Annotated in this window: 61 protein-coding genes (2 of these 61 cut by a window edge); 23 read left to right on the plus strand and 38 right to left on the minus strand. The window is 63.9% G+C overall.

The features are described from left to right. The 4 genes from AC27E8_RS10095 to AC27E8_RS10110 form a co-directional block, all read right to left on the minus strand. On the minus strand, nt 1-114 hold the beginning of the coding sequence (locus AC27E8_RS10095) for a serine hydroxymethyltransferase (RefSeq protein ID WP_487099112.1). Its footprint begins 1143 nt before the window's first position; the window shows 114 of its 1257 coding nt (coding positions 1-114); its start codon is at nt 112-114; its stop codon lies off the left edge, out of view. A gap of 137 nt (nt 115-251) precedes the next feature. Next, complete coding sequence (locus AC27E8_RS10100; protein ID WP_487099111.1) at nt 252-878, minus strand: TIGR01440 family protein; 627 nt, start codon at nt 876-878, stop codon at nt 252-254. Then, nucleotides 853-1374, minus strand: coding sequence for a low molecular weight protein arginine phosphatase (locus AC27E8_RS10105; RefSeq protein WP_487099110.1), 522 nt, complete (start codon nt 1372-1374; stop codon nt 853-855). The genes AC27E8_RS10100 and AC27E8_RS10105 overlap by 26 nt, the downstream gene beginning before the upstream one ends. A 104-nt stretch (nt 1375-1478) precedes the next feature. Then, entirely contained in the window at nt 1479-2033 is a 555-nt protein-coding gene (locus AC27E8_RS10110; protein ID WP_487099109.1) for a manganese efflux pump MntP, read from the minus strand. Nucleotides 2034-2188: 155 nt separating this feature from the next. Here AC27E8_RS10110 and AC27E8_RS10115 point away from each other — a divergent pair, with 155 nt between their 5' ends. Further along, nucleotides 2189-2959 carry an NlpC/P60 family protein gene (locus AC27E8_RS10115; RefSeq protein ID WP_487099108.1) on the plus strand — a complete coding sequence of 257 codons (771 nt, stop codon included), beginning with the start codon at nt 2189-2191 and terminating at the stop codon, nt 2957-2959. A gap of 2 nt (nt 2960-2961) precedes the next feature. Here the strand turns inward: AC27E8_RS10115 and AC27E8_RS10120 are convergent, their stop codons facing one another. Next, entirely contained in the window at nt 2962-3735 is a 774-nt protein-coding gene (locus AC27E8_RS10120; RefSeq protein WP_487099107.1) for a YoaK family protein, read from the minus strand. A 153-nt stretch (nt 3736-3888) separates the two neighbouring features. On the opposite strand from AC27E8_RS10120, the gene AC27E8_RS10125 reads away from it, so the two are divergent. After that, a complete protein-coding gene (locus AC27E8_RS10125) occupies nt 3889-4743 on the plus strand; it encodes a hypothetical protein (RefSeq protein WP_487099106.1) in 855 nt (284 codons plus the stop codon). 163 nt (nt 4744-4906) lie between these two features. Here AC27E8_RS10125 and AC27E8_RS10130 read toward each other — a convergent pair whose 3' ends face one another. From AC27E8_RS10130 to rpmE, 6 genes are all read right to left on the minus strand, one after another. Further along, on the minus strand, nt 4907-5074 hold the full coding sequence (locus AC27E8_RS10130) for a hypothetical protein (protein ID WP_230087762.1): 168 nt from the start codon (nt 5072-5074) through the stop codon (nt 4907-4909). A 165-nt stretch (nt 5075-5239) separates the two neighbouring features. Next, nucleotides 5240-6322 (minus strand): L-threonylcarbamoyladenylate synthase, encoded by a 1083-nt coding sequence (locus AC27E8_RS10135; protein WP_487099105.1) that lies wholly within the window; start codon nt 6320-6322, stop codon nt 5240-5242. A 22-nt stretch (nt 6323-6344) separates the two neighbouring features. Then, on the minus strand, nt 6345-7040 hold the full coding sequence (gene spoIIR, locus AC27E8_RS10140; RefSeq protein ID WP_487099104.1) for a stage II sporulation protein R: 696 nt from the start codon (nt 7038-7040) through the stop codon (nt 6345-6347). Between the two features lie 76 nt (nt 7041-7116). Then, nucleotides 7117-8064 carry a peptide chain release factor N(5)-glutamine methyltransferase gene (prmC, locus tag AC27E8_RS10145; RefSeq protein ID WP_487099103.1) on the minus strand — a complete coding sequence of 316 codons (948 nt, stop codon included), beginning with the start codon at nt 8062-8064 and terminating at the stop codon, nt 7117-7119. Next, a complete protein-coding gene (gene prfA, locus AC27E8_RS10150) occupies nt 8061-9131 on the minus strand; it encodes a peptide chain release factor 1 (protein ID WP_487099102.1) in 1071 nt (356 codons plus the stop codon). The genes prmC and prfA overlap by 4 nt, the downstream gene beginning before the upstream one ends. Before the next feature lie 146 nt (nt 9132-9277). Next, entirely contained in the window at nt 9278-9493 is a 216-nt protein-coding gene (gene rpmE / locus AC27E8_RS10155) for a 50S ribosomal protein L31 (RefSeq protein WP_008338223.1), read from the minus strand. A gap of 247 nt (nt 9494-9740) precedes the next feature. Between rpmE and AC27E8_RS10160 the strand changes: the two genes are divergently transcribed. Then, nucleotides 9741-9956: a hypothetical protein gene (locus AC27E8_RS10160; RefSeq protein ID WP_487099101.1), complete on the plus strand. Its 216-nt coding sequence runs from the start codon at nt 9741-9743 to the stop codon at nt 9954-9956. 118 nt (nt 9957-10074) lie between these two features. Here AC27E8_RS10160 and rho read toward each other — a convergent pair whose 3' ends face one another. The 9 genes from rho to pxpB all read right to left on the minus strand — a co-directional run bounded on the left by rho (nt 10075) and on the right by pxpB (nt 18844). After that, nucleotides 10075-11379, minus strand: a complete 1305-nt coding sequence (rho, locus tag AC27E8_RS10165; protein ID WP_487099100.1) for a transcription termination factor Rho — start codon at nt 11377-11379, stop codon at nt 10075-10077. A gap of 383 nt (nt 11380-11762) precedes the next feature. Further along, on the minus strand, nt 11763-12410 hold the full coding sequence (fsa, locus tag AC27E8_RS10170) for a fructose-6-phosphate aldolase (protein WP_487099099.1): 648 nt from the start codon (nt 12408-12410) through the stop codon (nt 11763-11765). 161 nt (nt 12411-12571) lie between these two features. Further along, nucleotides 12572-12949, minus strand: a complete 378-nt coding sequence (locus AC27E8_RS10175) for a response regulator (RefSeq protein ID WP_487099098.1) — start codon at nt 12947-12949, stop codon at nt 12572-12574. 83 nt (nt 12950-13032) lie between these two features. Continuing rightward, nucleotides 13033-14649: a CTP synthase gene (gene pyrG, locus AC27E8_RS10180; protein WP_487099097.1), complete on the minus strand. Its 1617-nt coding sequence runs from the start codon at nt 14647-14649 to the stop codon at nt 13033-13035. A 90-nt stretch (nt 14650-14739) separates the two neighbouring features. Beyond that, on the minus strand, nt 14740-15273 hold the full coding sequence (gene rpoE / locus AC27E8_RS10185) for a DNA-directed RNA polymerase subunit delta (RefSeq protein ID WP_487099096.1): 534 nt from the start codon (nt 15271-15273) through the stop codon (nt 14740-14742). Between the two features lie 258 nt (nt 15274-15531). After that, nucleotides 15532-16317, minus strand: coding sequence for an enoyl-CoA hydratase/isomerase family protein (locus tag AC27E8_RS10190; RefSeq protein ID WP_487099095.1), 786 nt, complete (start codon nt 16315-16317; stop codon nt 15532-15534). Nucleotides 16318-16354: 37 nt separating this feature from the next. After that, nucleotides 16355-17110, minus strand: a complete 756-nt coding sequence (locus AC27E8_RS10195; protein ID WP_487099094.1) for a LamB/YcsF family protein — start codon at nt 17108-17110, stop codon at nt 16355-16357. 2 nt (nt 17111-17112) lie between these two features. Then, the gene (locus AC27E8_RS10200; RefSeq protein WP_487099093.1) at nt 17113-18150 is read right to left on the minus strand and encodes a 5-oxoprolinase subunit C family protein; all 1038 of its coding nucleotides are present in this window, start codon (nt 18148-18150) and stop codon (nt 17113-17115) included. Beyond that, the gene (gene pxpB, locus AC27E8_RS10205; RefSeq protein ID WP_487099092.1) at nt 18125-18844 is read right to left on the minus strand and encodes a 5-oxoprolinase subunit PxpB; all 720 of its coding nucleotides are present in this window, start codon (nt 18842-18844) and stop codon (nt 18125-18127) included. The genes AC27E8_RS10200 and pxpB overlap by 26 nt, the downstream gene beginning before the upstream one ends. Nucleotides 18845-18928: 84 nt before the next feature. Between pxpB and AC27E8_RS10210 the strand changes: the two genes are divergently transcribed. Then, a complete protein-coding gene (locus tag AC27E8_RS10210; protein WP_487099091.1) occupies nt 18929-19762 on the plus strand; it encodes a glycosyltransferase family 2 protein in 834 nt (277 codons plus the stop codon). Here AC27E8_RS10210 and AC27E8_RS10215 read toward each other — a convergent pair. The 5 genes from AC27E8_RS10215 to AC27E8_RS10235 form a co-directional block, all read right to left on the minus strand. Next, the gene (locus AC27E8_RS10215) at nt 19741-20190 is read right to left on the minus strand and encodes a YwiB family protein (protein WP_487099090.1); all 450 of its coding nucleotides are present in this window, start codon (nt 20188-20190) and stop codon (nt 19741-19743) included. The genes AC27E8_RS10210 and AC27E8_RS10215 overlap by 22 nt on opposite strands. A gap of 5 nt (nt 20191-20195) precedes the next feature. Next, nucleotides 20196-21083 (minus strand): agmatinase, encoded by an 888-nt coding sequence (gene speB / locus AC27E8_RS10220; protein ID WP_014465816.1) that lies wholly within the window; start codon nt 21081-21083, stop codon nt 20196-20198. Next, nucleotides 21080-21919: a polyamine aminopropyltransferase gene (gene speE, locus AC27E8_RS10225; protein WP_487099089.1), complete on the minus strand. Its 840-nt coding sequence runs from the start codon at nt 21917-21919 to the stop codon at nt 21080-21082. The genes speB and speE overlap by 4 nt, the downstream gene beginning before the upstream one ends. 199 nt (nt 21920-22118) lie before the next feature. Further along, nucleotides 22119-23876 (minus strand): acyl-CoA dehydrogenase family protein, encoded by a 1758-nt coding sequence (locus tag AC27E8_RS10230; protein WP_487099088.1) that lies wholly within the window; start codon nt 23874-23876, stop codon nt 22119-22121. Between the two features lie 44 nt (nt 23877-23920). After that, entirely contained in the window at nt 23921-24904 is a 984-nt protein-coding gene (locus tag AC27E8_RS10235; protein ID WP_487099087.1) for an NADPH:quinone oxidoreductase family protein, read from the minus strand. A gap of 203 nt (nt 24905-25107) precedes the next feature. Between AC27E8_RS10235 and AC27E8_RS10240 the strand changes: the two genes are divergently transcribed. Continuing rightward, a complete protein-coding gene (locus AC27E8_RS10240; protein WP_487099086.1) occupies nt 25108-27141 on the plus strand; it encodes a transglycosylase domain-containing protein in 2034 nt (677 codons plus the stop codon). Nucleotides 27142-27273: 132 nt separating this feature from the next. Next, a complete protein-coding gene (locus AC27E8_RS10245; RefSeq protein WP_487099085.1) occupies nt 27274-28464 on the plus strand; it encodes a pyridoxal phosphate-dependent aminotransferase in 1191 nt (396 codons plus the stop codon). 54 nt (nt 28465-28518) lie between these two features. Here the strand turns inward: AC27E8_RS10245 and AC27E8_RS10250 are convergent, their stop codons facing one another. Then, on the minus strand, nt 28519-28761 hold the full coding sequence (locus tag AC27E8_RS10250; protein ID WP_487099084.1) for a GAT domain-containing protein: 243 nt from the start codon (nt 28759-28761) through the stop codon (nt 28519-28521). A 141-nt stretch (nt 28762-28902) separates the two neighbouring features. Between AC27E8_RS10250 and AC27E8_RS10255 the strand changes: the two genes are divergently transcribed. Next, a complete protein-coding gene (locus AC27E8_RS10255; protein WP_487099083.1) occupies nt 28903-29649 on the plus strand; it encodes a hypothetical protein in 747 nt (248 codons plus the stop codon). Between the two features lie 255 nt (nt 29650-29904). Continuing rightward, nucleotides 29905-30066, plus strand: coding sequence for a hypothetical protein (locus AC27E8_RS10260; protein ID WP_487099082.1), 162 nt, complete (start codon nt 29905-29907; stop codon nt 30064-30066). 67 nt (nt 30067-30133) lie between these two features. Here AC27E8_RS10260 and AC27E8_RS10265 read toward each other — a convergent pair whose 3' ends face one another. The 3 genes from AC27E8_RS10265 to moaA form a co-directional block, all read right to left on the minus strand. Further along, a complete protein-coding gene (locus AC27E8_RS10265; RefSeq protein ID WP_012812009.1) occupies nt 30134-30574 on the minus strand; it encodes a Rho GTPase-activating protein in 441 nt (146 codons plus the stop codon). A 110-nt stretch (nt 30575-30684) separates the two neighbouring features. Further along, a complete protein-coding gene (locus tag AC27E8_RS10270; RefSeq protein ID WP_487099081.1) occupies nt 30685-30891 on the minus strand; it encodes a hypothetical protein in 207 nt (68 codons plus the stop codon). Between the two features lie 63 nt (nt 30892-30954). Then, entirely contained in the window at nt 30955-31980 is a 1026-nt protein-coding gene (moaA, locus tag AC27E8_RS10275; RefSeq protein WP_487099080.1) for a GTP 3',8-cyclase MoaA, read from the minus strand. Between the two features lie 121 nt (nt 31981-32101). Between moaA and AC27E8_RS10280 the strand changes: the two genes are divergently transcribed. The 3 genes from AC27E8_RS10280 to AC27E8_RS10290 all read left to right on the plus strand — a co-directional run bounded on the left by AC27E8_RS10280 (nt 32102) and on the right by AC27E8_RS10290 (nt 34954). Further along, on the plus strand, nt 32102-32503 hold the full coding sequence (locus tag AC27E8_RS10280) for a methylglyoxal synthase (protein ID WP_014465827.1): 402 nt from the start codon (nt 32102-32104) through the stop codon (nt 32501-32503). A gap of 61 nt (nt 32504-32564) precedes the next feature. Beyond that, nucleotides 32565-33815: an aminopeptidase P family protein gene (locus tag AC27E8_RS10285; protein ID WP_487099079.1), complete on the plus strand. Its 1251-nt coding sequence runs from the start codon at nt 32565-32567 to the stop codon at nt 33813-33815. Between the two features lie 200 nt (nt 33816-34015). Continuing rightward, a complete protein-coding gene (locus tag AC27E8_RS10290; RefSeq protein ID WP_487099078.1) occupies nt 34016-34954 on the plus strand; it encodes an alpha/beta hydrolase in 939 nt (312 codons plus the stop codon). Between the two features lie 60 nt (nt 34955-35014). On the opposite strand, the gene AC27E8_RS10295 is transcribed toward AC27E8_RS10290, so the two are convergent. The 3 genes from AC27E8_RS10295 to AC27E8_RS10305 form a co-directional block, all read right to left on the minus strand. After that, entirely contained in the window at nt 35015-35413 is a 399-nt protein-coding gene (locus AC27E8_RS10295) for a GNAT family N-acetyltransferase (RefSeq protein WP_487099077.1), read from the minus strand. Nucleotides 35414-35462: 49 nt separating this feature from the next. Continuing rightward, on the minus strand, nt 35463-35792 hold the full coding sequence (locus AC27E8_RS10300) for an MTH1187 family thiamine-binding protein (protein ID WP_487099076.1): 330 nt from the start codon (nt 35790-35792) through the stop codon (nt 35463-35465). Between the two features lie 373 nt (nt 35793-36165). After that, nucleotides 36166-36270: a putative holin-like toxin gene (locus tag AC27E8_RS10305; RefSeq protein ID WP_487099075.1), complete on the minus strand. Its 105-nt coding sequence runs from the start codon at nt 36268-36270 to the stop codon at nt 36166-36168. A gap of 338 nt (nt 36271-36608) precedes the next feature. On the opposite strand from AC27E8_RS10305, the gene AC27E8_RS10310 reads away from it, so the two are divergent. Together AC27E8_RS10310 and AC27E8_RS10315 are read left to right on the plus strand one after the other, a co-directional pair. Further along, entirely contained in the window at nt 36609-37868 is a 1260-nt protein-coding gene (locus AC27E8_RS10310; protein WP_487099074.1) for an MFS transporter, read from the plus strand. Nucleotides 37869-37873: 5 nt separating this feature from the next. Beyond that, nucleotides 37874-39325, plus strand: coding sequence for a gluconokinase (locus AC27E8_RS10315; RefSeq protein ID WP_487099073.1), 1452 nt, complete (start codon nt 37874-37876; stop codon nt 39323-39325). A gap of 136 nt (nt 39326-39461) precedes the next feature. Here AC27E8_RS10315 and AC27E8_RS10320 read toward each other — a convergent pair whose 3' ends face one another. Continuing rightward, nucleotides 39462-40172: a metallophosphoesterase family protein gene (locus AC27E8_RS10320; protein WP_487099072.1), complete on the minus strand. Its 711-nt coding sequence runs from the start codon at nt 40170-40172 to the stop codon at nt 39462-39464. Nucleotides 40173-40590: 418 nt separating this feature from the next. Between AC27E8_RS10320 and AC27E8_RS10325 the strand changes: the two genes are divergently transcribed. From AC27E8_RS10325 to AC27E8_RS10365, 9 genes are all read left to right on the plus strand, one after another. Next, nucleotides 40591-42183, plus strand: coding sequence for a phytoene desaturase family protein (locus AC27E8_RS10325; RefSeq protein ID WP_487099071.1), 1593 nt, complete (start codon nt 40591-40593; stop codon nt 42181-42183). Between the two features lie 66 nt (nt 42184-42249). After that, nucleotides 42250-42870: a GTP cyclohydrolase I FolE gene (gene folE / locus AC27E8_RS10330; RefSeq protein ID WP_014465842.1), complete on the plus strand. Its 621-nt coding sequence runs from the start codon at nt 42250-42252 to the stop codon at nt 42868-42870. Nucleotides 42871-42900: 30 nt separating this feature from the next. Continuing rightward, the gene (locus AC27E8_RS10335; RefSeq protein WP_487099070.1) at nt 42901-43914 is read left to right on the plus strand and encodes a polyprenyl synthetase family protein; all 1014 of its coding nucleotides are present in this window, start codon (nt 42901-42903) and stop codon (nt 43912-43914) included. Nucleotides 43915-43920: 6 nt separating this feature from the next. Beyond that, nucleotides 43921-44928, plus strand: coding sequence for a phytoene/squalene synthase family protein (locus AC27E8_RS10340; protein ID WP_487099069.1), 1008 nt, complete (start codon nt 43921-43923; stop codon nt 44926-44928). After that, entirely contained in the window at nt 44925-46421 is a 1497-nt protein-coding gene (gene crtI / locus AC27E8_RS10345; RefSeq protein WP_487099068.1) for a phytoene desaturase family protein, read from the plus strand. The genes AC27E8_RS10340 and crtI overlap by 4 nt, the downstream gene beginning before the upstream one ends. Continuing rightward, a complete protein-coding gene (locus AC27E8_RS10350; RefSeq protein WP_487099067.1) occupies nt 46414-47694 on the plus strand; it encodes a cytochrome P450 in 1281 nt (426 codons plus the stop codon). Before crtI ends, AC27E8_RS10350 begins: the two co-directional genes overlap by 8 nt. Further along, nucleotides 47691-48497, plus strand: coding sequence for a lycopene cyclase domain-containing protein (locus AC27E8_RS10355; protein ID WP_487099066.1), 807 nt, complete (start codon nt 47691-47693; stop codon nt 48495-48497). The genes AC27E8_RS10350 and AC27E8_RS10355 overlap by 4 nt, the downstream gene beginning before the upstream one ends. A 4-nt stretch (nt 48498-48501) precedes the next feature. Continuing rightward, complete coding sequence (locus AC27E8_RS10360) at nt 48502-49113, plus strand: glycerol-3-phosphate acyltransferase (RefSeq protein ID WP_487099065.1); 612 nt, start codon at nt 48502-48504, stop codon at nt 49111-49113. Nucleotides 49114-49117: 4 nt separating this feature from the next. Beyond that, the gene (locus AC27E8_RS10365; protein WP_487099064.1) at nt 49118-50245 is read left to right on the plus strand and encodes a glycosyltransferase family 2 protein; all 1128 of its coding nucleotides are present in this window, start codon (nt 49118-49120) and stop codon (nt 50243-50245) included. Nucleotides 50246-50574: 329 nt separating this feature from the next. Here AC27E8_RS10365 and AC27E8_RS10370 read toward each other — a convergent pair whose 3' ends face one another. The 3 genes from AC27E8_RS10370 to cynS all read right to left on the minus strand — a co-directional run bounded on the left by AC27E8_RS10370 (nt 50575) and on the right by cynS (nt 53402). Further along, the gene (locus tag AC27E8_RS10370; RefSeq protein WP_487099063.1) at nt 50575-51765 is read right to left on the minus strand and encodes a DUF4129 domain-containing protein; all 1191 of its coding nucleotides are present in this window, start codon (nt 51763-51765) and stop codon (nt 50575-50577) included. Beyond that, on the minus strand, nt 51734-52822 hold the full coding sequence (locus tag AC27E8_RS10375; protein WP_487099062.1) for a DUF58 domain-containing protein: 1089 nt from the start codon (nt 52820-52822) through the stop codon (nt 51734-51736). The genes AC27E8_RS10370 and AC27E8_RS10375 overlap by 32 nt, the downstream gene beginning before the upstream one ends. Before the next feature lie 136 nt (nt 52823-52958). Next, nucleotides 52959-53402, minus strand: coding sequence for a cyanase (cynS, locus tag AC27E8_RS10380; RefSeq protein WP_487099061.1), 444 nt, complete (start codon nt 53400-53402; stop codon nt 52959-52961). Nucleotides 53403-53875: 473 nt separating this feature from the next. On the opposite strand from cynS, the gene AC27E8_RS10385 reads away from it, so the two are divergent. Continuing rightward, the gene (locus tag AC27E8_RS10385; protein ID WP_277093438.1) at nt 53876-54385 is read left to right on the plus strand and encodes a DinB family protein; all 510 of its coding nucleotides are present in this window, start codon (nt 53876-53878) and stop codon (nt 54383-54385) included. Between the two features lie 87 nt (nt 54386-54472). On the opposite strand, the gene AC27E8_RS10390 is transcribed toward AC27E8_RS10385, so the two are convergent. Together AC27E8_RS10390 and AC27E8_RS10395 are read right to left on the minus strand one after the other, a co-directional pair. After that, nucleotides 54473-55402: a phosphotransferase family protein gene (locus AC27E8_RS10390; RefSeq protein WP_487099282.1), complete on the minus strand. Its 930-nt coding sequence runs from the start codon at nt 55400-55402 to the stop codon at nt 54473-54475. A 374-nt stretch (nt 55403-55776) separates the two neighbouring features. After that, nucleotides 55777-56446 carry the 3' portion of an MFS transporter gene (locus tag AC27E8_RS10395; protein WP_487099060.1) on the minus strand. It continues 566 nt past the right edge of the window, so only the last 670 of its 1236 coding nucleotides appear in the window; its start codon lies off the right edge, out of view; its stop codon occupies nt 55777-55779.

A 56446-nucleotide genomic window follows, 5' to 3' on the forward strand; every position in this document is an offset into this window, starting at 1 on the left:
CTCGCTGACGAAGTTTTCTGAAGCGATGAGTTCGATGTTCCGCTGCTGCCGACGGAGTTCGGCCTGCATCGCAGACGCGACATCCGGATCAACCTGCTGCAGAAGGGTGGTCAAACTGCGCAACTCCTTTCATCCAGCGCCGCATGCGAGAGGACGCCGCGATTCACATTCATCTTACGGTTCGAACACGGGGCGCACAAGCCCTGAACGGCGCACGGGCGCGGGATGATGGGGCGAGACACGCGCTTGGCTCACGCGTCCCTTCGAGGCGGCGTGTCGGCGGACATCCGCCGGCGCGCCTCTTCGGGGTCGTACACCGCGCGGGCGCCGCCGACGAGGGGCGGGCGCGATCGCGCCATGACGACGTGCGCCCGGCCGATTTCGCGCAGGGGGCCTCGAACGGGCACCGCGACAGGCCGCAGATGCATCCCGATGAGCGTGTCGCCGATGTCGATCCCCGCATCCGCGGCCACGGAGCTCACCAGGCAAGCATCCTCCATCGCCCAATACGCCGCGGCGGCCGCGGCGCCACCCGCGCCAGGCACGGGGATAGCCGTGACTTCCTGGAAGCCGCGCGATCTCGCCACGGCCCTCTCCACGACGAGCGCGCGATTCAGGTGCTCACAGCACTGGAAGGCCACGTCGCACCCCGCTTCCCGGGCAAATGCAAGCACGACGTCCGCGATGGCCTGTCCGATGGCGACGGACGTGGCGCTTCCGATGCGCTCCCCTGCCACCTCGCTGGTCGATGCGCCCACCACCAGGAGCTTGCCCGGACCCAGGTTCGCGTCGCGCGCGAGGTGCGCCAGGAGCACCGGCAGGTCACGCCGGACCGACGCAATCGATTCGGCCTCAATCTCCCTGCTCGGAGGCCCCATCGCCACCCTCCCCCTTCTCCACCGCGCCGCCCGCTGCGTCTCGTACCAGGCGAGCAAACGCGCGTTGGACGAGATCGGCGAGATGTTCAGCGCACGCTTCGTATTCTTGCTCGCCACCGCCAAACGGGTCCACCACATCCTGCGACGCGTTCTCCGGCACCTCATGCGCGAACGCGTACAGCGTATGCACCTTCTCGGCGAGCTCGGGAAACACGTCCACCAACGCCTGCCTGTGCGATCGCGACATGGTGAGGACGAGATCGGCCTCACGCAGCATCTCCCGAGTCAGGCGCTTGGCGGCGTGACCCTCTGCAGGGACCTGCCGGCGTGCGAGGGCCTGCGCTGCATGCTCCGTCATGGGGGCACCTTCCATGGCCATCAGGCCTGCCGAATCGACGTTCCAGTCGAGCGCGTGCTCCTCGACGAGCTTACGCAAGAAGGCCGCAGCCATCGGACTGCGGCAAGTGTTTCCGGTACAGACGAAGAGAATCTGCATTGTTTCCTCCATGCTTTTGGCTTTGGTTTGCTTCTACGTTTGCCTTCAGTATAGGAGGTTCCTAGGGCGCTCGCAAATCGAACGACGCCGTCGGATGCTCTTGATTACACGAGCCACATCAGCCCACACAGGATGAGAATGGCGCTTCCCGCCATTTCGCCCACCCGGCCGATTGCCCGCCCGAACTGCCGGCCAATCAGGAGTCCCATCCCGCACATCAGGGTGCTTGCCACGCCGAACGCCAGGGCGGAGGTCACCCCGTACGCCACCGTCTTCAACCCAAGACCAAACCCGACCGAAAGGGCGTCCATGGAGACGCTGGCCGCGAAGGTCATGCGGGCCAACGCGTTTCCGAGCGGCCGCGGAGGGGGCTCCTCGGATGAACTCCACGTGTGATACGCCATGTGCAGTCCAAGCCCCAGCACCACCAACGCAGCGAACCAGCGCGCCACATGGCCCAGATAGTGGCCGACGAGATCGCCAAAGACGAGGCCGACGAGCGTGAGCATGACATGCCACACGCCGATGGTCAACGCCAGTTCGATCCCCTGCCTCCGCGTGATGGCACCGAGTCCCACCCCGATGCTCAGGGACAGCGCATCCATCCCGAGCGCCACAGCCATCATGGCGATCTCAATCGCCGCCTGCAGATTGGACAACGACGCCCCCTCCTTTACACCTCTCCATCTATATGCGCAGCCTGTCCGCGCCATGATGGAGGGCATAGGGAATTCCCCAAGGAGGAAATATATCCACAAACAACCACAAGGGTGGGATTGGGGTGCATCGCAGAGGGTGGGCCCTGGGGGCTGTGATGTTGGAACTTACGGCAGCGGTGAGTTTCGCACCCCCAGCTCAGGCGAATCCGGCGCTTTGGAGAATTGAGGAAACCATAGAGAACAGGCGCATGCATGAGGTCACCATCGTGGTCCGGCCCGATCCGAAGGCGGTCGGCGACAGCGCGATAGTCCTCACCCCGACTGCGGTGGAGAACTACATCCGAGCTCACCCGGCGCTGGAGGATTTTCAGCGCGCCGTGTGCAGAACCGAAGACGGCCGACAACTGCTCGCGACCGTATGGAGCCGCAATCGGCATATTGAGCCCGCGGTCGACAGCGAACGCGCCGAGATGGCCGTCGGCCCCTCGCTCTCCGAGACGCCTCCCGGCGTGGCGCTCGATCCGTCCGCGTCGGCGAGGCGCTCGGCCCCAGAGCCGCTCAAGGTGGCGGCCGTCCTGCAGGCCGCCGAGGAGCTCGTGGGCATGCCGCTCGCGTGGGGCGCGGATCCTACAACGGGCTTTTGCGATCCGGCCACGTTCATCGCAGCCGTGTACCGCCGCGCTCTCGGGTACCGCCTCCCCACCACGCTCGACGGCCTGTGGGAGGCGACAGGTGTGAGCGTCCCGGTGTGGGACGTGCGGCCGGGCGATCTCGTCCTCCTCGACCGCGGCGAGCTCGTCGGCATTTACTTGGGCGCGGACGAGATTGCCGCGTGCGATCCGTCCGCCGGCGAGGTCGTGCGCCTCTCCGTCGGCCCGGGGAGCGGCCTCACAGCCCGCATCGCAGACGTCCGCCGGCTGTTCTGAGCTTATCGCGAGCGATCCACGGCCGGTCGGCTCGCCTGCGAGCTCTCGGCCTTCGAGCGCGTCTGATACAGCCCCCACGCGATGGTCATCACCACGAGCCCGACGGGAATGGCCATTTCGTTGTAGCCGGCGTGCGCAATGACGAGGCTCGCGAGGCCGGCCCCCACGCCGTAAATCACCACAGCCAACACCCACATCCACACGAGCCACGGCTTGGTCGAATCGAAAGGCTCCGAACGGTCGCGCCGCGACGGCGCAAGCCCCATCAGTTTCCAGACCAGTGTCTCCATGAGCCCCGTCGTGGTGCTCGTGATGACCGTCGTCGTGATGCCATTGACGCCAACGCGGCGCGCCATCGAGCCCTGGGCCCCCATTCCGAACGCGAGGACAAACAAGAGCAGAGCGGTGTGGCGCGCCACGCCTGCGGGCCCCAGCGCGTCCGCGGCGATCCAGAACGCGACAAGCGCCGCGAGCTCAAGCCACAGCGCGTGCGTCACGATGCGGCTCCATGCGGACCGCTTCCGCTCACTTGCCGCCACAAAGCCGGATGCAGCGGCACCGCACGCAAATCCGACGAGGGCGACGAGGTAGTGCACAGCATGTCGAAAATCTCCCGCGGCGACTGCGATCCCGCCGAGCACCGTGTTGCCCGTCATGGCCGCGGTGAATACCTGACCGAGCCGCATGAAGCTCATGGCGTCCACGCAGCCCGAAACGGCCGTCAATACCAAAAGAAACACGCGAGCGGAGACGGCCGACATCTCTCGTCGCTCCAACCCCTATCTCCTCCCCAGGTCTCTTCGGAATGCATGCTTCTGGCGTATCTTCCTTCATCATACCACGACTCGGCGCACACAAATCTCTCGCAAAATTCGACCAGGTGCGCGATAATGTTGTCGACTCTGGATGACCAATGGAGCGGATAGGCCGTGAACAAGAGCCGATGGCCCAGACGGCGGGTGGCGAAGTGGATAGCGGGGGGTGCGGGATGCGCGGTTCTCGCAAGCTACGCGTGGTTCATGATCTTCGGGATGAACACGCGCTGGCAGGCGTACGCCCTGGCCGCCGCCCATCCTGCAGTTGGATTGAACGGGACAAGCGACGTAGGGTCGACGTCGCGAGGCTCAGGTCAAGGTACCTCTGCGTCGCCGGCGGGATCGAACGAGATTGTGCCGACCAACGAGCCTGCGTGGTCGCCGAATGAACAGGTGGCGACGGTCCAGAATCCGCTGACGATGCCTCCCAAAACGCAGGGTGTGAGCACTTCGTCGGGCGCGAGCGGAGGTAGCGGATGGAGGTCAGGTGGCACATGGGTTACATCCTCTCGCTCGACTTCAAGCAGTGAGACCCTGCCAGCGAGCCAAACCAACGCGAGTGGGGAAAGCGCATACGGTAACGGCGCAAGCGCGGGCCTTGGCGGCGAGCCCACAGGCGAACAGGGGAATACGAGTGTGACGTCCAATGGGACAAGCTTGAATTCGTCCATGGGAACAGGCGAGACGGGCGCGGGAATGGGCGGGAACCCAGTGGGCGGCAACGCGACTTCGCCCAGCGGGTCCAGCGGAAGCGCTCAGCCTCAGGCCGGCGGGCAATCCTCGCCCTCGAGCGGCAATGCTACCGGCGCGACGCCAGCGCCGCAGACGAACAGCACGTCAACGGGATCGAGCCCGGCGACCACGGAGTCGCCTCGCGCGAATCCGCCGAGTCCGGAAAACGCGACGCCAGGACCGTTTCCTTCCTCGGCGGTTGGCGGGCCCGGCGCCAACGACGCGACGGCGCACTGACGTGACGCGCACGGAGATGGCTTCTGCCGGTCTTTCGCGGCGGCGCAAACCATTCATCATGCAGCAAAAAACGAGAGGGGCTGTCCCCAGCGTGCCACGCACGAGGGACTGCCCCTCTTGTCCGATGTATGGGAAGCGCTGGCCGAATGGCAAGATTACCCGCTCACGCCGAAGTGCGCTGCCGATTGCGAGCAGCCGCTGCGGCGAGGAGCGCCTCGGCCTCGCGCGAATCCTCATGAACCATCCGATCCACCACGCGGTTGCCGATCAGAAGCGCCGCACCCACAACCAAAATCAGCGCCATGGTGATGATGAACAAAGCCAGCTCCATATTGCTCATCTCCCGCTTTTCATCGTTCTTCCCTGCTGACACCGCCATTATATCCGGCGCTCGCTGCGGCATCCGCAGATGAAAGCGGCTTCAGGAGACTTGTCGCACTTTGTTCGAATTGGCGCCGAAGTTTCGCCATACATCAGGATCATTTTGGAAGACGCACTAGCCAACCCATCGCACGCGGCCAGCCGACGCCTTGTACAGTCGATTCATGACGGCTGCCCCCACGCCGTGCGTCGGGTCCACGCCGTGGACGAGCACGTCGGTCGCCCCAGCGCGGTCGAAGGCGCGCAGCAGGCGGTACAAGTGGCGCGCGAGCTCCTCCGCATACGTGTCTGCGGGAAGGGCAGCCTGCCGCTCGTCCGCTAGCGCCCATCCAAAGCGCCGCACGAAGTCATCCGGCGCGATGAGCGCCGGCACCATCAGGTCGTCATCCTGCACGGCCTCGAGCAAAAAGGCGCGCATGGCCTCATCGATGGCCTCCGGCTCCCCCCACCACACGTGAACTCGGGCATCCGGCGCGTAGTGGCGGTACTTCATGCCGGGCGCCAGAGGCGCAGCCGCCACGTCAAACACGTCGGCCGCGTACAGCACCGGCCGATCGATCACGCTCGCAATCATCTCCTGCGTCACGCCGCCCGGCCGGAGAATGCGCGCGCAGTCCGGCTCGAGCAGCAGCACCGTCGACTCCACGCCGATAGGGCACGGCCCGCCGTCGACGAGCCAGTCCATCCGTTCGCCGAGATCGGCCGCCACATCGTCGGCCGTCGTGGGGCTCGGCCTGCCGGACCGGTTGGCGCTCGGCGCCGCCACCGGAACGCCCGCCTCGGCAATCAGCGCCCGAGCCACGGGATGATCCGGCATCCGCACTCCGACGAGCGGCTGACCCGGGTGAACGGATGGCGCGAGCCTTGTTCCGGCCGGCAAGAGCAGCGTGAGCGGCCCAGGCCAAAATGCGCGCATGAGGCGCACCGCATCCTCATGCAAGGGCTGGTTCTCGTCGATCACGTCCCGAAGCTGATGGTCCTCCGCGATGTGCACAATCAGCGGATTGTCGCGCGGCCGCTCCTTGGCGGCAAAAATGCGCCTCACCGCATCCTCCTGAAGTGCGTTGGCGCCGAGGCCGTACACCGTTTCGGTGGGAAACGCCACAAGCCCGCCGCGTCGAAGAGACTGGGCGGGCTCCTTCAACAGCTCGCGCAGTTGCGCTTCCTGGCGTATCCCAGCCACCGTCAATCGTTGCATTCCATTCCTCTCCTCATGTTCCTCAGTGAAAGCGCGCCGCAATCGCGCGAATCCATTCTTCGGCGTGATCGAGCGTCCAAAGCCGCACCTGAACCTTCTGGGTCTGTCCGTCGCCCGTCGGGATGGACAGGGTCTCGAGCGGCGGCAGATCGGGAAATCCTCCGGTGTTGGGCACGGCATCGCCTTCCGTGATGTCAATGAAGCAAAGCGGCGGGTACAGGACGCACCACCAGTTGGCGCCCTGGCCTCGACCAAGCACGATGCGCAGCGCCTCGTACTCGCCCGCGGGATACACGAGGTTGCCGTACACCTTCGTCGGAAACGGCACCCGCGCTACTTCCACCTGGACCGGCTCGTCCACGTGCCACGCCGCCTCCACCGCCTGCGCCGTGGCGCGAATCTGCGGCACGTGCGCCTCCACGATGGCCCGCGCCTGCGCTTCGGAGTGGGCGCCCTGCAGCCAACGGCCTACCTGTTCGATCACGGCGTTGCGCACCGCGAGTTTCAACGCCTGATCCCGCGGGCTGTCGCTGTTCGCGATGATGCGAAGCCGCAGTGCATCCTCCGGAATCGCCGGCGCGTGAGGCGCCGCGATGCTCGCGAGCACGTCGCCGTCGCCCGCACCGCGCACGTTGGCGTGCGCCATGGCCGCTCTCGACAGCGCCACGCCGAACAAGATGGCTGTGACGAATCCCGCAAACCGCTTCGCAAACCCCATCGTCCATCCCTCCTGCCGTTCTGGCAGTCAGTATGGACGGGAGTCGCGAATCTTAAACCACTAGCGGCGCGCTGCGCTAGATTGAGAGATTGTCCGGCTCCGGGGGAGATCCGGGTTCGCGCGTCACGGCAATGACGCGATCGACCCCCCGCAGGTCTTTCACCTTGCGCACGCGAAAACCGCGTTCCTTCCACGGCGCAAACAGGCGAGCCACCTCATCGGCCTGGTTGTGGCCCACCTCGAGGAATACGCCGGCACGGCCGCGGGCCAGCACGTACGGCGGCAATGCCGCCATCCGCCGGTAGAACTGCAGCCCGTCCTCGCCGCCATCCAAGGCGAGCCGCGGTTCATAGTCGCGCACGGACGGTTCCAACTGGTCGATCTCGCCCGTGGGAATATATGGAGGATTGCTGACAATGGCGTGCCACGGCCGCCCGCGTTGGGCCCTTTCAATCAGCCACTCGATGCCGTCCGCCGCCGCCCAATCGACCACGGCGCCGAACCGCTCGGCGTTGCGGCGGGCCACCGCAAGCGCGTCCATGGAAAGATCCACGGCCGTGACCGACACGCCCGGACACGCGAGCGCGATGGAGACGGCTATGCACCCGGACCCCGTCCCGACGTCGATGACCCGCGTGCCGCTAGGCATGCGCTTCAGAAAACGAATGGCCTCCTCCACCAGCACCTCGGTGTCAGGGCGCGGAATCAGGCAATCCGGCCCGACTTCGAACGTCCGGCCGTAAAAATCCTGTTTCCCGAGAACGTACGCAAGCGGCTCCCCTTGGACCCGCAGGGCAGCAAGCCGCGCGGCACGTTCCGCAACCTCGTCGGGCACCTCGTCGCCAAGCGACTGAAGGAGCTTCACACGATCCCAGCCGAGCGCGTGCGCCACAATCTGCTCCGCCTCGCGTTCCGCGAGCCGCTTGCGCTCGTCGAGCGGCAACGCTCGGTACGCCGGTGACTGGGGAAGTTGTTCCGCGATTGCCTTCAACAATCTTGCAACAAAATATTTGGCCTCGCTCATGCTTCCCTGACCCTCAGCATCTCCGCCTGACTCTCGACGATGAGCGCCTGGATGATCTCATCCAGCTCACCGTCCAAGACGGCGTCAAGTTTGTGTAGCGTCAAGCCAATGCGATGATCCGTCACTCGGCTTTGCGGAAAGTTGTAGGTGCGTATCCGCTCGCTGCGGTCACCCGTGCCCACCTGGAGGCGCCGCTTGGCCGCAAGCTCCTCCTGTTGTTCGCGCTGAGCCTTCTCGTACAGGCGCGCGCGCAGCACCCGCATCGCTTTTTCTTTATTCTTCAATTGCGACTTCTCGTCCTGACAAGACACCACAATTCCCGTCGGAAGATGCGTAATGCGTACGGCGGACTGCGTGGTGTTTACGCTCTGCCCACCTGGTCCCGTCGAGCAAAAGGTGTCAATGCGGAGGTCCTTTTCGTGGATCTCCACCTCGACCTCCTCGACTTCCGGGAGAACCGCGACGGTCGCCGTCGACGTGTGGATTCGGCCACCCGACTCCGTGACCGGCACGCGCTGCACGCGGTGCGTTCCGCTCTCAAACTTCAGCTTGGCATACGCGCCCTTGCCGTGCACGGCCATCACGACTTCGCGGAATCCACCCATGTCCGTGTAGCTGGCGTCGATGATCTCGGTCTTCCAGCCGTGTTTCTCGGCGTAGCGCTGATACATGCGTAAAAGCTCGGCGGCAAAGAGCGCAGCCTCCTCGCCTCCGGCCGCAGCGCGAATTTCCACGAACACGTCCTTGTCGTCGTTCGGATCTTTGGGGAGGAGGAGAATCTTAAGCCGGTGCTCCAGGCCCTCCCGCCGACGCTGCAGTTCCGCCAGTTCAGCCCGGACGAACTCGCGCATGTCGTCGTCGAGCTTATCCTGCAACATCGCCTTGGCCTCGTCGATGTTCTGAGAGACCTGCTTCCACTCGCGGTACACCTCGACCGTCTCCGCCAGCTCCGCCTGTTCCTTGGCGTATAACCGGAGCTTATCTGGATCCGATGCCACATCCGGCCTGCAGAGCAGCTGGCTCAGGTGTTCGTACCGCTCTTCCATGCTTGCCAAACGTTCGAACATCGACGCACCTCCCTCCAACCCCCAGCTGTTTCCCCTCTCTCAGAGGAGCCGGCCGGGAGAACGCCATGAACAGAAAAAGCCAAAGCAGGCCCACCCGCCTCCCATCGCGGCCGGTGAGCCAACCATGGCTTGAGTCCCCTTTGCGCTCAGCGCTCGCCCTGAGCCTGAAGCCCATACTTGCGGTTGAACCGGTCGACGCGGCCGCCCGAATCGACCAACTTCTGCTTACCGGTGAAGAATGGGTGGCACTTCGAGCAGATTTCGACGCGGATAGACTCCTTCGTCGATCCGGTTTCGAACGTCTCTCCGCAAGCGCACGTCACCGTGACTGTATGGTAGGGCGGATGAATGTCCGGCTTCATGGTTTCACCCCTATCTGCTTAAACACACTGCCGATGATTATAACAAATGGCTTCCCAATTGTCACGCACCATTCGCAGCCATACGACGCCTCGTCGGCGGGGCCTTCTTTACAAGATCATATCACATCCGTACGCGTGTGCATTGCGGCACACGGGCGGAAGCTTGTACGCTCAAAGTGCGCGCGAGATCCAAGAGCTCTTGGATGATCAAGAAAACGAGATGTTATGAAATGAACACCGGGAAAGGATGGTATTTGTGAACACATCGCGATGGATGGGTCTCATCTTGGCCGTGACCGCCGCCACCGCAGGTTCCGGCAGCTTGGTCTGGGCCAGCACCGCGTTTGCCAACACGGTTCCTCATCCGCATCACGCTTCGGCGCAGGCCACGGCCTCCGCATCGCCCTCGTCCAACCAGCCGAGCTTTGTCTTTCTTCCCCCTTGGCCGGACGAATGGGAGTAAGGTCCTCGGATGGCGAGGCAGCGTCACGCGGCTTTGCATCATTGCGGCCGCACAACCTTGCACGGCGAAACCCAAGCCCCTCCCCCGTCTCGGTCGGAGGGGTTTTGCGCTTACGCGCTCACGTCTCGCTCGCGACAGGTTGCGCCGCGGGCTTCTCTGAACTCGATGCGGGCTTTCGCTCGACCCGGTTGAGGCTCAGGCTGTCGAGAAACTCCTTGTTCGTCTTATAATGCCGGAACTTGCGCAGGAACATCTCGGTGAAGTCCTGGTTATCGCCCATGGATTTGCGAATCGCCCACACCTTTTCAAGCTCTTCCTTGGGCATCAGCGCCTCCTCTCGGCGCGTCCCAGAACGGCGAATGTCAATGGAGGGAAACACACGTTTCTCGGCAAGCCTGCGGTCGAGGTGCAATTCCATGTTGCCCGTGCCCTTGAACTCCTCGTAGATCACGTCGTCCATGCGCGAGCCCGTATCGATGAGCGCCGTAGCGAGGATGGTCAGACTTCCGCCCTCCTCGACATTGCGCGCCGCTCCGAAGAAACGCTTCGGGCGGTGAAATGCGGCCGGATCGATTCCACCGGAAAGCGTGCGGCCGGACGGGGGAACCACGAGGTTGTAAGCGCGCGTGAGCCGCGTCAGGCTGTCGAGAAGGATGACCACGTCCTGCTTGTGCTCGACAAGGCGCAGCGCCCGTTCCAGCACCAACTCGGATACCTTGATGTGATTCTCGGGCACCTCGTCAAACGTGGACGCAATCACCTCTCCCTTGACCGAGCGCTGCATGTCGGTGACCTCTTCGGGGCGCTCGTCGATGAGCAGGACAAACAGATGTACATCGGGATAATTGGTGGCAATGCTGTGGGCAATCTCCTTCAAGAGTACCGTCTTGCCCGCCTTGGGAGGCGCCACAATCATACCGCGCTGCCCGAAGCCGATGGGCGCAAACAGGTCGATGAGGCGCGTGGCCAAGTTTTCAGGTGTGGTCTCAAGCACGATGCGTTTGGAAGGAAAGAGCGGAGTGAGCGCTGCGAAGTGAAGCCGTTCAGCAGCTACCTCGGGACTGTAGCCGTTCACCGCCTCGACATGCAAGAGGCCGAAGTACCGCTCGTTCTCCTTGGGCGGTCGGACTTTGCCGCTGACGAGATCGCCCGTACGGAGATCGAACCGCCGAATCTGCGATGCCGCGACGTAGATGTCCTCCTGACTCGGCAGATACCCCACGGGCCGGAGAAATCCGTACCCTTCCGGCATGATTTCGAGCACGCCTTCGGCGAACATCAGGCCGTCCCGCTCGGCCTGGGCTTTGAGAATGGCAAAAATCAGCTCTTTCTTTTTCATCGATCCGTAGTGCGGGATCTGAAATTCTCGAGCATATTTGTATAGCTCTGTTAATTTCTTTTCTTCAAGTTCTCGAATGTCCAAGCATCGTCCCTCACATTCGTGTCCCGGCGGCACACGCCGCGCCCGGGTAAATTCAGACGGCCTGAGGCGGGCTGCGTCATTCTATGCGCCTTGCGTCGTCGCGGCTTGTTCTCACACCACTCGGGGACCCAGATCACAGTCTAGAAAGAGGCAGTTCAGCACAGTACGTGCCATCCAGGTGAAGGCCATTGGAGTCTTCAATGCGAGGAGAAGCGCTGCGCGCGAGGAGCGCGGAGAAGCGAATCCAACGGCTCAACCGGACGTTGTTGCGGCTATTCGTAGTATAAACACGCCCTTGAGATTCTACAAGGGCGAGTGTTGTCGAAATGAAGGCGGTTCGAAGGAAAACGAGCCAGGGCCGGCAGTCCAGCCCTGGCCGCCGCTCACTTCTGGCTCATCTTATTCCAGTCGGCCAAAAACCGTTCGATGCCGCGATCCGTCAGCGGATGCTTGATCATCTGGTCCAACACGCTAAACGGACACGTCGCGATGTGCGCGCCCGCCTTGGCCGCCGCGGTCACGTGCATCGGATGGCGAATGCTGGCCGCAATGATCTCCGTTTCGATGCCATGGATGTCGAAAATCTGCGCGATGTCCGCAATCAGTTCGACGCCATCCATGCTGATATCGTCCAAGCGACCGATGAAGGGGCTGACGAACGACGCGCCGGCGCGCGCGGCGAGCAGCGCCTGGTTCGCGCTGAAAATCAGCGTCACGTTCGTCCGAATCCCTCGCTTCGCGAGCTGATGGACCGCCTTGAGGCCTTCCGCGGTCATCGGGATCTTGATGACGATGTTGGGGTGAATCTCCGAGAGAGGCAGCGCCTCCTTCACCATGCCATCGGCGTCCAGGCTCACCACCTCGGCGCTGATAGGCCCATCGACGATCTCGACAATTTCCTTCAGCACCTGAACGAAGTCGCGGCCCTCTTTGGCCACCAGGCTCGGGTTGGTCGTGACGCCGCTCAGAATCCCCATGTCCGCGGCCCGGCGAATTTCGTCGACATTGGCCGTATCGATGAACAGCTTCATGTTCCTCATCCTCTCCTGTCCCCAAAATCTCCGGTCCTCCGGTCGCCACCCTGTTTCTCTATGCTCGGCTCACCTGAGGGCTCGCGGGCGACCCGCGTACCACCTCTATGATACCATGCTTTCGGCGCGCAAACTCACGTTTCGCTCGGCTCGGGCATCCTTCACTCGGCCTGGGCGCGCGCCTCAAGGTGCTCACGCACCGCGCGCCGCAGCTCATCGATGTCAAACGGCTTGGTGAAGTGAGCCACCGCGCCCATCTCCATCGCCTCGTGAATCAGATCCAGTTCGCCGTACGCCGTCATCATGATGACCTTTGCGTCAACGCCCAGTTTGCGCAGATTCCTCAGGATTTCCAACCCATCCATCCCAGGTATCTTCATGTCCAAAAGGACGAGATCGGGCTGCTCACGTTCGACGATGCTGAGGGCGCTCGGCCCGTTCGAAGCCTGAAACACCTCGTAGCCTTCCCGCTGCAGGACTTCGTGCAGCAATACGCGGATCCCGAATTGATCGTCGACCACGAGCACCTTGTACGCCATGCCCCCACCTCTTCGCTAGCTCAACTCGTCTCGAGGATCTTCGCCGGACAGGATCGAAATTCCTGTCTCTTGACCGGGTAGGGTCAGGAATGAGCGCGATGGCGCCTGTAGTCAAGGCTCGCCGCCACGAAGTCTCGGAAGAGCGCATGCGCGCGGTTCGGCCTCGACTTGAACTCAGGGTGAAACTGCACGCCGACAAACCAGCGGTGCTCGGGAATCTCGACAATCTCGACGAGCCGGCCGTCCGGCGAAGTGCCCGTAATGGCCAAACCGTGCGCTTCCAATTGGTCCCGGAAGTCGTTGTTGAACTCGTAGCGGTGCCGATGGCGCTCGGAGATGAGATCCGAACCGTACGCCCGATGCGCGCGCGAACCCGGCTTCAGTCGGCACGGATACGCGCCGAGACGCATCGTGCCCCCCTTGTCCTCAATCTCCTTCTGCTCCGGCAGCAAATCGATCACGGGATAGGGCGTGCGCGGATCGATCTCGCTCGTGTGCGCGCCCGTGAGCCCGGCGACGTGCCGCGCGTACTCGATGACCGCAATCTGCATCCCGAGACAGATGCCGAAGTACGGGATGTTCCGCTCGCGAGCATAGCGACAGGCGACAATCTTGCCGTCGATGCCGCGATCGCCAAATCCACCCGGGACGAGAATACCGTCGACGCCGTCAAGCAGCTTGTCCACGTTCTCGTCAGTGACGTCCTCCGAATTGACCCAGCGGATGTGCACGCGGGCGTCGTTCTCGAAACCTCCATGCTGGAGCGCAGCCACGACGCTCGCGTACGCGTCCGGCAGGGCCACGTACTTGCCGACCACGGCGATCTCGACGTCTCGGTGCAGATTCTTGATCCGCTCCACCATGGCCTCCCACTCGCGCATGTCCGCGGGCGGGGCCGAGATGCCGAAGTGCCGGAGTACAATTTCGTCCAGCCCCTCGTCCCGCAGCCGGAGCGGCACCTCGTACAGCACCTCGGCGTCGCTCGCCTCAATCACGCTGTCCTCGTCCGTGTCGCAGAAGAGCGCAATCTTGCGCTTCACTTCCTGCGAGAGGGGAACTTCGGTGCGGCACACGATGATGTTGGGACTGATGCCGATGCTGCGCAGCGTCGCGACGCTGTGCTGCGTCGGTTTCGTCTTCACCTCGCTCGTCATCCGCAGGTACGGGATGAGCGTGACGTGGATGTACAGCACGTTGTTGCGCCCGACCTCGTTTTTCATCTCGCGGATGGCCTCAAGAAACGGCTGGCTCTCGATGTCGCCGACCGTGCCGCCGATTTCCGTGATGACAATGTCGGTGTCCGGCTTCGCGGCCTGCATCACGCGCTCCTTGATCTCGTTCGTCACGTGTGGAATGACCTGAACCGTCGCGCCGAGGTAGTCGCCGCGCCGCTCCTTTTGGATGACCGACCAATAAATCCGCCCGCTGGTGACGTTGTTGTCCTGGCTGAGATCGTTATCGATGAAGCGCTCGTAGTGGCCGAGATCGAGGTCCGTCTCCGCGCCGTCTTCGGTGACGAACACTTCCCCGTGCTGATAGGGGCTCATGGTCCCCGGATCGACGTTGATGTAGGGATCAAACTTCTGGATAGTGACGTTGAGCCCGCGGTTCTTCAAGAGGCGGCCCAAACTCGCGGCGGTGATGCCCTTACCAAGGCCGGACACCACGCCGCCCGTCACGAAGATGTACTTCGCCGTCATGACTCTGTCCTCCCTGCCAAACGCGCGACCTAAGCACACAAAAACCGCGTTCCGGAAGGTCCAGAACGCGTCTGAAAGGCGCGGAAGACTTTAGTCCTCCTCGTCTTCCTCGACTTCCTCGTCTTCGTCGAACAGCGGCGCATCGTCGTATTCGTCTTCTGGGAGGATCTCGTCCTCGTCTTCCACAACCTCGACGTCGTCGAAGTCGGGCTCCTCGTCTATCGCCTCGACCTCGTCGTAGTCGAGCTCGTCGTCCTCGAGGACGTCCTCCTCCTCGTACTCTTCTTCGTCGTCCTCCTCATCGCCAAACGCGTCGCCCGTCTTGCGGATGAACTTCTTCCCACCGGACAGGCGCTCGGCGTTGCGATCCGTCGGATACCAACGATTCAACCCCCACACATTGTGACCAATACAGACGAACCGGCCATCGACGTTGATCTCTGTGAATACCCGCGCAATGACCTCCGCCACCTGCTCGTCGGTCATGTGGCGAAGTTCCTGGATTTCCTTCATGATATCGCGGAAGTACATGGGCTCTTTTCGAGCTTTCAAGATCTCGTACACGAGCTCCACGAGAGGCATTTCCTGTATCTCGTGTTCCGTTCGTGCCAATGAGATGGCCATCTTGGAATCTTCCCTTCCAGCTCGGGATAGGCCGGTGGCCAACTTCGACCCATGAACACAGCTCGAATGACCGGCTTACATGTTATCTAAGTTTAGCACATGACGCAAAGAGTCCAAACGACATTTTTGCGGCATTGAAACCGCAAAAAGCGAAGGGCGCCAGTCGCGCATGTGCGCGACCAGCGCCGACCGACATGCTCAACCGAGTTGGCTCGTCGTGCTGGTGAGCCAGCTCACCATGCCTCCGACACGCACGGCTCAGTCCTCGTGGAACCTGGCCTGACGCTTCTCCTTGAACGCCGCCATCCCCTCGCGCGCGTCCCCCGAGGCAAAGCACAGGCCGAACTGCGCCGCCTCGTACGCCTGCGCGCGTGCCGAATCCTGCCCAAATCCGTGGTGAGCCGACCGCTTGATGGCCGCCATGGCGGCGCTCGACTGGCTCGCCAGTTTCCTCGCAAGTTCCATGCCCCTCGCCTGGAGCTCGTCAGGCGCTACCACTTCGTTCACGAGCCCGTACTCCAACGCCTTCTCGACCGGGATCCGCTCCCCGAGAAGCATCATCGAGAGCGCGCGCGCAAACCCGATGGCGCGCGGCAACCGATACGTCCCGCCGAAACTCGGGTTGACCCCGAGAGTCACCTCGGGCAGCCCGACGACGGCGCCCGCGGCCGCTATCCGAAAGTCGCACGCGAGCGCGAGCTCAAGTCCCCCGCCAAACGCCCCGCCGTGAATCAGCGCCACGACGGGAATGGGCAGCTGTTCGATGGCCTGGAACACGCGCTGCCCCAGGCGCGCCATGCTCTCCGCCTCCACGGCGCTCATGTGCTGCATCTGGCCGATGTCCGCGCCCGCGCAGAACACTCGGCCCTCGCCGCGAATGACGAGAACGCGGACGTCCTGGAGATCCAACATCGCTAGATGTGCGCCGATTTCGGACAACACTTCTCGGGAAAGCGCGTTCAAAGCCTGCGGGCGATTGAGCGTCAAAACCGCCACATGATCCTCCACGCGATACGTGGTAAACGTCTCTGTCAAATCCCTCACTCCATTCGTTTAAGCTGCGACTCGCGCACGAGCGGCATCACGCCGGCCGGATTTGAACGCCCGCGCCGGTCAACCGCTCGTGTAGCGCCTTGGCGAGTTCTACGGCGTGCGGGCCATCGCCGTGAAGGCAGACGGTGTCCGCCGCCACCTCGACCCACTCACCTGTCCGCGACCGAACACGCCCTTCGCGCACCATCGTCAGCACCTGCTCGCAGGCCTCGTCGAGATCGCGGATCACCGCGTCCGGGTGCCGTCTCGGCGTCAACTGGCCGTCCGCCTCGTACCGCCTGTCCGCGAACACTTCGCAACAGGCACGAAGCCCCACGGCCTCCGCCTGCGCCGCGAGCTCGCTGCGGTAGGGGGCGTACACTTTGAGCGACGGATCGAACTCGGCGACGGCCCGGCAGACGGCCCGCGCGGCGGCGCGATCCACCGCGGCGCGGTTGTAGAGGGCGCCGTGCGGCTTCACGTGGTGAAGGCGGACGCCCTGGGACCGGGCGAACGCGGCGAGCGCGCCCAGTTGATACAACACGAACGCGTAAATCTCGTCCTCGTCAAGCGCCATCTCCCGTCGACCGAACCCCTGCAGATCCGGGTAGCCCGGATGCGCGCCGACGGCCACGCCCCGCGCTTTGGCCAGGGCGACCGATCGCGCCATGACGACGGGATCGCCCGCATGCATGCCGCACGCGAGGTTCGCGGACGTCACATAGGCCAGAATTTCGCCGTCGTTCGCCAGGCGGTAAGCGCCGAAGTCCTCGCCGAGATCCGCGTTGAGATCCACACAAGCCACGCTCAGTCCCCTCCTTCGCTGCCCCACGCCTGCTGTGCCCGCTCCGCGACCAATCGGAGCCATATGCGCGCCAGTCGCTCCTGCACGCTCCGAAGCCTGAAGGCTTCCTCGAGACTCACTTCCACAAAGCGCACCGAACTTCCTGGTCGAAGATGCGCCAATTTGTCGAGGTCGGCCGAGATGACCGTCGCAAACTTGGGATAACCGCCCGTGGTCTGGCACTCCCGCATGAGCACAATGGGGAGGCCGTCCGGCGGCACCTGGACGCTGCCGGGCACGACGGGCTCGCTCGCGAGCTGACGGGTGGGCGCGCGAAGCGGCTCGCCGTGAAGCCTGAGCCCCATGCGATCCGACCGCGGCGCCACCCGCCACGTGCGGTCGAAGAAAGCCCGCCGCGCACCTTCGTCGAACCAATCCGCCTGCTCGCCGCGCAGCACGCGCAGGATGACGATCTCGTCCTCGATCTGATCCAGCCACCCGCCGACCTGGAACAGCGCGACGGCCGCGCGGGGAGAAATGGCGCGGAAACCCGCGGGCGGCGCGGCGGGTCCAGGCTGATAGGCCAACTCGTCTCCCGCAGCGAGGACCTTGCCAACGCCGTAGCGGGGCAGCGCGCTCCTGCTGCCGAGCGCCTCTTCCGCGAGAAAGCCGCCGCGGATGGCCAAATAGCCGCGAAAACCGCGCCGCACCTGTCGAATCTCGAGTGTCGCGCCGCCTCCGAGCCAGACCGGGCGCTGCACGGGCAATGGCTCGCCATCCACATACGCCAGGAAGTCCGCTCCACAGAGCGCCACGGCAGCGGGCGCCTCAAAGAGCAGCTTCGGCCCCGCGCCGGTCACCTCGAGCACCGCGACGTCCTCGCCATTTCCCACCAGACGGTTGGCCGCGCGGAACGACAACACGTCGAGTGCACCCCCAAGCGGCACACCCAGGTGGCGGTGATGCGGGCGCCCGCCGTCCTGTATGGTCGTAAATAGCCCCGGCGCCAACACGCGCACGCGCGCGATACCTGGCTCATGTGTACGCGCCAAAGCGGTCATGGTATTCCTCCTCCGTCACCGCTTGAAACCGCACCTCATCGCCCGGCGCAAGAAGGCTCGGCGAAGGACGGCGCACGTCGAACAGCGCGGCCGGCGTGCGGCCGATGATCTGCCACCCCCCAGGCGTCGCGAACGAATACACTCCTGTCTGAAAGCCCGCAATCCCGACCGATCCCCGTTCCACCCGGCTTCGGGGCGTCTCGCGGCGCGGCACGTGGAGCGGTTCCGGCAAGCCGATGAGATAGGCGAACCCCGGCGCAAAGCCGATCATGGCCACGCGGTAGACCGCCTCCTGGTGCAGCCGGATCACGTCCTGCGGCGAAAGTCCGGCGCGTTCAGCCACCTCGTCGAGGTCCGGGCCGGAGGGACCGCCGTAGACCACGGGCAGCGTGACGACAGCGCCCGGCCTCGTCGAAGCCACGGGCGCGCCCCCTAACCCCTGAATCGCGCGGCGGGCGCGCGCCAGCAAGTCTTCGGGTGCCACGTCCTCGAAGCGCGCGTAGACTGCGACGGATCGGTAGCCGATGGTGATGTCTTCAATTCCATCTGCGCCTTCGAGCTCTCGCAAAAGCGCCGCTCGCAACGAAAGCAACTTGTTGAGCGCCTCGCCCGTCTCGATAGGAACGTCCTCCGGCAGGCGCAGGAGAAGCGCCTGATCGCCCATGAACTCCAGTCGCACCTTGTCTTCGATCACGGCCGATTCCCACGCCTTCCGCGATGATTTACACTCATTGTATCGAATCTTCGCGTCATGTTCCGCGCAAAGGAGGGGTTCGCCATGTGCACCGGGGGAGAGCCGCGCGTGACGGTGGTGCTCGCCGTGTACAACCGTGCGCGCGAACTGCCGCTGGCCATCGCCAGCGTGTTCGCCCAGACCGTGCCGGCGTGGGAATTGCTCGTGGTCGACGATGGCTCGGCGGACGACTCGCTCGCGATTGCCCGGCGCTACCTTTGGGACCCTCGCGTGCGCGTGCTGGCGCTCGGCGAAAACGTGGGGCTGGGCAACGCGCTGCAGGCGGCCCTGCCGCACGTGCGTACGCCGTACTTCGTGACTCTAGACAGCGACGACTGGCTCGCGCCGACGGCCCTCGCCGACTTGATGGCCGCCATGGACGCAGGACCCGAAGATGCGGTGCTGGCGTCGGCCAACGCACAGCACTGGCGAGAGGACCGCGGCCGCCTGGTGCGCGATCACGTCCTGCGCGGACGTCCATTTTCGGACAAGTTCGACTTCTTTCGCTACGGGCCGTATCTCGTTCCGCGCTTTTACCGCACGGAGGCCGTCCTGCGCGTCGGAGGTTTTGAGCGCGACCCGCACGGCCAAGGCCGCTTCTACGAGGACAAGCTCATCCTGCTCAAGCTCGCCGCCATCGGCCAATTCCTGCACGTGGATCGCGTGCTGTACCACGTCCGCCTGCACGCGGCGAATCTCACGCGGCCCGAGGAGCGGGCGCGACTCAACGCCATCAAGAAGGCGATGTACGAGCGGATGATGCGCGAGTGGGGAGACCCGTACGAGATTGTGTGGGCAACGCATCCGGAGGGATGGCTGGACGTGGCCGATCTCGTCCCTCGCACGTCCGCCAGCGCTCAAGATCGGCGGACCCACTGAAAGACGAGATCGACCGACTGCTCCACGCGGTCTGCGTAGATCAGGTCGAACAACACGTGCGCGCGGCCGCCTGCCTCGCCCACGGACACCTCGACGGACCGCGTCTCGGCGCGGACCGGCAGCTCCTTCCCGTAGGCGCGAAGGACGAGATCCTGCGATTTGCCGGCGGCGAAGACCTGCGTGAGCGAGACCTCGCCGCGGCGCACCATAAGGACGCGATGGCGCTCCATGCGCACGGCGTACGTCGCCTCGCCGTCCTGGAACGAGAGAAGGTGGCCGCCCTTGGTCTGAAGCCAACGGGCGTCCTTTGCCTCGCCGCGGGTGGTCTGATACCGCGCCCGCCCGCCTTCATTCATGCGCGCGCGCCGGCGCCAGGTGACGTGGCAGGCCCAGGACACGCCTTCCTGCGGTTCCAACCAAGCGCTCACGGACCTCACCGCACAAACGCGAGCAGGGCCTCGCGCACGATTTTCGCCGCGAGGATCTGCGTCTGCTCCGTCGGATCGATCTGAGGCGCCACCTCGACGAGATCGAAGCCGACGACGCGCAGAGCCTTCATGTACGTGATGGCGCGGAACGCCTCGGGCGCAAAGATGCCGCCGTGCTCCGCCGTGCCCGTGCCCGGGGCCGTGGCCGGATCGAACACGTCGATGTCCCAGGTGATGTACACCGGCTTCCCGTGCAACTCCGGCAGCACGGCGAGGAGCGGTTCGGCAAGCTCAAACGGCGCGAAGTGAGTGTGCTCGCGCGCCCAGCGGAACTCCTCGCGCGTGCCGCTGCGGATGCCGAACTGGTACACGCGATCCGGCCCGATGAGATCGCACACCTTCTTAATGACGGTGGCGTGCGAGAGCGGTTCGCCCTCGTAGTGATCGCGCAGATCGGTGTGCGCGTCGATGTGGATGACGCGCAGATCCGGGTAGCGCTCCGCCGCCGCGCGGATGGATCCCCACGAGACCAGGTGCTCACCGCCGAGGCCTATCGGCAGCTTGTCCGCGGCGTAGAGCGCCGACACGTACTGATAGATGCGCTCCAGGCTCTCCTCCGGATTGCCGAACGGAAGCGGAATGTCCCCCGCGTCAAAGTAGGCGATCTCGCTCAGGTCGCGATCGAGATACGGGCTGTACTCCTCGAGCCCGAGGCTCACTTCGCGGATGCGAGCGGGACCTAAGCGCGCCCCGGCCCGAAACGACACGGTCCAGTCCATGGGCATGCCGTAGATGACCGCCTTGGCGGCGGCGAAATCCTCCGTGGCGCCGATGAACACATTGCCGCTGTAGGCGAGCGGAAAAGGCTTCTCCACATCAAACGAGAACGTCATTCGCCGACGAGCTCCTTCACAAAGTTCGGCAGGACGAGCGACGCGTGGTGGATGTCGCGGTTGTAATACTTCGTGTCGTGCACCCGCACCTCGCGGACGTCTTGCGGGCGATACTTCTTGCTGCCGAGCGTGAAGCTCCACATGCCCGTCGGATACGTGGGCACGTACGCGAGGTACAGCTTCACGATGGGGAACGTCGCCCGCACGTCGCCGTACACCTGGCGGATGAGGTCCTGGTTGATGAACGGCGACTCGGTCTGCGCCGCCATGAGTCCGTCCTCCTTCAGCGCTCGGAACACGGACTCATAGAACGGGCGCTGGAAGAGCCCGACCGCTGGCCCCACCGGATCCGTGGAATCGATGAGGATGACGTCGAACTCGTTCGGATGCTCCTCGACGTAGCGGATGCCGTCAACAATCTGCACGTCGACGCGCGGATCCGAGAGGCCCGAGGCAATATGCGGGAAGTATTTCTTGGATGCCTCCACCACGCGCCCGTCGATCTCGGCGAGCACCGCGCGCTCGACCGACGGGTGTTTGATGACCTCGCGGATGATGCCGCCGTCGCCTCCGCCCACGACAAGCACGCTCTTCGGATTCGGATGCGTGTGCAGCGGCACGTGCGCTAGCATCTCGTGGTACACAAACTCGTCCTTGTCCGTCGTCATGATGCAGCCGTCGAGCACGAGCAGATTGCCGTACTGGACCGTCTTGTACACGTCGAGCTGCTGGTACTCCGTCTTCTCGCTGTGAATGGTCTTCTCTATCCGCAAGCCAATCGTCAGGTTGTCGTTCTGAAGCTCGGTAAACCACAGATTGGTCTGTGCCACGCTCATCCATCCTTTCTCGGGCGGTATTATATCAAACTCGCCAAAAAGGCCCGAGGACAAGCGTACCCAATTCGACTCAGCGAATCCAGTTGGAGTGGCGGGTCACGGGAGCGCTCATCCATTAGAGCCCCCGTCTGCCCCCCCTGTGCGCGAACGAGGCAGCCCTGCCGCAGGGCTGCCTCGACCACCGGGACCTATCACCCATTCAATCGATGGGATACCCGCCTTGTTCCACCACTGTGCGCGCCAACTTGCGCCGTTTCGCGATCCCGTCCGGATTGCGCAGACCCGCGAGATTGCGGATGGCGTCGAGCGCCCGCTCCCGCACGCCCGCGTGATCGCCAATCGCGGCGAAGAGCGCGACCGCGGCCTGTACCGCCGCCTGGATCTCGTCGTCCACCGCGACGCTGGCCAGCGCGGCATGCACCTCGGCCTGTGCCCCAGACGCCGCCTTTTCCGCGCGCGCCAGCGCGCTCTCCGCGGCGTAGAGCGAAATGGCGAGATCGGCCAAATGCATCGCGACCTCTTGCTCCGCATCGAGCCTGCCCGCGAACCGATCTGCCACCAGGGCGCAGCCGGCGAGGTACAGCGCGCGCATCTGCTCGATGGCCGCGCGCTCGTGGGCCGTCTGGCCACCGCCCACCTGCAGCGGCTTGCCCAGCGCGTCCACCGCCGCGGACAAGCGGGAGACCATCTCGGGTTGACGGCTCACGCGGCGCAGGAAGTGCGTCGGGATAAGCAGTCGGTTGATCTCGTTTGTCCCCTCAAAGATGCGCTGAATGCGCGCGTCGCGGAGCATCCGCTCGACGTGATATTCGCGAATGTAGCCGTATCCACCGTGGATCTGCACCGCCTCGTCGGCAGCCTTCCACAGCGTCTCGGAACCGTGCACCTTGCAGATGGCACACTCGATGGCGTGCTCGCGCAGACGCGTTTCCTTCTCGCGCGTCGGCAGGTCGCCGTCGAGCGGCGCCAGCGCATCTTCGAGCATCGCCGCGGTCCGGTAGACGAGCGATTCGGCCGCGTAAATCCGCGCCGCCACGGACGCGAGCTTCGCCTGTGTCGCGGGAAACTCGGCGATGGCCCGGCCGAACTGGCGCCGTTCCGCCGCGTAGCGCGCCGCCACCGCCAGCGCCCGCTTCGCACCGCCCACGTTGCCCGCGCCGAGATTGAACCGGCCGAGATTCAACACGCCAAGCGCCACCGCGTGCCCTCGGCCCACTTCGCCAATCACGTTTTCCACCGGCACCGGGCACTCGTCGAAGATCACCTGGCGCGTGGACGATCCGTGAATCCCCATCTTCTTTTCCTCAGGCCCCAGGGAAATGCCCGGGAACGATTTCTCCACGAGGAACGCGGTAAAATGTTCGCCATCGATCTTCGCGTACACGACGAACGTGTCCGCAAACCCCGCGTTCGTGATGAACTGTTTCGTTCCCGAAATGAGGTAGTGCGTGCCGTCTTCACTGAGCCGCGCCACCGTCTTCGCCGCGAGCGCGTCCGATCCGGCCGTGGGCTCGGTCAGGCAGTAGGCGCCGAGATATTCCCCGCTCGCCATCTTCGGCAGCACGCGCTGCTTAACGGCCTCACTGGCGAAGTACGTGATGGGCAGCGTCGCGATGCAGGTGTGGTTGGAATGCGCCACACCGTACGCCCCCGTCATGCCGACCATCTCGCCCACGATGCCCTTGGAAATCTTGTCGAGCCCAAGGCCCCCGTACGCCTCCGGCACGCTGTGCGCGAGAAGGCCGAGATCGCCCGCCCGCTTCAAAAGCTGGACCACGAGGTCGAAATCCTCGGCCTCGATGGCATCCTGCTGAGGCCAGACCTCCCGCTCCACGAAGTCGCGCGCGGTTTTCCGAATCATGCGGTGCTCTTCGGTGAACTCCTCCGGCGTGTAGACCTCCGCCGGATCGGCCGAGTGCACCAAAAATTCCCCACCTGGCACCTGAACCTGTTCCATCGTCGAATCTCCCCTCTCGATCGCGGCGCGAATTGCCCTGGATATCACGACACGGACACGATGACCTTGCCGACCGTCTGCCGCCCCCCGAGCGCGTCCATCGCGGAAATCACGTCCTCAAAGGGGTAGACATGCCGCACCAGCGGACGAATGCGCCCCGCCTCATAAAGCTGGATGAGCTCCTCGTGCATCTCCCGGACCACATCCGGATACAGGCGGTGAAACAGCCCCCAGTGCACACCCACGAGGCTGTAGTTCTTGACGAGCGCGTGGTTCATGGGCGCCTGCGGGATGCGCCCGCTCGCAAACCCAATGACGAGCAGCCGCCCCTCGAACGCGATGCACCTGCGCGACTGGTCGAACACGTCTCCGCCCACCGGATCAAAGATGACGTCCGCGCCGCGGCCTGATGTGAACGCTTTCACTGCCTCCACAAAATCTCCGCTGCGGTAGTCGACGGCCTCGTCCGCGCCAAGCTGGCGGCACGTCTCCACCTTTTCCGGCCCGCCCGCCGTCGCGATGACGCGCGCGCCCGCGGCTTTGCCGAGTTGAATCGCCGCCGATCCGACCCCGCCCGCACCCGCATGCACCAACAAGACCTCGCCGGCTTGGATCCGCGCCAGGCGATGGAGCGCGTAATACGCCGTGTGATAGGTGACAAACATCGCGGCGGCCTCCGCCGGAGTCGCCCCCTCAGGCACGCGGTGCACCTGCGCAAGCGGCACCACCACCTGCTCCGCCAGGCCGCCGTGCGGCAGCTGCGGCAGGGCAATGACGCGATCGCCCACCTGAAACGTCGAGCCCGGTGCCACCTCTTCGATCACCCCGCACACCTCGACGCCTGGCGTGAAGGGCAGAGGCGGCTTCTCCTGATACTGCCCCTGGCAGACCAGCAGGTCCAGAAAGTTGAGCGCCGCCGCTTCGACGCGGATGCGCGCGCTCGCGGGCTGCATCGCGGGATTAGGAATCTCTTCAAGGCGCAGCACATCGCGGTGATGCCCCAATTCTCGCACGACCCACGCTTTCACGGCTCCTCCTCCTTTCGAATGTGAAACGAGGGTTCAAAAAAGAAACAAACGAACGATCCCTCACCTCTCTTTTCAAGTGTACGTGACCTCACTCTCTGTCGCAAGCATCCGCTTTCACGCAGACGGGACTTGGCATATTTTTCTTGACCCTGTCCACACTACCGATATGCCCATCTTCATGACGTGTCCGGAGGTCGCGAGCCATGCCGAAACCGTTCCTTTCTGACGCCGATTCCCCGCTTCCGCGCCGCGCACGGCGTTCCTTCGCCCGAGTCGCCGGCATGGCCTTTGGCGCCGCGTTTGGCGCCGGATTCATCGGCACTTCGCTCGTGCTCGTGAGCCTCAAACTGCTTCCTCTTCCGTCGACCGCAGACACCGCGCCGACCGAGCTGACGAGCGCGGACGGCCGCCCCATCGCGCTCTGGTCCCCAGCCGGACAGGCGCGCTCCATCCTGCCGCTCGGCGCCTTCCCTCGCTGGCTCGTCCAGGCCACGCTTGCCACGGAAGACGCCAATTTCTACCGCGATCACGCCATCAGCGTGCGCTCCACGCTGCGCGCGGTAGCGGTCAACGTGCGCCATGGCGAGATCGTCCAGGGCGGCTCCACCATCACGCAGCAACTCGCGAAAAACCTGTACCTCACCCAGGATCGCACGCTCGGCCGCAAGCTGCGCGAGGCCATGCTCGCCCTGCAGCTCGAGTTGCACGAGCCGAAGGACTGGATTCTGGACCGATACCTCAACGTCGTCTACTACGGGCACGGCGCGTACGGGGCACCCGCGGCAAGCGAACTCTACTTTGGCAAACCCGTTCAGTCGCTCGATCTCGCCGAGAGCGCCCTGCTCGCCGGCCTGCCCAAGGGCCCGACGCTGTACTCGCCGCTCGATCACCCCGAGCGCGCCAAGGCTCGCCAAAAAGTGGTGCTGGAGCGCATGGTGCAGACGGGTTACATCACCCAGGCCGAGGCCGACGCCGCGTACGCCGAGCCCTTGCACATCGCGCGCCACCAGCCGCCCACGCTTCAGGCGCCGTACTTCACCGACGTGGCGTTCCACGAGGCCAAGCGCATGGCCCGGCTCACGGACGGCGATCTCGACGCGGGCTACGTCCGCATTCACACGACGCTGGATCCGCTGCTGCAAAAGGCGGCGGAGCGAGCCATTCAGTCGACGCTGCCGAAGGGGAGTGAGCTCCAAGCCGCGCTCGTCGCCCTGGATCCGCAAACCGGCGCCATCCGCGCGCTGGTCGGCGGCCGAGACTACCGCGAGAGCCCGTACAACCGCGCGCTCGGCAAGCGGCAGCCGGGATCGACGTTCAAGGCGTTCGTCTACGGTGCTGCGCTCATGCGCGGTTGGACGCCCGCGCGCGAGGTGGACTCCAAGCTTACCACGTTCATCTACGGCCCGTCTCCCAAGGACGAGTACACGGTACACGACTACGGCGACATCTACGCCGGCCGCCCACTCACGCTGCGGGAAGCCATCGCCCGGTCAGACAACGTGTACGCCGTGCAGACGGAACTCGCCATCGGAGCTCAAAACGTCGTGGATTTCGCCAAGAAGCTCGGGATTCAAGAGGAGATGAAGCCTTATCCCTCCCTTGCCCTCGGCGTGTTTCCCGTCACCCCGGTGGAGTTGGCCGCAGCCTACGCGGCCTTCGCCAACGGCGGCTACAGGGTCACGCCACACGCGGTCGAATCCGTCGACACGCCGTACGGCCGCACGGTCCATCCACTCGAGAAGACGCGCGTCATCTCGCCTGAGCTCGCGTTTCAGATGACCGATCTCATGCAGAGCGTGCTCGCCCCCGGCGGAACGGGATATGGCGCTCGGCCGTACCTGCACGCCCCGGCCGCGGCGAAGACCGGGACAACGGATACAGACGCCTGGATGGTGGGTTACACGCCCCGGCTTGTGGTCGCGGTGTGGGTGGGTTACGACTCGGGCCGGCCGCTCACGGTGCAGGAGTCTCACCTCGCTGCGCCTATCTGGGGGAAGTTCATGGGGACGGCGCAGGCGCACCTGCCCGGGCCGTGGTACACGCCGCCGTCCGATCTCGAGGCCGTCCGGATCGATCCGCTGTCCGGCGCACTCGCTACGCCGCAGTGCGGCGCCGCGGAGACGGACTACTTCCTGCCTGGAACCGCCCCCACGGCCACGTGCCCGCTTCATCGGACGCCCGTCGTGCCCGAACCCGCGCCGAGCCGATTGTGGAACTGGCTGCGGCGGCTCTTCTAGCCCCGCTATGGCCAACGCGTTCCGCGATGCCGCTCGAGCGCGGGCAACGCTCGCTCCGGCGCGGAATCTTGCGACAAGTCGAGCGCAGCCTGTGGTACAATGGCGGAGAGTAATCCATGGGGGCGTGAACGAGTGGAAGAGCGTCTGTCGAGACGAGTCAGAACCATCCGGCCGTCGGCGACCATGAGCGTCGACAGCAAGACCAAGCAACTCATCGCCAAGGGCCAGCCGGTGATCAACATGAGCGTCGGCGAACCGGACTTTCAAACACCGGTCCCCGCCGCCTTCGCGGGCATCCGCGCCATCACCAACGGGCAGACCCGCTACACTGAGGCCGCAGGCACACTGGCCCTGCGCAAGGCCATCGCGCATAAGCTTCAGGTCGAAAACGGCCTTCACTACGCGCCGGAACAAATCGTGGTCTCAAACGGCGCGAAACACACGCTGTACAACATCTTCGTGACCATCCTCGACGAAGGGGACGAGGTGATTCTCCCCGCGCCGTACTGGACCTCGTATCCGGAACAGATCCGCGTGGCGGGCGGAAAGCCCGTCGTGATCGATTGTGGGCCCGAGACGGGGTTCAAGCTCACGCCAGACCAACTCGCTGCGGCCATCACGCCGCGCACGAAGGCGGTCCTGCTGAACAGCCCGTGCAACCCCACCGGGTCCGTGTACCACGAGGAAGAGTTGAAAGCGCTCGGCGAAGTCCTCCGCCAGCACGACATCTACGTCGTCCTCGACGAGATTTACGAGCGCCTGGTCTACGGCGTGAAACACGTGAGTCTCGTGGCCGTCTGCCCCGATTTGTACGATCGCGCCCTCGTCGTGAACGGCTTTTCGAAGGCGTTCGCGATGACGGGGTGGCGCCTCGGCTACGTGGCCGCGCCGCTCGATCTCGCCAAGGCCATGGCGAGCTTCCAAAGCCACTCCACGGGCAGCCCGGCGACCATGTCGCAGATCGCGGGCGAAACGGCGCTGGCGCACTTCGATCCAGGCGTGATCGACGTGTTCCGCCGCCGACGCGATGCGCTCGTGGCGGGGCTCAACAGCCTCGAGGGCGTGCGCTGCCTCGTGCCCGAAGGCGCGTTTTACGCGTTCCCCGATATCCGCGGCGTTCTCGGACGCCGCTATGAGGGCCAGGCCATCGAGTCGAGCGCCGACTACTGCGAGCTGTTACTGGAGCACGCGCTCGTCGCGAGCGTGCCGGGCGAGGCGTTCGGTGCGCCGGGCTACGTCCGCTTCTCGTATGCGGTGCGCGATGAGGACGTGATCGAAGCCGTGAATCGCATGCGCGAATTTCACAGCAAGCTCACGAATTAAGTTGCCCATGACGCGAGGGCCCCGGCGCTTCGGGGCCCTCCGCTTGTGTCGGCCTCACTGCGGTTCACTCGAGGCGCCCGGATGCGCGGGATGGATCTCCCCATGCGCATCGAGGATTTGGTGATCGTCTTGCACCTCGATGAGGCCCGCGTTGTGCAACGCCTGCAACACTTCGAAGAGACTGTCGCGCTTGTCCTCCGGCAGGGATCGCACAAATTGATTGATGTCCTGGGCCGGGGCTAGTTGCACGAAGTGCACTCCGCCGTACTTGGCGTACAAGTCGCGCCTGTACGTCATCCGCTCCCCTCCTCGCTGTGCCAACAAGCGTATTGTCCTCCGAAGCCGCCGAGCCTATGCCACTTGGGCGCATGCCCCGCACGGCCCTCAGGCGATTGTCATACGCTTTAGGAGCAGGCTGGGGAAGCGAGGTGGACTGTGATGAATGCCAAGCCCCAGAAGGCCGAGCGCATCCCCGGCGTCGCGCTCGCGAAGGCGCAGGCGTCGCGCCCTGCGAATGGGCGGGGAACGCGAAGAGCCGCCGCGCGATCCGGCGGGCGGAACGGCGCCCCCGCACAGTCGAAGGCAGGCAGCAAGGCGCCTGCCCCTTCACAGCTCCTGACGCCCAAGAACATGCAGGACACGCTGAAGACGGTCGGTAACCTGCGAAACATGGTGAAAAACTGGCTGAACTATCTCCAGCAGGCCGACAAGATGCTGGATACCTTCTACGTGACGACCGGGGCCCTGAAGGAGAGCGGCGTGCTCGACAAGCTGATCAAGTTCAAGGGCCGCAACTTGACAACCGAAGATTTCACCAACATTCTCGCCGCGCTCTTGTCATCGCCCCTGGCCGAGGGATTCCTCAAGGGATCAGGCGGCAACAGCGGCAACAGCGGCGAGAGCGCATCGGCGCATGAGACGGCCGGATCGGCGCAAAGCGCGCACTCCCAGCCGAGCGCACCCAATGCGGCGCCCATGCAGCAGCCGCCCCAAGCCCAACAGGCGCCCGGGCCCACGTACGCGCCGCCGGCCTACGCGCCCTACGCAGCCCCCATGCAGCCATACGCTGCGGCGCCGCCGATGTACGGAGCGCCGCCGTATCCGTATTATGGAGCGCCGCCCGCGCCTGTGCCGCCTCCGACAAGGCCCGCCACCGGGACGGACGGCGGTCGCGCGACCAACTGAACCCCGCGTCACAAGCCGCCTGGCCATTCACCCGGGCGGCTTCTTGTTCAATTTCGATGATTTGCGCATGTCCGAATCATCCCACACGCATGCCTCTGCGGTACAATGGAGACAGGACGAACCCGTTCGGGGAGGCGCCATGGCCGTGCGCAACCGGTGGATCTCCTGGTTCACGAGGTACTTCAGTTTCGCCGTGAACATCGCCCTGACCGTGGATCTTCTCTTTTTCCCAGCCCGGGCCCGCTTTGGATTCGCGTGCGCGATCACGCCTCGATGGTGGCCCTGTTGTGGCTCGTGAACCGCCGCTCCATCTACCGCGCGTTTCCGCAGCTCGTCGGTATTCGAGACGAGCCGGCTTCGGACTCGCGCGCACATCTTCCCGAACAGCCGCCGCAGTCACAGGACCCGCAGACGTAAAATCCCCCAAACACGGCGAATGGGCTGGCCCCTCGCCGCATCGGCGGGGATCAGCCCTCTTCTCGTTTCAGTCCTTCGTCTGCTTGGGGACGAACTTCTTAATTTCCTTCAGCGTCTTCTCGTCGACGGGCGGCCCATACTTTTTCACGATCTCGTCGACGTTCGTCGTCGGGCCGTTCTTCGTCGCGTCCGTGTACGCCTTCACAAACTGCTTGAACCGGCTCTCGGGCACGGGCAGGCCGAGCTTGTTCGCGAAGTTTTTCGCCAGCGACTCGACCTGGTTTGGATCCCGCCACGACTCCGGCGGAACGTTCTTGACGTCTTCGAGGATCTCAAAGATGGCCTTCCGCTTGCCGGCCAAGTTTTGCTTCAACACGTCGAGCGATCCCGCCGGCGGCTGCTGCGCTGCGACCGAAAGCGGTGGCTGATCCACCGGCGCCGCCGCCTGCTGCGGCCGCTTGGCCTTCGCCTGTGGCTTGCGCCCCTTCTTTCCGGATGAAGCCGCCATGGTTGCACCCTCCTCCTCGCATTGCCCCTACCGGAGCCTCTCCTCAGGGTATGCGAGCCGAAGAAAGGGTGTCTCGATTCACGCCGCCCAAAATGGCGCTGGCGGCGTACCTACGACTGCCTCATCTCGGGGCTCCGCAGCCGAATGTCGATGGCGGCGGCGAGAATCGCCGCGAGCACCATCAGCGCGCCGCCGATAGCGCCCCACCACTCACGATGCGCCGCACACACGAGAAGCGCAAACCCAGTGAACAGCATCAGGCTCAAGCCGACAAACGCCACCACAAACATGTGAAGGACCTTGCGCACCACCTTCACGAGCCTTCCCTCCGCGTGCTTGGTGACAGCATCATACCAAGGGATGGGCGAAACGAAAACAGGTCAACCTCCGATACGAGACATCTCCACTTTCGGCTTTCTCGCCGTCGCCTCGCTCCGCAGTTCCGAATATCGGTCCTGGCGGTTGCGCCACACATCCGCGACAAACGCCCCGATCTCCTCCTCCGACGCGCCGCGATCGAACAGCGGCCGAAGCGAGACGCCGCGCGCGCCAAACAAGCACGTGAAGAGCTCCCCTGCCGCCGTCACCCGGAGCCTCGTGCAAAATCGGCAAAACGGCCGGGAAACCGAGTGGATGACGCCAATCTCGCCCTGACCGTCGCGGTACCGATACCGCGTCGCCACCTCGCCTTCGCGCCGCGGAGGCAGCGGCTCGAGCGGATACCGCGCCCCAATCCAGGCGAGGATCTCGTCCGCCGTCACCACGTCCTCCATGCGCCAGCCGTTGGTCGTCCCGACATCCATATATTCAATGAAGCGCACAATCACGCCTGTCCCTCGGAACCGCTCGGCGATGGACACCACCTCGTCCTCGTTCCACCCGCGCCGAACCACCACGTTCACCTTCACCGGCGAAAGCCCCGCCTCCTGGGCGGCCTCGATGGCCGCGAGAACCCGCTGGACCGGAAAGCGCACACCGTTCATCCGCGCCGCCACGTCCGGGCGCAGGGCGTCGAGGCTCACCGTGACTCGCGTCAGCCCCGCCTTCTTCAGCGCCATCGCCTTCTCGCGCGTGAGCAAACTGCCGTTCGTCGTCATGGCAATCTCATGGAGCCCGGGCACGGCAACCACCTTTTCGACGATCTCGACGACCTCCCGGCGCAGAAGCGGCTCGCCGCCCGTCAGCCGCACCTTCTCCAGCCCAAGCGGCACGAGCGCCCGCACCAGCTTCGCAATTTCGTCCGGCGACATGAGCGCATCAGGGCGCAAAAACGGATAATTCGGCCCGAACACGTCACTCGGCATGCAGTACGGACAGCGAAAGTTGCATCGATCCGTGAGCGACACGCGAAGATCCCGAAGCGGCCGCCCAAGCCGATCCGTCAGCGCCTCTTCCCCCGTCGCCATGGTGCATCCCCCATTTCTCACACACCTTCAGTGTATCACGCGCGTCCCTCCGGTCCATCATTCCCCCAAAGCCACCTTTGCGCTACACTGGGGGCGTAAGATTTGCCGAGGAGGCACAGAGATGAACGTTGCCCTCATTGCGCACGACAACAAGAAGGACGACATGGTGAACCTGGCCATCGCGTATCAGAACATACTGAAGCACCACAACCTGTTCGCCACCGGCACGACCGGCCGCCGTATCCGAGAAGCCACGGGCCTCGAGGTCCATTGCTTTCAGTCCGGCCCGTACGGCGGAGACCAGCAAATCGGCGCCATGGTCGCGAACGACGAGATGGATCTCGTCATCTTCCTGCGCGACCCACTCACCGCCCAGCCGCACGATCCCGACATCACCGCGCTCCTGCGGATCTGCGACGTGCACAACGTGCCGCTTGCGACGAACCTAGCCGCGGCGGAGATCCTCGTCCGAGCCATTGAACACGGGCTGGCGGAGTTTCGACCGCGGGATCGCAAGCGTTAAAGGCCGGTCCACGTCCTCACCGGCCCCATCCGGTTAGCTCCATCTCGAGGAGGTCTCCTTCATGACGGAAACCATGAATCCGTACGCGAAGCGCCGGGAGGCGCTGTTTCGCCGCATCCCCGACGGCGCCATCGCGCTCTTCTTCGCCGGCCAGGCTCCCCACATGTCCGGCGATCACGCATACAGCCCCTTCCACGTCAACCGCAACTTCTTCTATCTGACCGGCATCACACAAGAACACTCGCGACTTCTGCTCGCGAAGCTCGGGGGCAGCGAACAGGCCATCCTCTTCACGGAGCACGTCTCCGAAGTGGAGGAAAAGTGGACCGGCAAGCGGCTCCCGGACCACGTCGCGCGAGAGATCTCCGGCATCGCGGAGGTGCAGGATCTCGCCCAATTTGAAACGACGCTCGGGCGCATGCTGCGCACCGGCGAATACGAGTGGCTGTATTTGGATGTCGAGCAGGACCGGTTTCACCAGACGGAAACCGAAGCCCATCGGTTTGCGCGCGCCTTCCGGGACAAATACCCGGCCATCGTCATCCGCAACCCGTACGCCGAGGTGTGCCGCATGCGCACGGTGAAAGACGAGGCCGAGATCGAATGCATCAGGCGGGCGATTGACATCACGCGCGAAGGCGTGTTGGCCATGATGAGAAACGCGCGGCCGGGCATGCGGGAATATGAACTCGAGGCGCACTTTGACTTCGCGCTCCGGTCCCGGGGCGTGCGGGAGCACGCGTTTCCCCCGATTGTGGCGGGCGGCGAGCGCGCGTGCGTCCTTCACTACGTGGACAACGACCAGGTGATTGAAGACGGCCAGCTCGTGCTCTGCGATCTCGGCGCGCAGTACGGCTGCTATTCGGCGGACATCACGCGCACGTTTCCTATCTCCGGTCGATTCACGCCGCGCCAACGGGAGATCTACAACATCGTGCTGGCGGCGATGGAAGCGACGATCGAAGCCATTCGCCCGGGTGTGACGACGAGTGAATTGAACGACGTCACGAAATCCGTGTTGGCGCAGGAACTGAAGCGCATCGGACTCATTCAGGACGACGGCGAAGTCGCGCGCTACTATTACCACGGCGTCAGCCATCGGCTGGGGCTTGACACGCACGACGTCGGATCGCCCAAGTGGCCGCTCGAGGCGGGCGACGTCATCACGGTCGAGCCAGGGCTGTACATCGCAGAAGAGGGCATTGGCATTCGGATTGAAGACGACGTGCTGGTGACGGAGAACGGCGCGGTCAACCTCTCGCTGAGCATCCCGAAGGACCCAGACGAGATCGAGCGCATCATGCGCGGGTGACGGAGCGCCCCGTGTCCGCCAGCGAGGCCGAGGGAGCTTTATGTCGCCCCTCGGCCGATCGCCAGGCTGTGCGCGACGATTGGCGCGCGGCTGAGGAGGTTGGCGCACCTTTGAAAGCGAATTCATCAGACAGCGGAGCGCGGCCCGCTCGATGGACCGGGCCGTGAATGGACGCGGCCGCACGGAAAGGATGAGGCACCTTGACGAACGCAGGTCGCTGGGTGTTGCGAATGGTCGTGGGCGTAGTCGTTCTCGCCATTCTAGCCTGGCTCGCCACGATGGCGATAGGATACGTGGTTGCAGAGAAGTTGACGCATCCCGCGCGCAAACCCATCTCCACGTCCCCTGCCGCGTATGGCCTGAAATACGAAAACATTCGCTTTCCGTCCCGCGTGGATCACCTGATGCTTTCCGGCTGGCTGATTCCCGCCGCGAGACCGACGGATCGCATCGTGATTGAAGCGCACGGGTATCGGCAGAACCGCGCCCTGGATCACCCGGCGCTGCCGGTGGCCAAAGCGCTGCACGACGCCGGTTTTTCCGTGCTCATGTTCGATTTCCGCGACGAAGGCGAATCGCCCGGCAGCGAGGTGACCGTCGGCGACTACGAGCTGCGAGACCTTCTCGGCGCCATCGATTACGCGCACAAGCTCGGCTACGACGAGGTCGGGCTCATCGGCTACTCGATGGGCGCGTCGACCGCGCTCGAGGCCACGGCGGCCGATCCGTCTGTGGACGCGACCGTCGCCGACAGCCCGTTTGACGATCTCGAGACCTACCTGCAGCAAAATTTGAGCGTGTGGACCAACCTGCCCTCGTTCCCCTTTAACGGGGAGATTCTGTGGGAGGTCAAGCACCTGTTCGGCCTGGATCCGAACGCGGTCGATCCGCTGAAACAGCTCGCGTCGGCCAAGCCTCGCCCGATTCTCCTCATCGCGGGGACCGCCGATACCACCATTCCGCCGGCGAACAGCGAGGCGCTTTACGACGAGCTGCATCGCCGGGATCCGGAGGATACGCTGTGGCTGGTTCCGGGAGCGAAACACGTGGGCGCGTACGATGTGGAGCCAAAGGCGTATCTGCAGCGTGTCGTCAACTTCTTCGAAGCGTACATGCCAGTGAAGGTCACGTCGTCGTGAGGCGGCCGCCTGCACGGAATGGCCCTGTGTGGAATCGCGCTGTATCCAAGGGTGTGCTGTTCAGCGCTTTCGCGGGATCAGCCACGCGTTGTCGGCCTTGTCAAAACCGATATGCGGGTAATACGACATCGCCGTCGGAGCCGCCAACAGAAGCAACATGACTTCATCCGACAGCGCTTCGCGCGTCACCTCTACCAGCCGCTTGCCAATCCCCTGCCGCTGATACGCGCGGTCCACGGCGAGATCGGACAAGTAGCAGCAGAAGCAAAAATCTGTGAGCGATCTCGCCACGCCCACCAGCCGATCGCCGTCCCACGCGGTGACCATCAGATCCGCCGCGTGGGCCATGCGCTCCATGCGAGCGAGATCGTCAACGGGGCGGCGGATGCCTGAGCGGCGAAACACGTCGGCCAATTGGGGGCCGGAGACGGGGCGCGTGGTGGAGTATTCGATGCTCATCCTGTGGCTCCTTTCGCGGACAGCAAGCTCGGCAGGCGCCTCAATCCTGTCATGGCGTATGGTTGTGCGCTCCTTCGCCGTTCAATTTCGCCAGCACAGCCGCGACCTTTTCGTCCATCGAATGATGGACGTCGCGGCGATCGTCGATTTTGATCACGGTCGACAGCCGCTTGGCGCCCATGGCCACGAGCGCCTCGTGCATCTCCTGAATTGCCGCAAAGATGGTGCTCAAATCGCCCTCGATGGTCGTGAACATCGGATCCAGCCGATAGTTCAGTGCTGGATAGCGCGCGAGCACGCGCTCAGCTTCCGCGACGAAGTGGCTCACGCTCGTCTCGCCCGTGCCGATGGGCGAAATGCTGACAGCGACCATGGCCATGCACAGTCCCTCCCATGCCCAACACGGCAATCCCCAAACACCAAGGCTAAACTGATGATATCAGAATCGTCGCGCGATGGGGGTTCTCCTCATCTGAACATCTCCGGAGCAACATCCCATCCGCCGCACACGCGCCGTTCGAGTGACTCGCTCGTCCATCTTGCCTATATATCCAATCCGTGGTGCGGTCTGGTGAAGGCTGGCCGCACATTGACGAATATCCGCAATATGGTACACTTAAACTGAAAAGAGCGCCGGAGTTGCAGCCTCCGGCGCTCAGGCACCGACGCCTGGGCAGTGTCCCTGCCCGTCGCTATCGAACCTGATAGCTGTGAGCAGTGACCGCCCCGAGGCTGGGAGACCTGGGGGGCGGTCACTTGCGCGTCAAGGCAAGAACCAGAGCCACAACAAGCGACAAGAGCGCAATCACAAACGGCCCAAATTGGATCCCCAGTGACACCGCGTCCGCCACTGTCATGGCCTCACCCCCTCCCGTTCTCGCGAGCGGGCAGGGAGTGACCCCCAAGGTGGTGCCCACCTGTAGCCTACCAAACTGGTTTCCATCCGTCACTGCACAAGTGAATCTTTCATAACACGGTTAGGAGATGTCCGCAGGTCTTCTGGCCCTGTCGCAACGCGAGGGTCCGCACCCGAACGCAGATCCCCCTTGCTCTGTGAAGCGCTTTCGTGTATGTTCGGTATATCGATTTCGTAAATCGTTTACTTCCTTTGCCGCTCCAGCACTGCGCTCCCGTGTCGGCTTCGGGCATGCCGCGCGCTGGCGTCGGCTATCCTGACTTGCAAGGGGGATTACTCGTGAAGCGCTGGTGGATTGGCCTGCTCATTGGCCTCGGCGTGCTCATCAACTACTTCGACCGAACCAATCTGTCGGTCGCAGCAACGCCCATCTCGAACTTATATCATCTGTCCGACGCCCAGATGGGCATCATCCTGTCGGCTTTCGGATGGTCGTACGCGGCCTTCCAGATCCCCGTCGGCGCCTTGCTCGACAAGATCGGCGTGAAGTGGCTAAATCGCCTCGCGACCATCCTTTGGTCCATCGCCACGTTCATGACGGCCGTCGTCAGCGGCATGGGGCTCATCATCCTGTCTCGCGTGCTGCTCGGCATCGCGGAAGCGCCCGCCTTCCCTGCGGCATCCAAGGCGACAGGCTACTGGTTCCCCGTGCGCGAGCGCGGCGTGGCCACCTCGCTGTTCGACGCGGCGGCGAAGTTCTCCAACGTCATCGGCACGCCGCTCGTCGCATGGGCGGTGACCACGTGGGGCTGGAAAGGCGGCTTCTGGCTCACCGGCGCGCTCAGCCTCGTGTACGCAGCCTTGTACTGGGCCTTTTATCGCGATCCGCACGAAACCCGGCTCTCCCAGGAAGAGGCCGAGCTGTTGCGCGAGGGCGGTGCGCAGCAGGCTGGCGAGGCGGAGGCCGGGATCGGCAAGAGCCTCGCATACCTGCTTCGCCAGCGCAAGGTCTGGGGGCTGACGCTCGGGTTTGCAGCCTACGGCTACTCGTTTTACCTGTTCCTCACGTGGTTGCCGAGTTACCTCGTCAAAGAGATGCACATGACGGTGCTGAAATCGGGCTGGTACACCGCTGGGCCGTGGCTCGTGGCCACCATCACCGATCTCGTCATCGGCGGTTGGCTGGTGGATCGCCTGATTCAGCGTGGGCACGACGTCACGCGCGTCCGCAAGACCGTGCTCGTGGTCGGCATGATCTTCGGCCTTGCCGTCATTCCGGCCGCGTTCACGCACAACCCGAACACGGCGGTCATCTTCATCGCCATCGCGCTCGGAGGCCTGGCGTTTTCGGCGCCGGTCGGCTGGAGCATCCCGTCGCTCATCGCGCCGAAGGGCACCGTGGGGCTCGTGGGCAGCATCATGAACTTCGTCAACAACCTGATGAGCATCGTGGCGCCCATCGTCACGGGGTTTGTGGTGCAGAGGACGGGATCGTTCGAATCCGCGTTTGTCATCGCGGGCGTGGTGCTGTTGCTTGGCATCTTGTTCTACGTGTTCATGCTCGGTAAGATTGAGCCGATTCCGGATCCGAAGGTGTGACTGCGGTGAATCGAGAGATCTGTATCGTGGGCTTGGATTTGGGTACCACGTCCATCAAAGCGGTCGCGTATACACCGGCTGGCGAGCTTCTCGCCAGCCGTTCAGCTGTGGTGAAGACGGAGACCGGCCCGGACGGGCGCGCGGTGCAGAACCCGGACGACGTGGCGGATGCGGCGATGGCGGTGTTGGGCCATCTGGCCGCCGAGATCGCGCAGCAAGGTCGCCGCATTGTGGCGCTCGGCATGTCGGCTGCCATGCACAGCCTTGTGGCGCTGGACCCTCGCGACGAGCCGCTGATGCCGGCCATGACGTGGATGGACGCGCGGCCCGCCGAGGTGGCGCAAGCGCTCTGGGTGTCGCCGGACGGCCCAAATCTGTACGCGCGCACGGGCACGCCGATTCACGCCATGGCGCCGGTTTGCAAACTGGCGTGGCTGCGCCGGGAGATGCCGGACGTGTTTGCAAGAGCCCGGCGCTTCGTCTCCCTCAAGGAGTACGTGTGGCACCGCCTGTTTGGCGAGTGGGTGTGCGATCCGGCCATCGCCTCGGCCACGGGCTTGTTCGACGTGCAGAGGCTCGAGTGGGATCCGGATGCACTCGAGTTCGCGGGCGTCCACGCCGACCAACTGAGCCGCGTGGTGCCCTCCGACTGGAGCCAGCCGCTTGCGTCCTGCCGCCTTGCCCCCCGCCTGCCGCTCGCAGAGGGCGCACAGGCGGTCGTCGGCGGATCGGACGGCGTGTTGGCCACCTTGGCAGCGGGCGCCAAGGAGCGCGAGATGCTCGTGGCGACCGTCGGCACGAGCCTCGCCGTGCGCGCCGCAAGCCGCAGGCCGGTGACGAACGCCAGCCTGCGCACGTTCTGCTATGCCCTCGGCGAGGGCGAATACGTGCTCGGCGCGCCGAGCAATGCAGGCGGCATTGCCATCGACTGGCTCGTGCAGACGCTGTTGGGCCGCCCGGGGGAGATTGAGCAGTTGCTCGTGGCGGCAGGCGACGTTCAGGTGGACCATCTCCTCGCGCTGCCGTATGTTGCGGGCGAGCGCGCGCCATTTTGGGACGAGCGCATATCCGCCGCATGGGTGGGCCTGCGCCTGCACCACGGCCCAGCCCACATGGTGCGCGCGGCGGTGGAAGGGGTCCTCTTTCACATGCGCTGGCTCGTCGAGGAGATGCTGAGCCTCACCGAGGGGGCGCGCGGCGTGGTGCTCGCGGGCAGGCTGTTTGAACAGCCCTGGATTGCCGAGTCAGCCGCAGCGCTTATGCCCGTGCCCGTTTGGATGCAGGCAGACGCGGACGGCGCCGCCTACGGCGCAGCGATGATGGCAGGGCGGCGCGTAGGCGTGGACCTGCCGCCGCTCGCTGTGATGCCGGGGCCGCAGGCGAAGGCGGTTGCCCACGCGGATCTGGAGCGGCGTTACGCGGGCTGGCGAGAACTCGTCGAGAAGCTTCGCGCGTGAGGGCAAAGGATGACCCGAGCGGTGCAAGCAGATGAGCGACGCGCGGCACCTGGCATCACGGGGCCGAGGTCTGCAAAACCTCGGTCGCCCCGTGGCAGGACAAAGCTCAAGGCCGCGCCATCGGCGGGCACAAAGATTAAGGCTCCGCGACGGGCGGATTCAACATGTGATCCGCAAACTCCCCCGCCTTGGGAGCGCCCGACTTCCGGATCTCCGCTGCGGCACGCTCGAAGTCGTACAGCGTCTCTCGGAGTTCGATCTCGGTGCCGATGAGCGCCCAGCACGCGCCCCGCGCTGCGCTCGGAAGGCCGACGCTGCCCGCGTTCACGATGCGCTTGCCCGCCACCATCCGGTCAAACTGGATGTGCGTGTGCCCACAGACGATGATGGGCTCGCGCACATGGGCCACCATGGGCAGGATCTCCGCTTCTGGCGTGTCCCGCCGAATGGCCTCCTCGTCACTTCTCGGCGATCCGTGGACGAAGAGCACGTCGCCGAGCCCCTCCACATGAAGCGTCACGTGAGCCTTCTGACTGAGCAAGAACGCGCGTTGATCCGGCGTGAGCTGGTCATGACACCAGGCGTTCACTTCCGCAATCCAGCCCCGCACGCCTTGCTCCACGCCGTGGCGCTCGGCGACCTCCCGGTCGGTGTTGCCGCGGACGAAAGAAACGGGGCCGTCGAGCGCCATCACCCGCTCCAGCACCTGCCGGGGCTGCGGGCCAAAGGCGAGATCGCCCCCAAACACCAACGCGTCTGCGCCGGCACGCTCGACCTCTTGCAACACCGCGTCCAAGGCAGCCAGGTTCCCGTGGATGTCATACAAAGCCGCGACTCGGGTGGGCATGAAAAACCCTCCATTCTGGGGCGGAGCAGTTCCGCGCTTTCACGCGTTCGGACTTGTCGGACGTCGCTGACCTTTCGCTTGAATCATCATAACTGTTTGACGCATGCAATGCAGCACTGTTTCGATACGCGCCTCATGGAATTCTGACCTACGTCGCTCGCCACGCTCAAGCTTCATCATGAACTCGTTGGCCCATTGTTCCCCATCGAATTGCACTTGACTTTCCCATACAACTGTGCGAATCTACAGACGGCAGGTAAAATGTTCATCTCCCACTGGCCGGAGCCCCATGCTCCGTTCCCCGAGCATCGGCACGGTGCTCACGTGAAGGTGGAACGTGCATGCAAAACCGGCATCGAATCCTCCATAGGACAACCTCGCATCCCAGTCTGCGCTTGTCGCGACGGGAGGGTGTTTGATGCGCTCTCGTCCGATACGCTCCGTGGCAGTTGTAGGCGCAGGCATGGGTGGCCTCACTGCGTCCCTTTATCTGGCTCAGCGCGGCCACGAAGTCTTTCTCCTCGAACGAGCGAAATACCCGGGCGGGACGGCCGGCTTCTACACAAAGCGCGGTAGGGTGTATCCGACCGGCGCCACGCTGACATTCGGGCTTGAACCCGGAGGTCTGTTTGCGTCCATCCTGCAAGAGGTGGGCGTGCACCTTCCGCTCTACTCCGTGAACCACGTGATGGACGTCCGATTGCCGGATCGGAACGTTCCGGTAGTCGCGTCCAGAGCGGAATGGTTGGCAGCGCTGAAGACTTCTTTCCCCGAACGCGCCTCCCAGGTGGTCCGCTTCTGGCGCGCCGTGGAGAAGACCGCGCAAGCTGCCTATCTGTTTGCGAAGGCCCGAGCGGCACTGCCCGTTCAGGCTCGGGAAGACTTCCTGCACATTTTGGCCACGATGGCCGCGAACAAACTTATGCTCGGCTTCGGTGTCCAACGCCTGCGAGCGACCGTTGCCGACGCACTGCGAGAGTTCCATCTCGACGACTATGGCCCGTTTCGCCTCTTCATCGATGCGCAGCTGTTCGACGCGGTTCAGACCACGAGTGAGTGGGCCGCATGGCTTCCGTCGTGTCTCGCGCTGGATATCTACCGATACGGCGTGTGGCTTCCTCAGGGCGGCGTGCCGGCCTTGGCGGCGGCCATGGCGGATCGGGCGCGCACGCTGGGTGTCCATGTGCTGTTTTCGAACACTGTGGTGGACGCCACCTATTCCCACGCGTCGAAACAATGGTGCCTGAGGACGAATCGTGGGCACGAATTGTGTGTCGACGCCGTTGTCAACGCGACGGGAACGCGCGTGACGGCGCAGACCGACGAACCCGTGAGTGGGGACACCTCAGCATCGCAGGTGAGCGGAGCCCAGTGGGGCGCGGTACGGGTCGACGCGCTGATGAGTCGACAGGACGTTCAAGAAGCGTGGTTTCACTGGGATGACCTCCGTGCACCTTTCGCCATTCAAATCGCGGACGACGCTGGTGTGGACGCCCCTCACGAAGGGCCATGTGGTCCCCTTTACATCACGTTTCATCCGGAAGAGGCAGCGGAAGGCGACTCTGGCGCACCTACTGGCGATCACGCCATCCGCGTCACGGTCAGTGCCCATACCCGCCCTCATGACTGGCTGAACCTCCCGAAGGCGATGTATCACGAGCGCAAGCAGCGGTATTTGCAAGACATGTTCGAGCGTATCGACCGGCGTCTGCCCCACTTTTCGGAGCAATTGGTCACATGCTCGATGGGCACGCCGCTCACGTACGCGCGCTATCTGAACAAGGCCTGGGTTGGCGGCGTTCCGCTCACCGTTGCCAACGCCATCAGCCGGCCGAGAGGGCCGAAGACGCCCTGGCCGCGCTGGTACTTGGCGGGAGACACGGTGTTCCCAGGCCCCGGTATGCTGTCCGCAGCCTTGAGCGGCTTTTTTGCCGCGCGCTCCATTGATCCGCGCATCGGTCAACGGGCGTACAAGGTGGACGAATCAGCCAATTCGCTCGTCAGGCGCTGAGGACGCGATCGTCAAGCGCGGAAGATGGGACACGGGCCTTTCATACCCCAGCGAGGAGGAAGACCTATGGCGACGTTTCACGTCAATGCAAGGCAGGTGCAGCTTCAGCATCAGGCGAAATCCGTCGATACCGCACGGATTGAACAGGCAGTTCGGATGATTCTCGAAGCGATTGGAGAGGCGCCGGATCGAGAGGGCCTCGTCGACACGCCCGCGCGTGTCGCCCGAATGTACCAAGAAATCTTTTCGGGATTGCATCAAGACCCTCGGGACGAGTTGTCCGCTCGCTTTCACGTTGAACACGGCGAGGTTGTGCTGGTGCGGGACATCCCCTTCTATTCGATGTGCGAACACCACCTGCTCCCGTTCTTCGGAATCGCGCACATCGCCTACCTCCCGCACAACCATGTGGTGACGGGCCTGTCCAAGCTGGCGCGGCTCGTCGACGTCGTGGCGAAGAAGCCGCAGGTCCAAGAGCGCATGACGAACGAGATCGCAGACGCGCTGGTGGAGGCACTCGAGGCCGAAGGCGTTCTGGTGGTTGTGGATGCCGAACATCTGTGCATGAGCATGCGCGGCATTCGCAAACCGGGGAGCCGCACAACCACCGTGGCGACCCGAGGCCGTTACCTGCACCATCCACACGAGCGCGAGGAAGTGCTCCGCCTCATCCGTCTTGGGGGTTGACGCGCTCAAGTTCGAAACGGGGGAATCGCCATGCCCATCACGACCACGGCTCGCGACATGCTTCAGTCCATCGAGGAACACTTGGCCAGGGCGACCGCGTCCATCTCGGAGTCGCAGGGCGAGATCGAAGCCATGATTCGCTATCACCTGGGGGTGCACGCAATCCCGTCCGCTCGGCCCCTCGGGCACAGCAAGCGGGTTCGGCCGCTGCTTCTCCTCACGGCGCACGCCGCGCTCGGCGGAGACTGGCGAGCGGCCCTGCCTGCCGCCGTCGCGATTGAATACGTGCACGGATTTTCGCTGATCCACGACGACATCGAAGATCGGTCGCCTCTCCGGCGCGGGCGGGCAAGCCTGTGGGCCGTGTGGGGGGTGGATCGCGCCCTGAACGCGGGCGACGCGCTCTTCGCCCTTGCGTTTCGCGTCATGGGCGATCTCGCCGACCACTTCGACGCCCGATGGGTCGTCGAGACCTATCAGGCCATGACGGACGCGTGCATCGCGCTGTCCGCGGGACAGGAGCTCGATCTCGCCTTCGAACAAGTTGAAAACGTCTCCATCGAACAGTATCTGGCCATGGCGGAGTTGAAGACGGGCGCCCTCTTCGGCGCGGCGCTCGAGGTTGCCGCCATTTTGGCCGGGCAGCCTCCGTCCGTGCGTGACGACCTGCGAAACGCCGGGAGGAAGCTCGGGGTGCTCTTTCAGATCCTCGATGACTTCCATGATCTGTTCGGCCGTGAGGAGGATCTGGGAAAACCAACCGCGCAGGACGCCCTTCGCCGAAAGAAGACGCTTCCGGTCGTGCTCGGGCTCAGTCGCGATCGCGAATTTGCCGAGATGTGGCGGTGCCTGCGCGACAATCAGGAGATGTTGCCGCACCTGCGCGCGCGGCTCATCACCGATTCGATTCTGCGCGAGGCCATCGCCATCGAGGAACGGGTGCGCGCCGAGCTTCAGAACCGCATGGAGCGCGTGCCCTTCGTCGACGCTTGGAAGCCGGAGATGCTGGCAACCATCCATCGCCTCGTGCAGCGGCGGAGGTGAACGCAGTTGGATGAACGGGTCCTTCGCTTTGTGGTGGAAGAGGGGCGCCGCGCCGCCCATGAGCTGTCTGCTTCCCCCGCGACAATCCGGACGCGCCTAGGGGATTTACCCCGCGTCGGACATATCATCCGCCAACACAGCAAGACGTTCAGTCTTGCCGCGCGGTGCCTTCCCAGGCGCTCGCGCAAGGCGGTGGAAGCCCTTTACGCCTTCTGCCGATCCGCCGACGACTTCGCCGATCACCTCGGTGAAGAGGGTAAGCGACGCCTGGAAGCCTATCTCGCGGCCATTCGCGGCGGCGCGCCCGCACCAGACCCCATCCTGGCCAGTTGGCTCGCCATCGGCGATGCCATGCGTATTCCGCGCCGGTGGAGCGAGTCGCTTGTCGAGACGCTTTTGGCAGATACACAGCGCTCCGTGGTCCCCACGCTGGAGGACCTCCTTGGGTACGCCTACGGTGTCGCGTCCACGGTCGGCCTCATCACGACGGTCATCGTCGGCTATCGGCGAACGAGTTCTCTCGAGGACGTCTTCGCGCGCGCCATCGCGCTGGGGATGGCGATGCAGTTGACCAACATCCTGCGGGATGTGGCGGAAGATCTCTCGCGGGGCCGCATCTATCTCCCCGTCGAAGATCTGCAGCGGTTTGGCGTCACGGCCGACCATCTCGCGTGCGGCCGCCTTCACGAGGGTTGGCAGCAACTCCTTCAACACTACATCGCGCTGGCGCGCCAGCTCTACGAGTACGCCATCCCTGGCATTCGCCATCTTGCGCCCGCCGCGCGCGTGCCAGTCGCCTTGGCCGCCGTGTGGTACCGGGCCATCTTGCGCGATATCGAACGCCACGGCGGAGACGTGTTCACCCGGCGAGCGCACGTACCGCTCCTCAGGAAACTCCGCATCGCGTGCTCCCAAGGGTTGCCCGCCGCCTTCGGATGGAGTGTGAGGGCTCGCGCGCGCGCCACGGATGCGTCGTTCCACAGCATTCACTCGCAACAAGGAGGTGCGCCATGACTGGAAAGCGCATCACGGTCATCGGTTCGGGTTGCGGCGGCCTGGCGGCTGCCGTGCGACTGCAGGCGCGTGGGTTTCAGGTGGACTTGTTCGAACGGCTCCCCGAACCCGGCGGCCGAGCGCGCACGTTTCAGATGGGCGGCTACCAGTTCGATGGCGGGCCCACCGTCGTGACCGCGCCCTTTCTGTTTGAAGAGCTGTTTGAACTCGCAGGCCAGCGCTTTGACCGCGCGGTTGAGCTTCTTCCCGTCGATCCGTTCTACAAGCTATTTGGCCAGGGCGGGAACGCCCTCACCTACAACGGCGATCCGGCGTTCGTCATGCCGCAAATGGAGGCCATCCACGCCCCGGATGCGCCCGGATACCTGCAATTCCTCCGAGCCGCCGAACCCTTGCTTCAGAAGGGCTTTGTCGAGCTCGGCGCTGAACCCTTTCTCCGCGCCACGGACATGGCGCGCGTCGCCCCGGATCTCGTGAGGCTTCGCGCGTACGAGTCCGTGTATCGTTTCGTCGGCAGGTACATTCAGCACCCCTTTCTTCGCCAGTGCTTCACGTTTCACCCGCTCTTTATCGGGGGGAATCCCCTGAAGGCGTCTGCCATCTACGCCATGATCCATCTCATCGAGCAGCGTTGGGGCGTTTGGTACCCCCGCGGCGGCATGCGCTCCCTCGTGGAGGCGCTCGTGGCGCTTTTCTCTCATCTCGGCGGCAGACTTCACCTAGGCACATCCGTGGATCGCGTCCTCGTCTCCAATGGGCGAGTCGAGGGCGTGATCGCAGGGGGAGAGCGCGTCGCGGCGGACGCGGTCGTGTCGAACGCCGATGCCGCCACCACCTACCTCCACCTCGTTCAAGAAGTCCCCTCGTCCGTGCGGCGCGGGCTGACGCGAGCGCGGTACAGCATGTCGCTTGTCGTGTGGTATTACGGCCTCGCAACGCCAGATGTTCCCGACACCTTGGCGCACCACAACATCGTGTTTGGTCCGCGCTACGAGGACCTCATCCGCGACATTTTTGAGCGGAAGGTCATCGCGGACGACTTTTCCCTCTACCTGCACGTGCCGACTCGGACCGATCCGTCCGCAGCGCCTCCGGGCAAAACCGCCATGTACGTACTCGTCCCCGTGCCCAATCTCGCCTCCACCATCGCGTGGGACGAGGAGCTGGGGCGACTGGAAGAGCGCGTGCTGTCGTTCATCGAAGCGCGATTCTGGCCGGGATTTCGGCGCTTCATCGAGGTGCGGCACAGGATTGACCCGCTATACTTCGCCAACGCTCTCAACACCTATCTCGGCACGGGCTTCTCGCTCGAACCGCGCCTGACCCAGTCGGCATGGTTTCGCCCGCACAACAAAAGCCCCTTCATTCGCGGGCTGTACCTCGTGGGCGCAGGGACCCATCCGGGCGCCGGGATCCCAGGGGTCCTGCTGTCGGCCAAAATCGCGGAGAAACTCGTCGTGCGCGACATGGGGGAGGTGGAGGGGCGTGCGTGAAGACATCCATCGAGGCATACCTTCGACGCGCAATGTAAAACCCGAGGAGGGTTGGCAAGCGCTTCGAAACATGCTCGTGCCTCCAGGCAGTCCACTCATGGGTTTGCTTTCGCTGCACCGAACCTTTGCGTCGGATGAGTTCGAGCTTGCAGCTCCGAGACTGCGCATGCGCGTCGCAGCAGGACCGGCATCGGTCAAACGCATCCTGTACGAACAGGCCGACGCTTACTCGTCTCGTCTGGCACGCGATCCCGTCACCGCCCTCTTTGGCCAAGGACTGCTTGTGATCGATGGCCCAAGGCATGGTGCTGCGAAGGACGTGATCGTCAGGTCCAGCACGCGCGGCGTCCTCGAGTCGCGCCTCCGGGACGCGCTGCCCGCGCTCGACGAGGCGCTTCAGCGCGCCCTCGGCCAGGGCACGATATCCCTGCCCGACATGCCGAGGCGCATGACGTGGCGCGCGCTGGAGTCCGTGTACTTTCACCATCGCTTGACGCCCGAGGAAGAGCGCGCGTACCTGTCCGATCTCAGCCATCTCGTTCACTACATCGGCCCCGGATGGTGGCTGTTGCTCGGCAAAACGCCCCGGTTGCCCAAGGCGTATCACCGGATGCGCCTTCGCCTTTCGACGCTGTACGAAAAGGCGATGATCTCACCGAGCAACGCGCCCATTCACGCCCTCGCGCGGGCGTACGGAGACGAGGAGATGTCGTTCGCCGTGGATCAGCTCATGACGCTTTTGGTTGCGGGGCACGACACCGCCACGTCGCTTCTGTCCTCGCTCCTCATCCTGCTCGCGCATCGTCCCGACCTCCAGGATGCGCTCTGGGGAGAGATTCACGGCGCCACGGGGCGCGAGCGGCCGGAAGTCCGCGTGCTCGACCGGCTGCCCCTTCTGGATGCCGTCGTGAAGGAGACGCTGCGCCTCTATCCCCCCATCCATTCCGGATTGCGCTCCGAGGTGGAATCTGGCGATCGCGTCATGGTGAGCTACTTTCTCCTTCATCGCCACCAGGAGCTCTGGCCGGACGCGGACACCTTCGTCCCCGAGCGGTGGCTGAGCGGCTTGGCCCCGGGCGCCTACACCTACCTGCCGTTTGGGGCGGGTCCGCGATATTGTCCTGGAGCGACCTTTGCGCGCTTAGAGGTCAAATGGATTTTGGCCCGGCTCCTGCAACACGTGAGCCTTCAACCCACGTCACGCCCGCCGCGCATCGCCATGCGCGCCGCGCTGGAACACCGTCCGACCGTGATCGCGGTGAGACGCCGATGACCTATCTCGGCTTTCTCCTTCGATTTATCGTCGCCGCCAACGCCGCGCTGTGGGTTGCGCGCACTGCACTTCGGCGCGTTGGCCGCGAAGGTTGGCTCGCTCGCGTCGTACGCCGGTCCCCAAGTCGCATGACAGGGTATTTCGCTATCTTGTCTGTGGTGATTCTCCTGTACACGACGCCCTGGGACGGGGCGCTCATTCATCTCGGCGTCTGGGCGTATGCCCGGCAACGCGTGTGGGGGCTGACGCTCGACGGCGTTCCTTGGGAGGAGATTCTCTTCTACCTTCTGCAATCCGCGCTCGTCGCCCAATGCTTTGACCTGGCGACGGCCCTCCTCCCCCGCACCGCATGGGCGAGGAGGCAGACGCCCACAAGGCAGCTGGCATATCTGCCGGTCATCGCGTTGTGGATGGGCCTTGGGTTCGTCATGCTGGGATCCGTTTACGTTCTCCTGAATCGCTGGACGCACCTCACGTATCTGGCGATGCTTGTGCCGTGGATTTTGCTGCCGCTCGCAGTCCAGTCCTCTTACGGGTTCGACGGAATTGCAGCACAGGCGGGTCCTGTTGCCATCTCAACGGTTGCACCGGCGTTGTACCTGTCCATCTGCGACGGCATTGCCATCCATAGCGGCATTTGGTTCTTTCATCCCGAGCGCATCACGGACCTCAGACTGGGCGACGTCCCCATCGAAGAAATCCTCTTCTTCTCGGGTTCCAGCCTGATTGTCGCGACATCGCTCGCCGTGATCGCGTCGAGAAGGAGTGAGCGGTGGCTCCGAGATAGGCGGGCAGGGAGGTAGGCACATGAATGCATGGATGGGATGGACGCTTGGGCTCGCGGCCGCGTTCATCGTCGGGGCTTGCCCGTTTGCCGTCTGGCTCACGCGCGCAATGGGTCGAGATCCGCGGTCGTTTGGAGACGGCAATCCGGGAGCCGCCAACGCGTTTCGAGCGGCCGGTTTTTGGCTCGGAGCCGCCGTGCTCGTGTTGGACGTCGCGAAGGGATTTGTGCCCGGGTATTTCGCTCTTCGTCACATTCCGACCAATTGGCCCCTCGCCGCGCTTGCCGCCGCCCTCCCGGTGTACGGTCATCGCTTCAGTCCGTTCCTGCGCGGCCGCGGCGGCATTGGCCTGGCGAGCTGGATTGGGTCAGTCGCTGGCTTCCTGGGCCCTCTGGCGGCGGGACTCCTCGGCTGCGGCTTCGCGTGCGGTCTTGCCATCCGGCGCCGGGATCGCGCCCGCACCGTCGCATTCGGAGCGGCGGTGCTGTTGATGGGCATCACGGTCTTGCCCGAGGTCCTCTGGCCGGTGTGGCAGGTTCACTCGCTTTGGCCCGCACGCTTGTTCTGGTTGTTGACAGCGCCGCTTGTGTGGTGGGGATACCGAGTTCGAAACGTTCGGCGGGAGGAGGTGTGAACACATGCACGGACTGATGCTATGCTACGATGGCCTGATTTGCCTCATTGCGCTGTTGAACCGCCTCCTGTGGCCCCGTTTGAACCGGGACAGGGAACACGTCGGGCCCAAGGCGGAAACCTTCACGAGTGGACGGGCGGAAAACCTTGCCCGCGTCGCCCTCCTGATTCCGGCGCGGAATGAAGCTCATCAGATTCGGCGGTGCCTCGAGGCCATTTGTACGAGTACCGATTCATCGGTTCGCATCATCGCGTTGGACGATGAATCCACGGACGACACGTGGCGCGTGTTGAACGAGACGAAGGCCGAAGCGAATCAGAACCTGACCCTTCTTCGCGGAGCCCCAAGGCCGCAGGGATGGCGGGGCAAAAACTGGGCATGCGCTCAACTGGCGGATCACGCCGGAGATGCCGAGATCCTCATTTTCATCGACGCGGACACGCGTCTCGAAGCAGGCGCAGTCGAGAACATTCGATCCACCATGCTTGCGCGAGACATCCAACTTCTCTCCGTCCTGCCGCGCCAAGAAGCACACGGCCTGGCCGCCTTGCTTGTGTATTTGCTCCCTTGGAGCTTGATGGCCCACGTTCCCTTGTTTCTCGGCCGATGGCGCCGGAAAGCCCTCCCGATTGCCATCGGCCAGGTGCTCGCCTTCCAGCGCTCGGCCTATCAGACCCTTGGCGGCCACGCGGCTGTACGCAGCGCCATCGCCGAGGATCTCGCGCTCGCGCGGAAAGCAGCCGGGATGGGAATGAACGGAGCCTTTCTCGATGGGGCCGATATCGCCTCCTGCACCATGTACACGTCCTGGTCTCGGGCGTGGCGCGGCTTCCAGAAAAACTGGTGTTACACCGTCGGCCACCCCCTGCTTTCGTGTCTCATCTGGGCTTGGCTCACGTATGCGTTCACATGGCTACCCATGTACGGCCTTGCGGAAGCCTGCTTGGGACATCTCGATCTCGCCGCCCTCTCGCAATGGCCCGCGCTGCTCTGGATAGGACTCTGCTCCAAAAGATACCTGCAGATGCCGATATGGGTGTTTGTCACGGCGCCCATCAGTGTTGCCCTCGGCTTTGTGCTCGCATGCGATTCGTGGATACACAATGCGCGCAACACGACCCTTTGGTCGTAGACCAGCACACGGCGCGGTAGCAGGTCGTTCCTCACACTGCGTAGTGTCTCAACGGCCACATGCACCGGGATCGTTTGCAGAGCGGGGTCCTTGGTTCATGGTTGTCGTACCAAACGAAATGATGCACGTCGATTTGCCGCGAACCGAGTAAAGATGACCGCATATATGGAAGTTGAAGAGAAGACTTCGCGAGCATCTCCATTCCCCCCTTGACCAGGACATAAAATTCGAAATCGCTGCTTCCCCGATATCCACAGAGCAGGGCGAGTCACCTTGACGGCAGGTCCTCAACGCGCCCCACACCATCCTCGTCCAAGCCGCCTCCTCCCTCACCCATCATCCCTTGTGTACCTCACCTGCTCATAGAGTTCCGTAAGCCTCTGCGCGTGACTGTCCCCATCATCTTGTGCGCGCGCCGCGAACCGCCTCGGCGTCTCGGCGTGCCGGATGGTCAACCCGCGCCGATGCATGGCGAGCAGCCAGCGCTGGTATCGCAAGCGAACCGGGTGATCCGTCGGAACGAAGCGCAGGCTGTCCCGCAGGCGCTCGTGCACCGTCGCCACCTGAACCGTATCCCCCGCTTCGCGCGCCACCTCGCCCGCGCCACCTCGCCAGAGCTTCCACGCCCAGACTGCGATCCCCGCCGCGCACAACGCGATGGCGATGCCCGTGAGCACCCACATGTCGCCTCGAGGAGAGCCTTGCACCCGCGCATTGGCCAACTGGGTGAGGACGCCGTTCCCGTGCGAAGTGGCCAACCATCGGATGTAGGCGTGAAAAGCAATGCCCAACACGTACCCGAGAAACGGATACACAAGCACCAATACCGCTGCTCCCACGCCCACGCCGAGCAGTGCGGCACCCAGGATGACGCCGAAGGGCCCAAGCGTCGCCCTGAGCGCCGCCAGCACCCAGCCCAAGGCGCTTCCCATCCGCTCCACTTCGCGCATGCGAGCGCGCTGAAGCCTCGCCATCCACGCCAAGTGTCCGACGATCACGGCGCCAGCCAGCCACGCCGCGAAACGAAGCGGCGTACGGTGAGCGGCGTGAAACGATTGCTCCACCCACAGCATCAGCGCAGCAAGCGCGACGAGGCCGGAATACGCCACGAGCGCAAACTTCGCCGCAGTATCCGCATCTCGACTGGTGATGGCTAGCGTCCAAAGGGCGACGGCCCACGCGCCCGCCGTCCCGCCCGACACCGCCATGGCCACCGACCCCACGTGCAAAGCGGCCAAGGCGACATCTGCGCCGAGATAGCCCAACGCCAATCCGATCACGCGCCTTTCGACGCCGAATTTCCCAGAAGAAATCGCCATGGCGACACAGAGCGCCATCTCCAAGACGTACCAAGCAGCCATTCCCCACAGCGGACCCGGTGAATTCCAGTCGAAGGCCATGGTCACGAGCCAACTCGATAACCCCACGGTGAGGCCGGCCCAGAAGCGCAAAGAAAAGGGCAGGTTCGTCCATGCCGCGCTGCGGCGCTCAGATGCGGTGGAGCAGGTCGTGACGGCCATCACTCTCACCTCCGTCCTCGCGGAGCTTCGGCCGAACCACGTGGACGGCCTTGCCCATGCGCTCGAGCTGGCGAAGAGCCGCTGCGTGGCGCGCGGACTCCCAGGAGCTGAAGAGAATGAACTCCCCAGGATAGGCGTCTGGCGCGCGGAGCACGGGCAACAGGAGGACCTCCAGGCCATAGGCCGCATAGGGATACGCGTGGGCCAGGAGAGACCGGAGTGCACTGGGCGTGACGCGATCCGGCGCGGACTTGAGCCGTCTCAGGCTCACGGACGCGTTGGTCGCGAAGAGAACTTCCGCGCCGCCGCGGTGCAGCCCATCCGCCCATGCGCTCAGCTCATCACAGAGCGCTTCGAAGGCCTCGCGATGGTAGCGAAGCCAGTGCGGCTCGCTCACCTGCGCGTTGAGGATCACGAGGAATTGGCGTTGCGCAGTGGGAAAGAACTGTTTTACGACGAGGTCACCGAGCCTCGCCGTCGCGCGCCAGTCGATGTGGCGGACGGGATCGCCATACTGATAGGGGCGGACCCCGCGGACCCACATCTCATCCGCAACGAGCGCGCGAGGTGCGGCGCGAAGACCCTGGAGCATACGGAAGGGTAGGTGCGCGTGGCTGGCGCGCCGCGCGGGTCGAATGGCCAGCCAGATGGCGTTTGAGGCTCTGGCGAGCGGACGGACGGCCAAGCCGAACCCTTCGTGTCCGACGACGCTCACGTCCGAGAGAATCTGCGGACCGCGCCGCACCCCGTAGACCTGAACCCTGATGCGCGCCCGCGATTTGATCCAGACGCGGGTGATGACGCAAAGGTCAGGCCGTTGGACCGAGGGGTGGAAGGACAGCCCTTCAGGCAGGCGGACGCGCACCTCGACGAAAGGCAGCGGCACGAAGCTGCGATTGATGACGTCGATCTCGACAGGAACGCCTTCCCCGGCCTCGCATTCGCGTCGCTCGGACGCGATGGCGCACTCGACGCGTCCCTGGACCGCGGCGTACCAAAGAAGCGGCCATAGCCATGCGAGGATGAGAATGGCGAGAGGGACGAGAAACCAAATCACAACCCGCGCCTCCATCCGAAAGCCTTTGCCGATGATCATAAATCTTCTGTCAATGCATACACCAGCAGGGCCTTCCGGGGTATCGACGCGGGTGCCATGCCCTTACGCATGAGAGCCTCGGGTGACTGCCCCCTGTTCAAAACGTGCGATACGGCAAATACTTGCCGCTCATGATGACGCGGACGCGATCGCCGTGCGGGTTGGATTCCCGCTCGACGTGCATCTCGAAATCAATGGCGCTCATGATCCCATCGCCAAACTTTTCGTGCACGATTTCCTTAAAGGCCGGCCCATACACCAGGATGATCTCGTACAGCCGATACAGGACGGGATCGGTCGGCGGCATCGATACGCCCCCTCGATAGGGCGGAACCGTCAAGATCTGCGCGGCCTCGGCTGGCAGGCCGAGTAGTTCCACGGCGCGCTCGGCCTGATGAAGCTGCAAGGTCCCCTGGCCCAGCAGCGCTGCGGTGCAGTGGATCTCGGGCACGCCGACGTGTTGCGCGATCTCGCTCCATGTTAACTTTCTTTCCTGTTTTGCCTGCCGGATCAACTCAATCAGCGATTCGCGTGTGTACACGGCGGAAATTCCTCCCCACAAGAGAGCTTTTCGCAGATATTGTATCGCACTATTGTACTTCTCAGAAGAATTTATGTTAGATAGATTTACATAATGAGATTGAGCAAGAGCTGCCGCCCATTCGCCGTCCGCGTGACATGATTGGCGGATCACATGAAGAACGCGGGATGAGCAACGTCATCGCTTCACCAGGATGTAAACGTGGTAGAGCGTCAGGATGGTCAGCAGGAGGCTAAGTGTGAACAGCTGACTCGGATGAATGGCCGATAGCCTCCGTATAAATAGACTGTACCCCAAACGTCATCCAGCCTGTTGAGTTTGCCGGAAGGCTTGTGATAGCTTTAATGTCAATCCAAGAGAACGTCTGATTGTTCCGACGCCACGGGATGAGAACGCTTGCAACGCTGACGTGCGACAACCGAACGCGTGGTTCTATTCTTCCAACCGAATCTAAGGAGCTTGATACCGTGACCATGGACAGTTTTGCATTCGTCGAGTCGACGCACCGCGAGACGCTGGCCGTGATCGACGGCGCCACGGATGAGGAGTTCAACGCATCGCCGGGAGCTGGGCGCTGGAGCGTTGCACAAGTGCTGGAGCACATTTGGAAAACCGACATGTCCATCATCCCGGTCTTCCGGCGCGCCGCCAAGGATCGTCGCCCTTACACCGGGACGCCCAAGGGCGTCGAGCGAGCGGCGGATCGCACGGTTAAGATTGAAGCGCCCGAATTCATCCGCCCGTCGGACGAACCGAAGTCGCGCGATGCGCTGCGCCAAGCGCTGGAGGACGCGCGCCGGACGCTCATTGAATCCGCGAAAGCCTTGGGCGGCCCTGAAGAGTTGGCGCGCCTGGCAGCGCCTGTCCCCCATCCGGTGCTCGGGGAGTTATCGCTGCGCGAGTGGCTCGAGTTTGTCGGCTACCACGAGCGGCGCCACGTGGCACAGGCTCGCGAAGCGCTTGAGGCTGTGCGCCGCGCGTGACGCATGCGTCGGGCCGAGCGCAGGTGAAGGGACACTGGGTGAGCATCGTGCCCCCAAGTTGAGCACAGCGCGGCGCGATTCTCGTTTTCACCGGGGCGAGAGGGAGGCGCGAAGCTTGGCCCGGATCTCGCGCATGCGGCGGGTGAGATGATGTTCCACCGCATGAAGAAGTTCTCGAAGCCCGACCCGCAGGCCGAGATATTCGACGCGAGCGCGGAACGCGCGGACATCCCTCTTGCCCTGGCCAGCCGCATGGTGGTCGAGCACGTTCCGAACGAAGGCTGGCCCGTAATCCCAGTACAGCCCAGCGAAATCATAGGCCGGATCGCCAATTTGCACGTCGCCGAAGTCGATGATGCCGATGGCTTCGGTGACGCACGGGTCGTACAAGATGTGTGCATGCGTGAGATCGCCATGGAGTAACGCCCGCGGAAGGGTGCCGCTCACGGCTTGGTCGAAAAAGTCCGCAAATCGAGCAAGAACCACTCGACGCTCATCGCAATCCAGCAGGGGCAAGACGCGATCCTGGATCTCACGCCAATCCTGTTGCCAGAAGGATTCGGTTTGCAAGGCCGGTACACCCTGGGTCTGAAACGCGGAAACATCGGCGTCATGCAAAATCGTCAAGAAGGAGCCGAGATGCCCGGCAATTCGGTCAGTCGTCGATGCGTCCACGCCGTCCAACAGCGCGGCGCGGAGAGGCTCCCCGGAAATGAATGGATAGCGACTCCCAATGACCCGCCCACGCGCATCCCTCACGGGACTCGGCCTCGGTACGCGAACGCCCGCTTTTAGGACGCCATGGCCAATGTGGTTGAGCACACGCTGTTCGATGCAGAGCCGCTTTGCGACGCCTGGCCGGCGGGCAAATCGGAACACCCAAGCGCGGTTCACAACCACAACCCAGTGGTCCCACCCTTCGTCGTGAACGTCCAGCCGATCCACAGCGAGACCCGGGAGGTGAGCGTGCACGACGTCCAGCCAGTCGCCGGGTACGCCAACCGTCAAGCCTGACACCACCTTGCCGCAGTCAAGCTGCGATCTGCGTCCATCTCTGGACAGCCCTCAATGAAAACGGTCTTTAGGGTGTTCATGTCGATCTCTCCGCCGAGCCCAGCGCTCTGCCCAGCGAGACCACGTGAGCGCCTGCAACACATTGGCGAACAAGGATAGGAACCACTCCAACAAGGTGTTCACGAGAAGGGCACCTCTCTCCCGGTTTCGGGCCTGCAGCCGAAGTCTAGCCACGAGCGCCAGGATGGAATCGCACAATCTCACGCGCCGAACAACTTTCTTCGATTCTCTCATCCCGGCCATTGACTGACAACTATTTGATGAATGTTTCTTCACGTGCCTACGCGCGTGAATCCCGAAGACAAATAGGTATTGAACTACAAGACGCCATCGCGACCTGCCACCCCCTCTCTCTGGCTGCGCGGCGCAGCCTTCAATGCCAGCCACGCGCTCCCACTGGCTGCAGCCGTGATCGCGGCGCAGAGCACGGAGACGATCGCGTACCCGGCGCGCACTTCAAGCCAACCCATCGTCGCTGGCCCCAGAGTCACGGCCATATTCGTGGCAAAACTGTACCACCCCATGATTTGATGTCGGTGTACGTCCGAATATTCGCTCAAGGACGCGGTGAGGAGTGTCACCGTGAAGCTCTGAAACACCCCCCAGGCGAATAGCGATATTGATACGAGCCCGATTTCGTTCATCGAATAAGGTAGCACGAGGATGACGGCTGTCAGGACAACGAGGCTGATCACAAGTGTCCTCTGACGTCCCCATCGATCCGCCCACCGGCCCGTCACGATGCTCGTTGCGAACCCGATACCATAGACGAGAAGCAAGGTGCCGCTTTGGACATGCGAGGAGAGCGCATGCAGATGCCAGGCCACACCAAAAAGCGCGTACATCCCGTAAAATCCGAACATGTTGTCGAACGTGGCGATAAGGAGAGCCGCGACACCCGTCAGCCGACAGAAATCCGCCGTTGCACTGCGTGCACGGACCTCCGCGGCCGCTCGATTGGTAAGAAACAAGTGACTCCGCTTGAGT

The sequence above is a fragment of the Alicyclobacillus sp. CIJ1 genome (assembly GCF_057538885.1).

Excerpts from the sequence above, each read along its gene's own strand:
- AC27E8_RS10100 (WP_487099111.1), bottom strand. The coding sequence starts at position 878 with ATGGGGCCTCCGAGCAGGGAGATTGAGGCCGAATCGATTGCGTCGGTC.
- AC27E8_RS10105 (WP_487099110.1), bottom strand. The coding sequence starts at position 1,374 with ATGCAGATTCTCTTCGTCTGTACCGGAAACACTTGCCGCAGTCCGATG.
- AC27E8_RS10115 (WP_487099108.1), top strand. The coding sequence starts at position 2,189 with ATGTTGGAACTTACGGCAGCGGTGAGTTTCGCACCCCCAGCTCAGGCG.
- AC27E8_RS10130 (WP_230087762.1), bottom strand. The coding sequence starts at position 5,074 with ATGGAGCTGGCTTTGTTCATCATCACCATGGCGCTGATTTTGGTTGTG.
- AC27E8_RS10135 (WP_487099105.1), bottom strand. The coding sequence starts at position 6,322 with ATGCAACGATTGACGGTGGCTGGGATACGCCAGGAAGCGCAACTGCGC.
- spoIIR (WP_487099104.1), bottom strand. The coding sequence starts at position 7,040 with ATGGGGTTTGCGAAGCGGTTTGCGGGATTCGTCACAGCCATCTTGTTC.
- prmC (WP_487099103.1), bottom strand. The coding sequence starts at position 8,064 with ATGAGCGAGGCCAAATATTTTGTTGCAAGATTGTTGAAGGCAATCGCG.
- prfA (WP_487099102.1), bottom strand. The coding sequence starts at position 9,131 with ATGTTCGAACGTTTGGCAAGCATGGAAGAGCGGTACGAACACCTGAGC.
- rpmE (WP_008338223.1), bottom strand. The coding sequence starts at position 9,493 with ATGAAGCCGGACATTCATCCGCCCTACCATACAGTCACGGTGACGTGC.
- AC27E8_RS10160 (WP_487099101.1), top strand. The coding sequence starts at position 9,741 with ATGGTATTTGTGAACACATCGCGATGGATGGGTCTCATCTTGGCCGTG.
- fsa (WP_487099099.1), bottom strand. The coding sequence starts at position 12,410 with ATGAAGCTGTTCATCGATACGGCCAATGTCGACGAAATTCGCCGGGCC.
- AC27E8_RS10175 (WP_487099098.1), bottom strand. The coding sequence starts at position 12,949 with ATGGCGTACAAGGTGCTCGTGGTCGACGATCAATTCGGGATCCGCGTA.
- pyrG (WP_487099097.1), bottom strand. The coding sequence starts at position 14,649 with ATGACGGCGAAGTACATCTTCGTGACGGGCGGCGTGGTGTCCGGCCTT.
- rpoE (WP_487099096.1), bottom strand. The coding sequence starts at position 15,273 with ATGGCCATCTCATTGGCACGAACGGAACACGAGATACAGGAAATGCCT.
- AC27E8_RS10200 (WP_487099093.1), bottom strand. The coding sequence starts at position 18,150 with ATGACCGCTTTGGCGCGTACACATGAGCCAGGTATCGCGCGCGTGCGC.
- AC27E8_RS10210 (WP_487099091.1), top strand. The coding sequence starts at position 18,929 with ATGTGCACCGGGGGAGAGCCGCGCGTGACGGTGGTGCTCGCCGTGTAC.
- speB (WP_014465816.1), bottom strand. The coding sequence starts at position 21,083 with ATGACGTTCTCGTTTGATGTGGAGAAGCCTTTTCCGCTCGCCTACAGC.
- speE (WP_487099089.1), bottom strand. The coding sequence starts at position 21,919 with ATGAGCGTGGCACAGACCAATCTGTGGTTTACCGAGCTTCAGAACGAC.
- AC27E8_RS10230 (WP_487099088.1), bottom strand. The coding sequence starts at position 23,876 with ATGGAACAGGTTCAGGTGCCAGGTGGGGAATTTTTGGTGCACTCGGCC.
- AC27E8_RS10240 (WP_487099086.1), top strand. The coding sequence starts at position 25,108 with ATGCCGAAACCGTTCCTTTCTGACGCCGATTCCCCGCTTCCGCGCCGC.
- AC27E8_RS10250 (WP_487099084.1), bottom strand. The coding sequence starts at position 28,761 with ATGACGTACAGGCGCGACTTGTACGCCAAGTACGGCGGAGTGCACTTC.
- AC27E8_RS10255 (WP_487099083.1), top strand. The coding sequence starts at position 28,903 with ATGAATGCCAAGCCCCAGAAGGCCGAGCGCATCCCCGGCGTCGCGCTC.
- AC27E8_RS10265 (WP_012812009.1), bottom strand. The coding sequence starts at position 30,574 with ATGGCGGCTTCATCCGGAAAGAAGGGGCGCAAGCCACAGGCGAAGGCC.
- moaA (WP_487099080.1), bottom strand. The coding sequence starts at position 31,980 with ATGGCGACGGGGGAAGAGGCGCTGACGGATCGGCTTGGGCGGCCGCTT.
- AC27E8_RS10280 (WP_014465827.1), top strand. The coding sequence starts at position 32,102 with ATGAACGTTGCCCTCATTGCGCACGACAACAAGAAGGACGACATGGTG.
- AC27E8_RS10285 (WP_487099079.1), top strand. The coding sequence starts at position 32,565 with ATGACGGAAACCATGAATCCGTACGCGAAGCGCCGGGAGGCGCTGTTT.
- AC27E8_RS10295 (WP_487099077.1), bottom strand. The coding sequence starts at position 35,413 with ATGAGCATCGAATACTCCACCACGCGCCCCGTCTCCGGCCCCCAATTG.
- AC27E8_RS10300 (WP_487099076.1), bottom strand. The coding sequence starts at position 35,792 with ATGGCCATGGTCGCTGTCAGCATTTCGCCCATCGGCACGGGCGAGACG.
- AC27E8_RS10305 (WP_487099075.1), bottom strand. The coding sequence starts at position 36,270 with ATGACAGTGGCGGACGCGGTGTCACTGGGGATCCAATTTGGGCCGTTT.
- AC27E8_RS10320 (WP_487099072.1), bottom strand. The coding sequence starts at position 40,172 with ATGCCCACCCGAGTCGCGGCTTTGTATGACATCCACGGGAACCTGGCT.
- AC27E8_RS10325 (WP_487099071.1), top strand. The coding sequence starts at position 40,591 with ATGCGCTCTCGTCCGATACGCTCCGTGGCAGTTGTAGGCGCAGGCATG.
- folE (WP_014465842.1), top strand. The coding sequence starts at position 42,250 with ATGGCGACGTTTCACGTCAATGCAAGGCAGGTGCAGCTTCAGCATCAG.
- AC27E8_RS10335 (WP_487099070.1), top strand. The coding sequence starts at position 42,901 with ATGCCCATCACGACCACGGCTCGCGACATGCTTCAGTCCATCGAGGAA.
- crtI (WP_487099068.1), top strand. The coding sequence starts at position 44,925 with ATGACTGGAAAGCGCATCACGGTCATCGGTTCGGGTTGCGGCGGCCTG.
- AC27E8_RS10355 (WP_487099066.1), top strand. The coding sequence starts at position 47,691 with ATGACCTATCTCGGCTTTCTCCTTCGATTTATCGTCGCCGCCAACGCC.
- AC27E8_RS10360 (WP_487099065.1), top strand. The coding sequence starts at position 48,502 with ATGAATGCATGGATGGGATGGACGCTTGGGCTCGCGGCCGCGTTCATC.
- AC27E8_RS10365 (WP_487099064.1), top strand. The coding sequence starts at position 49,118 with ATGCACGGACTGATGCTATGCTACGATGGCCTGATTTGCCTCATTGCG.
- AC27E8_RS10370 (WP_487099063.1), bottom strand. The coding sequence starts at position 51,765 with ATGGCCGTCACGACCTGCTCCACCGCATCTGAGCGCCGCAGCGCGGCA.
- AC27E8_RS10385 (WP_277093438.1), top strand. The coding sequence starts at position 53,876 with ATGGACAGTTTTGCATTCGTCGAGTCGACGCACCGCGAGACGCTGGCC.